The following is a 57,671-nucleotide window of genomic DNA, read 5'->3' as shown; positions in this document are numbered from 1 at the left end:
TTTAAAAGATATCCCTTCATAATTATTATACTCTACTCCTAAACCAACACCTGGTTTGATTCCATCCCAGCCTAAAAAGGCCCCGTTTAAGGCGAAACTTGTACCTACTGTTATATTCTTTCTTAAATCATTTTCATAGCGCATCGTATCACCATTGAAATCATCCGGTAATCCTCTCACCTGTCTCTGAATTTGTCCTACATTCAGGTTCCATCCCAATCCAACCCATGAAGCCTCCTCATCAGTTGTAATACCTGAATTGTAACTTAAGTTTACAGGATAACCTCCCACATCCATTACTGGAATATTGTAATTGAAATCTCCACTGGCCAAATCAACCATATCCGAAGTTCCGATTGGAGTAAATGAATTAAACTCAGGCTGTGTAGGTCCGCTGGTTAGTGCATACATTTGAACAGGCGAAGTCACCTGTAAAAACATCATAATCATTAAATAATAAGCTAAGATTTTGGAAAACTTGCTTTCTCTAATTTGCTTCATAGTGCTATTGGGGTATATGTCTTTGAATTTGATTGTTTGGTTTAATCCGGAAAAGGTAAAATTATTCTTCTGACTGTCTGATTTACATCATAATAACATGACAACAAACGAGTTACATTTATTTTAACTAAACTCCTTTGCATTGATTGTTATCACTAAAATAAAATTGTCTTTTTTTGAATAATTCTCTTATTAATTTTTTGCAAAACTAGGATAAATATCTGTTTAAAACAACGCTAAAATTACTGTATTTTTTGTAGGTTTTTTCTGAAAATCAATAACTTGCAACGTCTTAAATATCAAATTTTCAAAAGTGCCTTACAACTAAAATAGTTAGAAATTCTTTTCCCAAAAACATAAAAAAACACCATCAACAGTTAAAAAACTATCAATAGCATCTTCTTTAAGATTAAATCTATAATTGAACCTACAGCAACGTGCTTCCGCTTCGCATTCTCCCGACTTTGTGCAATGCTTAAACAAAAGCATAGTGATTTATTGTATTTGATAAACTATTTATACGTCAGAAAAAAAATTCGCGTTTGTGGTATTTTTTTCAATACAATTTTTTTACCACAGAAGTTGTGGTATTTTTTTTAAAACAAAAATTTTACCACACATTTTGTGGTAAAATTTTCTGTTCGATTTTTTTACCACAGATTTCCCCCAGTTGTGCAAAGTCTCCCGACTTTGAGTTATAATTAAAATAAAAGTTACAGCAGTTGTGTTGTAGCTTTTTTTATTAATATGTTTCTATGTTTGATTACATTTGGTAAAATTGGGAGCTCAAAGTCGGGAGACTTTGCCTTTACTTTGAATTTAATAAAAAACTTTAAATTTATTCAAAGGAAAGCAGAGGTGGAGTTAAAGCTGAAGTTTCAACTCCAAAAATTGTTAATACACAATTTAAAACTGCTATAAATATTTCAGTTAGAGAAAAATAATAATCGAATAAAGACTATGAGAAATTTTTTATTTTATTTTGTATTTTTTACTATTCTAGGATGTAAAAATGATAACACGAAGCCTAGTTTAAATAATAAAAATAGAGTTGTTGGTAAGAATGAATTACTAAAAGGGTGGAGAACTTATTCAAATGATAGTATCGCTGTTAATCTCCCATCTGATTGGAAACCGCAACACATGAAAAACGCTCCTTTATTTGTACCTATTGACTATAAATTGAACTTGTTTTATGCTATTTTAAGCTATGATGCATCTAAAATTAGTTGTAAAAAATATATAAAAGAAGGACTTAAAGAATTTTCTAAAAAAAATAAAAACAGTAAATATGTTTTAAAAAAGCTTAATTTAAAAAGCACACGAGATTGTTATATATTGGAACTCTATTCAAGTGAAAACAATATACATAATAAATTATATAGTTTAATATATGACAATGGAAGTAGAATATATGATTTTACGTATAAGACAATTGATCATAAAAAAATGAATGATAAAAATTATCAAACATTTTATAGCGTGTTATTTAGTTTTGAAATAAAATACGATAATGTTTTTGATGGAAGCAAAATCATAATTTTAAATGAAAAAAACATGAGTTATAAAGATTTATAGGTAATTCAGATTCCAGATTCGATTCTGCTTCGTGAGGTACACCACCCACCCATAATATCCAAGGATGAGCCGTAAAAAGCTCGTCCTTTTTGTTTGCTTCAAAAACGTTAGATTTGTTTTGATGTAGATTGCGGGGCACGGAAAACATTTCCGCGCTATCGGGACATTCAAAACATCGTCAATGTAGGTGATATTACCGCTTCAAGAGCCTTGGAATCTTATTTAATTCTTTTTGTCAGAATGTCCATGTCATTAGGTGATTCAATCGTAAAGGTGACACAAAATGGAGCAATAAACGGAACTACAATTTTTTTATCGGTTTAAGTGTCGAATGCATAATAATTCGTAAAAACCACGTATCTTATTGACTATTAAATAACTAACTTTACTTTATCAATTTTTTAAACAACATAAAAATGGCAGTGAAAGACGTAAACATCGTATTAGTGCATGGAGCCTGGGGAGACGGTTCGCATTGGCAACACATTATTCCTGCTTTACACAAAGAGGGGTATAAAGTTAGAAGTGTTCAAAATCCATTAACATCTTTAGAGGACGACATTCAGAAAACGAAAGATTTAATTGATGCCCAGGAAGGTAAAGTCCTCTTGGTTGGCCATTCTTATGGAGGTTCTGTAATTTCCGGCGCAGGAAATCATGACAAAGTTGTCGGATTGGTATACATCGCTGCCTTTGCACCGGATAAAGGAGAAAGCTTAGGAAGTATATTTGCAAGACGGGAACAACCTTCGGGTGGAGCAAGCATATACCCTGACAGCAAAGGTTTTTTATGGATTAAATATGATGAATACCATAAAAGTTTCTGTCAGGATTTAAATGAAGAAGATTCTTTAGTAATGTCTTTGGCACAAAAACCCATTCATGGTAAATGCTTTGGAGATGAAGCCGGAGAGCCTGCCTGGAAAAACAAACCAACTTGGTACCAAATTTCCAATCATGACAATATGATTCCACCCGCAACTCAGCAAGAAATGGCTGAAAGGATGAACGCTAAGAAAATAATTCATTTAGAATCAGGTCATGCCTCTTTAGCTTCTAGACCTCAGGAAGTACTTCGATTAATTATTGAAGCAGCAAAAACATTTGGATAAATAATATCCCAGAACAAAAGTTTTCTTTTACTTCATTCATGAGCTGATTAAACTTGGAATAAAATACTTACTTTTAGCCAACTTTTAAACTTAAGTATTATGAAAAAAATAATTTTAGTATTTATCTGCTTAATCGGTTCTTTTGCAAATGCTCAAACATCGAAAGAACTTATCGGAAATTGGCAACTGGTTAAATGGGTAAAGAATGGTGCCGAGAAAGATATTGTTTCCTATTACAAAACAGATCAGGTTTTCCAATTTTTTCAGGAAGATCACAAGTTCAATAGCGTTATTGGTGATGCGGTTCATAAAGGCAAATGGAAATTATCAGATGACAACACTGAACTTACTATTGACTCCAAAATAGTAGAAGCAAAATTTAAGATTGAATATTTTGATATGCAAAGACGTGTAATATCCAATCCGGAGTTAGGCACATTTGAATACAAAAGAGTTGTCGAATAGTATTCAAAATAAAAAAATACTATCGGCAGTTTAAAACTATCGATAGTATTTTTGCTAAAATAAACTCCCTTTTCAGAAAAAATAAAACCCCATACCAAACGATACAAGGTTTTACTAAACAATGAGTTACCGCCTTAAACGACCTCCACAATATTCAACACATTATACTCCTCCTTTTTTAAAGAATACTGCATACCGTTGATCTCCTGATAAAAAGAAATAGCCAAAAGAAACAAATTTACTTCGCTGGCAAAGTCTCCCGACTTTGTGCAATGCTTAAACAAAAGCATAGTGATTTATTATATTTGATAAAGCTATTTATACGCCGTGAAAAAAGGATACATCATAGGAGGACAAGACAAAATATACTTTATTACAGCCACAGTGGTAAATTAGATTGATGTTTTAAAATCCTTTTCATTTCTAAAGTTTACTGAGCAATAATTCTTTTATTTACTCGAAGTCGGGAAACTTTGCCTTAGCGGGATACCAGAAGATTGCATTTCAGAAAAAGAAAATTTTATGGTTGGCCTATAAGGCTAATTGACAACACATAAAAAATCCCTCATTTCCCAATCCTCCAACGTCCATTTTTAGGCAGCAATTTTTCATCCTTATACGTTTTTCCAATAATATGCGCACTCACAATGATGACCAGCACCGCCATCGGGAATTCATACCATTTCAGTTTATTGTGTATCTCTTCTGCCATAGCCCATTTCCGTTTTTATCACATACAAACCTATGGCAAAATGCGGAGCTCCACAATCCTCAATTTTAATGATTTTTCACCTCATTACATTTGGTGATATTGTAAGGTTTTTTACCCGTTTTTTATAAAAGCTCTTGTAAAACCCTTTTTTTTGAACGAGTTTTGGGTAAAATAAAAAAATCCTAGAGCGCCGTTAAAGCGCCGTTAAAGCGCCATCAAAGTGCCGCAAGGGTGCCACCCAAATACAACAACCTGCCCATGTAATACAAAAACCAATTGAAAAAGTACCAACCACCATTAAAAAAGCAACATGAACCGCATCTGTATTTATCCGAAAGACATCCAGCGTATTACCGGCAAAAGCGAGAGGCAATGCCGTAACATCATCGCTAAAATCAAGGAAGAGAGCAACAAGCAAAAGCACCAGGCCGTTACCCTCGAAGAGCTTTGTGACTATTTGGGCATACCGCAAAACGGCCTGCAATCCTTTTTGAAATAAAAAGACTATCGGTCAAAAAAAGATAGCTTTTAAAACAGCCAGGGATACTGTTTCAGAGTTAATGGCAAACTATTTAAAAACACTCAGTTATTTGATAATCAATCAGAACAAGTGATTTTAACTAAAAAAAGACACTATCATATAGTGCCTTCTTTACAATTAAATGCCGTAATGGAAACTACAATAACGTAGCTGTCAATGAAATTTCTGCTTTGAGCAGTTTAGATATAGGACAAATTTCTTTTGCTTTTTGGGCAGTTACCGTAAATTCTTCATTGGAAATCCCAGGTACTTTAGCCGTAAGAACCAAGTGACTTTGTGTGATAGTTCCGTCTTCAAAAGTTATTTTCGCTTCCGTATTCAAATCTTCAGGAACATAACCCAACTCGCTCAGCAGAAAACTAAGCTGCATCGTAAAACAGCCTGAATGTGCTGCTGCAACCAATTCTTCGGGGTTGGTACCTACTCCATCTTCAAACCTTGTTTTAAAAGATAATTGTGCGTTATTTAACGTAGTACTCTGAGTGGTAATGGTTCCTTTACCTTCCATTCCGGTACCTTTCCAGTTTGCATTCGCTTTTCTGATAAATTTCATGATACTATATAATTTAAATTATTAAAATCCGAAGCCTAATCCAAAGGCAATCCTGTTGCCATCGGAGCTATTAAAATAGGTTAATCTGGCCGTAACCTGATTTAAGCCATTCAGCCAAATTCCCCCTCCGAATGACTGATGCCATTTGTCTGATTTTTGTCCGTCAACCCAAACACGTCCATAATCATATCCTCCCAAAATACCGTAACTCATCGGGACAATACTTTGCCTGATTTTACCGATATTCCATCTTAAATCAGAACTCTGAAAGAAAGATTCTTTCCCTAAAAAGCGCTCTTTTCTAAAACCTCTCAAGTCATAATCTCCACCCAATGTTGCGCCCTGATAGAACTCATAATTAGTATTTAAAAGTATTTTCCCTTTTAAAAGTGTGCCAAAAACCAGCTTCCCATCAGACGATATTTTATGACTGATGCCATATGTTCCTTCCAGGTAAGAGAAATTTCTATTTGTTTGGGAAAGGTTGGCTTTCCAGCTGGCTAAGATTGAAAATGTCATCCCCATTGTCGGGTTCGAAGCATTATCATAATTTTCAAACCCGTATTTTACAGTAGCACCTGCAAACTGCTGGGATTCAAAAACTTCTTTATTTACAATATTGGGTTCATTGACAAAACGATTAATGGTTTCTTCTACCTCTATATTTTCAAAAACAGGCTGGATTTGAAGATCACTTCCATACTTTCCTATTTTTCGTAAAGAAGGAGCAAATTTGAACTGCTGGATTCTTACCCTGTTGTAATCCATTCCAAAAGCATCGTCATTGTTTTTGGTTTCATTACCATAACCGAAATAATTGATACTGAAATTCGGAGTGGTATATTTGGCATCAATTTCAAAATTCCATTCCCCGACAGCTTTATGGAAAACAGCGTTATAGAATAATTCGAAACCATCTGTTGCAAAATAATAGTTCCCTTTAAAGTTATGTCTTTGCGAATACAGATGATTGATAAAGCCGTATTTTAAGTAACTTAATGAGACTCCTAATTTTAGTCCGTCATCCGGGTTGGAACCTATCAGCGGCAATCCGAAAATCACATTGTATTTAGGCTTCTTATAATTGTATTCATTGGTTTCGTAATCATCGGAAAGAAATACAACAGCTTTGTTAGGCGTATTAAATGTGTTTTCTTTCGATTTATAATCGTATATCTTAATTCTTTTTTTGTTCTCTATAGTGTACACATCATGGTTCTGACCTCCAATCAGACGGATTAACATGCCATTGGATGCCTCTCCCCTGACTTCAAAGACATCATCATCATCAAGCCCGTAAACCCATATTTCATTTGTTGTTTGCTTGTCATAAATAATGGAAGACTGGAGCTCCTCTCCTTCTTTTTTAAGCCGGATAAAATCAATTTTAGTTTTTCCTTCCGGCATTCTGGTAATACTGAATTTGTCTTTTTTATCGGTACCGACAACCAGTATCCTTTTTTGAAGAAAATGGTAATATTCCAAGACAAATTTTTCCAGTCCTTTTTTACGGATTTTCAGGTTAGTTCTTAATGTCTCAGTAGTAGCATCATCTCTGATTTCTTTTGGAAGGGCTGAAAATGCAGTGTCAATATCTTCATCGGATAAAGCGGCAGTAATCTCTTGAGACATTTTTATCCAGACATTTTTATCTGCTTTTTTGATAAAGGCCAAGTCTAACGGATTGGGTTCCGCATTGAACCATTTAGCGTTTGGAAAATCTTTTTTAAACGATTTCATGTGGCGCAGCGCCGGAATATTCATTAAAAGCCGCAGTAAATTGCCATCTGTTTTCGTGAATGCCTGATCTCGGTCTCTTGGAATAGGCCGGTAGATTACTTTGTCTTTTTTCTTAAACTCGGCCCAGCGCCATTGGTCGAAATGCCTGTCCCAGTCACCAATCAGCATATCAAAAATCCTTGCTTTTATATACGCTTCTTCATCTATTTGGCACTTTTCATCTTTCCTGATATTCGCCAGTACATCATCCGTTCCAACTATCCCATTGGAATTTCCAAAACTGGTCACCTCTTTCTGACTGTCTACAGGACGTTCTTCAATCATATACAACCCATCCCCAAAAACGTCATTAAATTTCCCCAATCTGTTTTGTTTCGGTATATAAAACAGCTTTGGATTGGAATGATAAATGCCCGCTTTTTCAGCCAAATCTCCAACGACAAAAGGAGTATAAGGATGTGCTGTTGTATAAAAATCATAAACAAATTGCTCTGCTACGGTATTTTTAAATTCTTTTTCAACATTCTGGTCTTTAAAAGCAACGGCCTGCAAGAAACGGGAAGGGCTTTTTTTCAACGCTCTCATTACATATTCTTTACCTGCTCCGTCAACTAACCTTAAAGACAAAGATTGATGTCCGCCTCCCGCAATTGTAGGTTTCAAACCTCCATATAAAGTGTCTAGTGAAACATTTGGCGCTTCAACAAGTGTGCTGTAATATTTTCTGTAATGCTGTCCCCATAAGAATTTATAAAATGCATTTTTAGAGGTCATTTTTTCATCATAAATAGATGATTTTACCCATTTACTTTTATTTTCAGAAAAGAGTGTGTCTTTTATACTTTCATTTGAAGTAATCACATTTTGCCTGAATACTTCTTTTTCACTACTGTCTTCCGAATTGATAAAACGGACATTGGCACTTCCGTTTTCTTTTACCTTAAGCACCGCATAACCATGGCCACCATAGGAAAAGTTAATAGGATATATGGCTCTGACAGCTTCGCTTTTAGAAGCCGATCCGCTCACAATCTGCCTGATTCCCTCGTGTTCGATATATTGAAGATTGTGCTCATGCCCCGATACAACAATGATATTTTTTCTATTTTGAATAATAGGTTTAATCCGATTGGCAAAGGCCGTATACTCTTTGTTTTGAATATCAGCCGGACTGACTCCCGATGTTTTTCGTATTAAATTAATAAGTGAACCTAAAACCGGTAATGGAATTTTAGATTCCAACGGATAGAGATGCTTTTGCAATGAAAACTGGCCTCCATGCGGTCCATTGCTCAGTAAAGGATGATGAAGGGCAATGATGGTTGTCTTGTTTTGGTTCTTATTGATGAGTGATTCAAATTCTGCAAAGAAATCCTCCCGTGTTTTAATGTCACAGTCATCATTTATTCCAGGTTGCTTATCCCAATCTTCCAAAAACCACTGACTGTCTATAATAATCAGGCTAAGCTGGTCATTTATATTCACATTTTCAATCGCACAGCTTTTTCTCGGCAGAAATGCCTTCTTCTCTTTCAAGTATTCATTTACAAAATTTTCCTGTTCCTGAAGCCCTTTAATTCCGTGGTACCAATCATGATTTCCAGGGATAAAAATAGTTTTTCCTTTAAAGTGTTCTGCTACCTTTAATTGGTTTTTCAGTTTAGTTTCCGCAATACTCCTTTCAGGACTGTTTTTATCTGTGGGCATACCAAGAGGATAGATATTATCGCCTAAGAAAAGTAAAGTCGAGTTCTTACCTTCCTTTTCGAGTCTTTTTTCTAAAAGGCTAAGGGTGTTTTGCGTTTGAATTTCATCAGCATTACCGGCATCTCCGATCAAATAGAAGGTATGCTCGCTTTTTACAGAGTCCTTTTCTACAATTACTGCCTCTTTATTGGTCTTCTTTCCGAACTGTGCCATATGTGTTGCGCATGATTGTGCAATCAAAGCCAGCAGAATACAATTTAGTACGGTACTATTTCGTTTTATTAATTCATTTACCCAAAACAATTTCATAAATTAGTGGAGTTAAAAAAACACATATGGATATTTTACAAAAAGCAGAAGATTTTGTTTTTAATCTACTCAAAGATAATCTTTCTATTTCATATACTTATCATAATTTCAACCATACCCAGAAAGTTGTCACAGCTGCAAAAAACCTCATCCTAAATGAGAAAATAAAAGAGGAAGAGGCTGAAATTATTCTTGTTGCCGCTTGGTTTCATGACACAGGTTATACCAAAGGCTTTGTCAATCATGAGGAACAAAGTAGTATAATTGCAGGTGATTTCCTTAAAAAGAACAATAAAAGTGATGATTATATCGAAAGTGTTTCGGTGTTAATTAAGGCAACTGAAGTTAATGAGACACCTAAGACGATTTCGGAAAAAATTATAAAAGACGCCGATTATTCCCATTTTGCCAGTACCGATTATATTGCAATTGGCGAATTACTGAGAGAAGAATGGCGAATAACGCAGGATAAGACGTTTACCGATTTAGAATGGGCTTCGGAAAACCGAAGAATACTGGTGCAATGCCATCATTATTTTACAGATTTTGCCAAGGAAAACTGGCAGGCTGCAAAAGACAAAAATATTTTCCTGCTTCAAAAAGAAATTCAGAAACTGACGAAAGACAAACCTTCTACTAAATCCGACATCAAGAAGAAAAAACTGGAAAAACTGGAAAGACCGGAAAGAGGAGTTGATACGATGTTTAGAGTAACTTTGAGCAATCATACGAGATTAAGCGATATTGCTGACAGTAAAGCTAATATTTTATTGTCTGTTAATGCTATTATTATCTCGATAGCCTTATCTACCTTAATACCAAAGCTGGACAGTCCGGGAAATGCCCATTTAATCATTCCGACGTTTGTATTACTAATGTTCAGTGTGGTTTCTATCATTTTTGCCATCATGTCTACGCGTCCAAAAGTAACCAGCGGAACCTTTACCCGTAAGGATATCGAAGATAAAAAAGTGAATTTACTCTTTTTTGGAAACTTCCATAAAATGCCAATTGATGAATATCTTTGGGCAGTGAATGAACTAATGAAAGACAGAGATTACCTGTACAATTCGATGATTCGGGATTTGTACTATTTAGGATTGGTGCTCGACCGCAAATACAAGCTGTTGCGAATTACCTATATGATTTTTATGATTGGGATAATCTGTTCCGTCTTTGCTTTTGTATGGGCTTTTAAGAATTCAGGAATTTAATTTGCAATCGCTTTTTTTTCCTCATTTAAAATCACTTTAACCCTAATCGCTTTTAATCCGGAAACGCCTTGCAAATCTTCCACATCTAAGAATTCAACCGTAGGTTCCAATACTTTTTGAAATTGAAGGTATTCAATGTATTTTTTATATTCTTTTTCTTCATGGGAATGAGAATACACGATCGTTATTTTCCCTTTTTCGGTAATTCGTTTTTGTGTTCCTTTTTCAAGTGCTTTGTCAATCCTTTTTTTGACTACTTCATAACGTGCATTGTAAGAACCGTCAACATCAAATCGTTTTTCATCCATCCTGAAACGAATTGTTATTGGGGAACTGAATACTAAAATTAATGATGTTACTTCCAGCTGATAAGGTAATGAGGCTTTAAGCGCATAGTGTTCTCTTTCCATTTCGGCCAAAATCTGAAGCTGCCACAACCTCATATTGTATAAGTAATTCAAATCGAAATTAGACTGAGGCGCAATGGAATTTCCAATGTACAAATTGTGTTCGACCCCATCAGTATTAAATCGCTCAAAATAATGCGGAAAAATAGCCTGTGCTTCTTTTTGTTTGCTATCCAGTAACTGACTCATTTTTTTGTTGATACTGGTTAGCGTTTTATCGAATTTCTTTCTTTCCTGATAAAAAGCTCCGGTAATCTCATCTATTTCGCCAAAGTAATCGTCAATAAGTGTCTGGACAGCGTCATTAGCATTATGTTTGTTCAGTATCGGGTGAATTTCAGCTTCGATATATCGTTGTATTTGTTGTTCTGTATCGGCTTTCAGACTTGAAAACATTTCTTTAAAAAACCCTTCCAGCTCAAATTTACGCTGCTCCAGTATATCGAGATTGAATTGAAAATGCAACGCCTCGACAATCTTAATGAGTGAACTCAACTGGTTTTTAATATCGGTTTGAGCGGCTCTGTTTCTTGTATCTGATGATTCTTTAATATCTATCTGACCATAAAGCGGATACACATCTTTGAAAACAATTTCTTTAAAAATATAATCCGGATTTAAGTTTTCTTCCAATATGTATTTTCTGGCTTCTTTTTGAAACTTCCAATATACACTTGGGTGTATCGTCGTATACTCGTGTTGGATGATTACTTCTATCTTATTCTGGATGTCAGAGTAATACCGTTCAATCGTATCCATAATAAACGGCATGACAGTATCCAATTTATTGGCATTCAAACTATTTAATTCTCTTGGCATAGAAGAAACAAGTTCAATAATCCCCAAAATCTTATCGTCTTTGACTACCGGAGCCAAAATACAGCTTTCGATACCTTGGGATAAAAAATGACATCCGAACTTTTCATTTTCGGGAGCTTCTGCAAATTTCCGGACATTCGAAATCGCAATGCGTTTTTTATCTTCAATTAAGGTTTTAAAAACACTGCTGTTTAACGCATTCTGGCATTTCATCTCCGAATTCTCCGAAAGGATAAAACTGCTGACTTGTTTTTTATTAGGCATCGTATTGAATTTTATCTCTTCCTGAATAAAAGAAGTAAAACCAATCCTCAAATCCGGGATTTTAAAAATAGACCGGAAGATCCTTTGGAAAGATTCGCTGAAATCGTTTTCATCTCCAGTGACTTTTAAAAGGTCGCTTTTAAGATTAGACACTGCATTTTCAGTAGTGGCATCAAAAAGAAGTACAATCCCGAAACCTTTCAGAATCCAGCTCTCTTTAGGAAATTTTTCTTTCCACAATTCAATATCGTCAAAATTATCAATCAGCTGATCAATATCTTCCTGTGTCAGTTTTACTGCTTTTTCCGTAGGAATGATTTCCAGAAAATCAGCATTATACAATATCCTGTAATGTTTCATGATGCCTTCAGCGTTAGGAATATCGTAAAACAAAGGCTTGCTGAAATCGAAATGCTGATTGTAAAAAGCATTCAGAATCAAAGAACAGCTCATGATATAGAATTGATGCTCGTCGAAATCACGAATATTGATATCGAAAGCACTACCCGCTTCGTTTATTATCTTTTTAAAACGTTCGGTATAATTGAAAGTGATATTCAGAAACGGAATAGTTACCGCTTTAATTTCATTATGGGTTAATGCTGTCGGAAACAAATCAGCCATCAAGTGGTTTATGAGCACTTCATTGTCTTCAATTTGCTTCATGGTCGTCATTCCTTCTCTAAATTCCGGAAAAGGAGCTGTCTTTTCAATTAGCGCTTTGGCATAATTAGACCTGTAATCCACATCGGATGCGGCTATTTCCTCCAAAGCTTCTAATACTTTGTGGAATGAGACTTTGATAACAAAAGGATTGTCCTGAAACTGATTGAAATTCATAGTAAAACTACGGCATGCGTTGTATAAATACGATTTTATTCATTGCTTTGCATAAAACTAAAACCAAAGATTTTACGCGGTACTAAAGGTACTAAATAAGCCAATATATTGTACATGTTTTTTTTTAGAAAAAAAGCAATAAAAAAACCGTCTGTTACCAAAGATTTGACATCCAAAATTCAATTAAATATGCTACATATAAAATAAATTCTATATTTTCGTAAAAATAAAAATCAGGATTATAATGGAAACACAAAACGTACTGGTATCAAGCGCTACCGAATTTGAAAAAGCAACCTTTTACAGAAAAACTTACTTACATGTAGCATTGGCCATCCTTGCCTTTATACTTGTGGAAAGCATCCTGCTTAAAGTAGTACCGGCTGAAATAATTTTATCTATGATAAGTGGAAAATTTATGTGGCTTTTTATCATTGGCCTTTTCTGGCTGGGAACAACCATGTCTGAAAAACTGACCTTCCATCCTTCCCGTGAAAAACAATATTTAGGACTTGGTTTATATGTTATCCTGGAAGCTATTATTTTCCTTCCGATGATTGCTATTGCGGTATTGTATACGGGCGGAGACGTAATCATGCAGGCAGCCACCATCACTTTATTTATGTTTAGCGGATTGACAGCTGTAGTGTTTTTTACCAAAACTGACTTCTCTTTCCTAAGAACAGCTCTTGTTATTGGAGGTTTTATCTCTTTAGGTCTTATTGTGGCCGGCGCTCTTTTCGGATTTAATTTGGGCCTATGGTTTTCAGTAGGAATGGTTGTTTTAGCCTCAGGAAGTATTTTATACCAAACACATCAAATCAAAAACAACTACGGAACTGAACAATATGTGGGAGCTGCTTTACAGTTGTTTTCTTCTGTTATGCTTTTATTCTGGTACATATTGAGAATTTTAATGAGCAGAAAAAACTAGTAGTATACACTTTTTTATATCAAAAGCCCTGACAAAATCGGGGCTTTTTTTATGAATTAGTGCGTCATTTATTTAATGAAAAAACAACGCTATGACTATTTCCATGACAATCAATATGATGATGATCCATTCCAGTCTGGCGCTTTCCCTGACGTTAAGCACGTCTGTAAAAAGAGTCAGGTTGTCTTCTACAATCTGGAGGCGATAATCGATATCCTTAAAGCGGGGATTGATATCGAAATTCATTTTTAAACGCCGGTTCAGCATATTAAGTTCTTCATTATCCCAAACCAGATTCGGATCATCAAGAATATACAGATTATCAACAATACTGTTCTTGACATTCAATACCTTACCAATGTATTTGAGGAGATTGGTTTTAGAAATACTCAGCCTTCCATGTTGCTCCAATTCTAAAATATAATGCTTAGATGATGTTATCAGTTCATCGGTTAAAATCTCATAATATTCCAAAGCAACTGACTGTCCGGTATTAAGCATTACAATATGCACTATCTGAGCGTCTATTTGAGCAACCGTGACATAATCATCCTTAACAATTGCTTTTTGTACTTCCGCATCGGTTAGGATTTTGTATTCTTCAAACAGGTTCAGGTCTATCGGATGTGTCGCGTAGTTCTTTATAAAGTTGATAAATTCGCTCTTGGCTACTGCATCATAATTTCCAAAAACCACAACTCCATAGTCAAAAACATATAAAAAGCGATTGGTATCTGTCAGCGTATAAAACACTTCAGAGGTAGTTCCTGAAAAGGGTTCGGTTCCAAATTCTGCCCGGAATTTTCTAATGTTAAAAGACTCGGCTATCTGTACTGCCTCTATTCTGATTTCCATAATAATGAGGTTTACACAAATTTAAGGAATAATCTCGTTAATTGTTCTGTTTGTTAATAGCTTCTTTAACATGTACTGTTTCTGTTTATTAAAAAAAATTTCATACCTCATCATTTTAGTTTAGAGCAATAAAAAAAACAGGTATTTCTACTCATTTTTTTACTGCATATAAAACCTATGTTTGTAAGTATTTTACGAATAATTATAATATCTTTATAGAACAAACAACCAAAAACAAATCAATTATGAAAACACAAGTACTGAAAATCAGTGTTATTTGCTGTGCTCTGCTGAGCATAGTATGGGCATGCAAATCGGACGTGAAGCAGGAAGCGAGTTATTTGCCGCTTAATGTTTCTTCGACCTGCAAATTAACAGATAAGGAGTTCAACACTTGGTTCAAGTCAGGAATAGCTACCGAAAATGGAGCTGTACTACCTAAAAACAGTGTGGATTTCGTGCACAACAACAATTGTGATTTTTACAAATGGTCAGAGCAAATGTTCTTATGGATTACTTCTCCTGATACTGACGGCACGTATGGAGGTGGAAATACAGTAATGGAATCTCCTGTATTTTATACCATTACCCCTAAACAAAACGGAATTCGCCGCCTGATACCACATAAAAAAGGACAACTGTTACGAGCTATGGCTAATATTGATCTGGTACGTTCCATTAACAGTGAAGAAGCCCAGGCAACTGACGACGTGCTTATGGATAAAAACGGAAATATTGTTTATTATATTTCTATGGCTAATGATGTTTATGCCGAATACCTAACCGCTCAAAAGAACGGAAAAATGAGTGGAAAGACTTTCCCTACTACGGCAGGTGCGCGTGACAGTATTGTGGCATACGCCAAAGAAAGAGGTGCTGTAGTAAGAGCTCCAAATACCTTAGCTATGGAATTAAAGACTTCATGGGTTGTGGCCGAAAGCTTGAAAAATCCGGAAGACTATGTTACTGTCGAAGCAATCATTCCAACTTACACAAAAACTCCTAACGCATGGACAGTCAGTGGGGAACGCAAAGCAAAACTGGCATTAATAGGAATGCATATTGTAGGAAGCACCGACGGTCACCCTGAAATGGTGTGGGCTACTTTTGAACATGAAAACTGCGCTCCTAATGCAGCCTATCAATATATTGACGACAAAGGCAACACTGTTACAGTAGCACCGGACAAGAGAGATACTGGCTGGCTGTTGAACTCAAATGTAAAAGACACAGCTAATGTATCACACATGTATTTTGCTTCAGACAGTATTAAAAGCAGACCAACTTATACCGTGAGTCCAAGTAATACAAGACGTACCAAACCATGGGGAAGCGGTTACAACGTGCAGCCTAATGCGGAAGATGCAAGTCCTGCTGCGGCGAATAGTGAGGTATTGGCAATAAACAATGCAATACGTAAATATTTACCTGATGGTGATGTAAGAAAAAAATACTTGTTCATTGGAGCCACTTGGACAGATAGCGGTGCAGGCCCTTTAGGAACTAGTTACTCCCCTAGCCTGACAACTCCGGGTGTAGCTATTGGTACCAGTCAACTGGCCAACTGTAGTATGGAAACATATATTCAAAACGGAAGTAATTACAGCACAAACGGATCTTGCTTTTACTGTCATTCGGATGGCGGAGGCTTAGAGCCTACTGATTTGAGTCACGTTTATAGCGCTATAGTACCATTACCAAACAGAAAAGTGGTTTCTATCAAATAAAATCTGATAATTATGATTGGTTTTGTAATTGAAAACGAGGGATTGCTCCCTCGTTTTTTTATATTGTATTTGATGGCATTACTAAAATTCCTGAAAATGGTTTAGTCAAGAATTTTATTTGTTTCCGAAACCAGCCATTGCATTAATTCTTCGGCTTTCCAGTTTTTAAGATTCATGTTATTCTGTCCTGACCAATAGCTAATCATTTCTGTTTTCCCCTGTACCAGAGCAGCGGCTTTAAGAGGAGCCATTAATTTAGTTTGAAGTGGAAAAGGCAACACTTCTGTTTCAAACTTAACTTCTCTTGATATCCGGTTTTCAATCATCCGTCCCAGTCTTCCTGTTAGAGATTTAGAAAGTACGGTATATTCTCCGCTATTTGATAATAGTTTATTTTTATGTTCCTGAGTTGCTCCGGACTCGGCGCTGGTTAAGAAGGCGGTGCCCAATTGAACGGCGTCGGCACCCAAAGTGAGTGCTGAAGCAATACCTTTTCCATCAATAATACCACCAGCCGCTATAATTGGCGTTTTTACTTTGGTTTTCAGTTGTTGAATTAATGTAAATGTTCCCGTGAAAGAATCCTGAGCAGGTTTCAAAAAGGAAGGTCGGTGTCCGCCTGCTTCAAAACCGGCAGCAACAATCGCATCCACTCCCGCTGCTTCAAGCAACAAAGCCTCGTCAACCGTTGTAGCGGCTCCAACAGTTTTAATTCCTAATTTACGGGACTCCTTCAGAACTTCTGCTGAAGGAATTCCAAATATAAAACTGAACACTTTCGGTCGGATCTGAAAAAGAACCTCAACCTGCCGGTCAAATTTTGACGGGATTTCTACGGTTAGTTCCGGGACGGGAATACTTAATTCATCAAAATAAGGCTTAAAAAGTGCTGCTACCTGTGCTAGTTTTTCGGCTGGATAGTTTTTCAACCGTTCATCCACATCCGATACCCATAAATTGATATTGTAGGGTTTGTCCGTTTTTAATTTAATTTCTTTATCTGTTTCTAAGATTTGTTCCGAAGTAAGGGTGTATGCTCCAAAACTCCCTAAACCTCCAGCATTGGAAATGGCAGCCAACAATTCAATTGTTGAAAAACCACCACCCATTGGACCTTGAAAAATAGGATACTGGATCCCAAAAGCTTCCGTTATTTTTGTCTGATGCCACATTACTCTAAATAATTACATTGTTACTAATCTGTTCATAATAACCAGTAGCCTATCTTACATCTAAGTTAATGATTTCTAAGACTATAAAACAAAAACTGATCAAATAACAATACAAAATAAGGCAGTAATTTTCAGCCGATTACGTGATCTACATCACAATTGGTTGAACTGATGTAATTACAAAAATGGAGCTGTCAGTCTGTATTTATGGGAAAATAATACCAAACCAACTTTAGATTTAATTTCATATCGTTCAAAAAGCGCAGTACGGTAAGCTTCAATTGATTTTACAGACAAGTTCATGATATCAGCCATCTGTTCGTAGGTAAACTCTTTTTCATCGCATACGAGCTGTAGAAAATTCAATTCTCTTTCCGATAACTGTACCGGATGGACTTCATTTTCTGGAGCAGCAGCGTAATTTCGGATACGTTTTAATATCTCGGTGATGTTATTATATCCAATTTTGATGATATTGTCAATGGCAAATTTCAAATCCTGAGCGGTACAATTTTTATGCAAAAAACCTCTGGCACCATGATGGTATCCGTCATTGATGATTTGTTCGTCAAAATGCTGGGTCAAAAGCAGTACCTTAAATTCCTCTTGCTTTTCTTCCAATGCCTGTAATACCTGTATCCCATTCATATTAGGCATCGAATAGTCCAGAATATACATATCCGGCATAGGGTTTAAAGGTAAGGCTTCCAGAAAATCCTCTCCATTATCAAATTCATGTATGACCTTATAATGGCCTATTTTGTGTAACAGTTCTTTTAATCCCTGCCTCACAATAGCGTGATCGTCTATAATACATATTGTAATTTGTTCCATAAATAATTATAATTTTTCGGAAAGTGTAATGGTAGTTCCTTCATTTACTTTGGATACAATAACCAAATCATAGTGAATAATCCTAGCTCTATGTTCCATATTCTGCAGGCCGAGGGTACGCTTACCATCTGTAACAACAGGATAGTCAAAACCCTTGCCGTTATCAGACACACTCAGTACGAATGCAGGATAGGTTTTGATTTGGATATCAATCCGGGTAGCCTTGGCATGCTTAAAGCAATTATTAATAATCTCCTGAAAGATGCGGTAAATTACTATTTTTTCATTTGCACTCAATTCTTTTCTGGCGCTCTGACTAATACTTAGTTTTAGTTTCTTTTTTGGGTTTTTCTGCAATCGCTCCACTTCTGTTGCAATGGCTTTTACAATATCCTGCTGCAACAACAGCTGGTTATTTAACGAATGACTAATGCTTCGGATGGATTGGGATAAATGGCCAACCGACTGAGATAAGGGCCATAATACATCATTGAGGTTAGGATAATCCAGCTTGAGATTTTCCAACTGGAAATTAATATAAGTAAGCTGTTGCCCGGCATCATCATGGAGATCCTGCGAGATATTATTCAGTACCTGTTCCTGAGTTTCCACCATTGCGGTATTTATGGCTTTCTGGAAGTCAATATCCTTTTGGAAAAGCTGTTGGGTGTAATTTTTAACCTTGTTCATATAGAGCTTCACAATAAGTATACAGAACAATACCAGCAGGCTGATGAAAAGAAATCCTATAATGATACCAAAAGCAATGCTATTCATTTTTTATTTTTTTTTCACGATAGAGGTACAGGTTTATCAAAGCATAATATACAATATTTACAAAATAAATTATAAAAGTATACAGCTTTACATCTCCAAAAATAATAAAGGAAGTAATGGATTTGCTTTTAAATCCAAACATAAAGCTCAATCCGAAAAAGAAAAGCACGGGAGCGAGCAACAACAAATAGTTATTGGAAAGAAAAAAAGGGAAATCTTCTTTTTTCAGCTTGTAAAAACTATCATAGATAAAAATCAGTATATACAGGAATGCGCCAATTACAAAAGTATAATAATCAAAACCGTCCGTTCCTTCCATGAAAAACAGGTTGATTACTGCAAATGCGATAAAACAATAGAGCAATATACGGGCGGTTTTTTTAACAATTACAAATCTTTCCAAAATCAAAAGCCAAAGACTGTGATGGATAATAATACTCAATGATGTTACCAGGTTTGTCGATTGTTCCTTTGATTTCAATATTGAATTAAAAAGTTCAGTAAAAAAGCATACCAGAAGAAGCGACAGCACATACCGGTGGGTCTGGTTTTTCCAATTCAACCGCGATATGGCAAATAATAACGTCAGTAAAACAAGTACTTTTATGGGCTTAAGAAAATAAAAAAGAAATGATTCCATAATCGTATATTTTTGGGGCTACAATGCTGACCTGAAAGGAATAGTTCCAGGCTCATCTGAATAATCATAATAAGCTGCGGTAATGGAGTTTGAAACTTTAATAACTACTGTTTGGACAGTTCCTACCCTGGCATCCTTAAATTCAAAAAGGTCCGTGTCCTTTAACGTATTTTTTGCTGCTATGCTCCTGAATAAAGGCAATGAATAACATGTTGTTTTCGGGTCAAATTTGGGAATCATTTTTATCCCGGTAATGTTTCTGTTCGGATCAATATCAAAACTGATATAAGCATTATAAACAGATGTACCTATAAAATTCTTTATCTCCCCCCATTTCATTTTTAAACCCGTTGTCCCTACAGTCTCTTCTATCTCCTCTGGATTTGAAATCAAATGAGTTCCTTCAATTTCATGAAACAAAACCGATTCACATACATTCTCTCCGTTTTTCCTTAACCATTCCGCTTTTTCTTCCTGAGTAACTTTCGTATGATAATCTGTGAGATCAATACAATTTACAGGATTAGCCGTTGCAGCAGTTCCCGGTTGCGATGGGTTTGGATCATCATTACTTGGCTTACATCCCACCATCACCAATGACAGGAATAAAAAGAGTATTGTTTTTTTCATAATTATAAATTTTAAAGGTTACGATACAAAGGTTATTTATTTATGTACTGGCATCAATAGGCAAAACACTATTTCGGTTAAGATATTTCCCCACTGCCATTATAGGCTAAAATATCACTTTTTTCTTAATAATTCAGGCATTCGCAGCAATTTCAATCTCTTAGGCAAAAAACCAATGCGAAGTAGTGTTTCCACTATTGTCAGGGCTTGGATACAAAAGTAATTTTGAAATGAATAATTATTAAAACATAAAGTCATGTCAAGAGAAATCAAATCAGTAAAAGATGCTGAACTTATAGATTCAGTTGAAAGACCTAACAATTATAGAGAACGTTTGGTCAAATTAATTCCTTCAGAAATTATATCGGTTTATATCACTATCAATGGTCTGATTCTAAGTTTAGATGACAATATAAAGGATAGTATATCATGGATCTCAATGCTGATTCTTATTGTAATCACTCCTTTTTATCTGTTCAGAATTTCAGGAGTAACTAAAAGAAATCAAATCCTTTTTTCTACAATCAGTTTAATAATCTGGGTATTTGCAACAGCTCCTCCCGCAATATCCGACTATCCGGAAAATGTATTAAAAATTATCGCATCCACAGTATTAGCCCTTCAGACACTGTTCATTCCTTTCTTTTATAAAGGATAAAGTCCCGCAAGCCGAAAAGGGAATTAAAGAGTAGGCAAAAAAACAAAACATATCATGAGCTGCAAAATTGAAATTAACTACCCTCAACCCAAAGATGAGGCTGTGCAGAAATTAAAAGATGCCGTAATGGGAAACGGTGGAACATTTGAAGGTAATGTATCCAAAGGTCATTTTAAAGTACCAACTCCTATTGGTTCTTTTGAAATAGAATATACTATTGATGGTGACCTTATTACAATAATTGTCCTTAAAAAACCATTCGTCATTAGTTGCGAAAGAATTGAAAAAGAAATATACAAATATCTTGAAGACAATTCTATTTCAATAAATACCCAGGATAATTACCTGAATGCAATAAAACAATTCAAATATGAAAACTCTAATGAAAAAAAGTATAACAAGGAAGTTAAGTTATTACAGGAGGAAAATCACAAAGAAGTGCGAAAACTAATGTCTAAATACCTAACAACTCTTTCTCATTTTGATACAGCTGAAGGTGATATTTCTTTTAAAGTGAAAAGAGTCATCTTGAATGTCAAGGGAAATTATTCAACAGACCCAAACCAGTTGATGGAACTGCTTAATTTAAAAAAGAATTTATTATACAATGCCAATGATTATATCATGCTGGCCATCAAATTAAACGAATTTATCGTTAGCCCTGATTCCAAAATCACTATGGCTGAAATGAACAAATGCAAAACTGTTGGGGATTGCATTGCTTTAGTAAATAAAAAAATACAGATATCATGAAACTATTTTACACCTCACTATGTATAGGTTTATCGCTTTTCAACCTGAACAGCTATAGCCAAGAGAACGAAACACCCAGTCCATTTTGGGAAAACATCACCATCAGAAAGTCGTTTGAAAGCAGAACAGACAATGATGAAAAACCAGCTAATCTATCCTTTACCTTTCCAAAAGAAAAGGAAGATATTTTTAAGATAAATGCCGGTATTGGTTATAGTTTTTCAGAACTGGGAAGAAATCAAAATCATGAATTAACAGTTTTCTATGTCTATAATAAAAATAATCAGATTGATAAAAGACAGGAAAACTATAAGTTCGGATTGGCACATAATGCTTTTTATAGAATAGAAGATAATATGGCCTTTATCAACGAAACTTCTGTGGAATATTTAAATGATAATGCTCAAAAAAGCCGTTCCTTTTTAGCACAAAGTTACCTGCAGTTTTATTCCAACCGAGAAGACCTTCCTAGTTTTGCAAGCTATGCCTTAAAAAGCAGTCGGTTTGCTTATCAGCTTAATCCTAAAATCGGTTTAGAATATCAGACTGCTTTTGATGCCGAAAGTCCTCTTCAAAATGGTTATAATCTGAGAAGTTATTTTAACATCGGCGGAAGCATACTGCTAAAGAAAAAAACAAAAATAGAATTGATAACAGTGACCAATACTCTTGCTCCGGACGGTGTAACGGTAACAAAAACAGTTGAAGAGAAAAGTGAAAAAGAGTTAGACAAAATGTTTTGGAAAAAAGGACTGGAAATAGTAGTAAACTATGAAGGCCGCAACATACTGTCAGATAATTTTGATGGCAATCCCAACTATCTGCATTTTTTCAAAGGAGAATTGAAATTATACCCTATTGACAATGATAATTTATCCATCGGCCTGTCTTATAATAAAGGGGAAAGCCCAATAGATGGACTCGGAAAACAAGAGTTCTGGATGTTGTCTTTTAATTTTCTCAAATAGCCATTTCTTTTAAACGCATTGGTAATCATGGCATACTCTTAACTACTTCTGCCAATTATCATTTTTAAATAACCCTTAAACAAATACATTATGAAAAAACTATTATTTACAATCCTTTTTTTAGGATTTTGCCTCAACAACTGCTATTCTCAGGTAACAGGTGCGGCTGCTTTGGTTGCCTTAGACGAAATTGATGCCACCATGACCCGACAACTTCAAACCATCGACAATCTGGCGACAAATGCCATTGGAAATGCTGGAAATATGATGTTGTCATTATCAGCCAGTTTACGGAAAGACATTAACGAAACCATAGGAAATACCGACAAATTACTGAGGGAAAACCAACTGGCTTTGTTCAATCAGGTCCAAAACCTATCAAGTGATCTGGATAAGGCCATCAAGGAAGATATTGAAAATATAGATGTTGTTGCCACTAAAATCTCCGAAGCCGCTGATGGTTTATTCTATAAGAAAAAAGAACCCCGTATCTTCAAATATGAAACAGAAACTTTTATTAAAGGGTACAGCAAATCTTATACATTCAAAGTCAAAGGCAAAAATTTTGACCAGACAGAAAGCATGTATATCGTCTTAAACAGCAAGAAAATAAAACCGACACAAACCAATTACAGTGAACTCATATTTCGCATCGATTCGGCCGACATACCAGCGGCAAGAGAGAATAGTTATTACGCCGATGCCAAAATAGTATTCAACTGGAGAAAAGGCCTTTTCAGGGTAAAAAAAGTAAAACAAGAGCCATTTCTAATTCCTATTGCTCCTTTCAATATTGGTGAATTGACTGTTTTTTACGAACAGAAATTACCTGAGAAAAAGTTTTCAGATTACATTTCATACAGCTGCGAATGTAAAACCAGTACCAGTGATTGGTTGGGTAACCAGGACAGCAACACGGTCGTTTTCAACCTGAATCCTACTGGTGGCAGACTTTTCGATCCTGCATCAGTAGAGAAGGTTTCATGGTACCAAAGATATGGAGGAGGTCACAAATTTGATCATACAACGGAACAGCAGATTAAAGGAAAAATAACCTGTAAATCAGATGGTAAACCCAGAGGTGGCCGTGGTCTCTCCACTCTAACCTTCCGATATAAGGAAATGGAAACCATCTATCCTATCCACAAAAAGCAAACAGCGATACAGAAAATAACCGCTATCAATCCTTCAGTAGTCGTTTTGCCGGATCCTGTGGACAATAACAGGCCCAACATCAATTATGCATTGGTGAAAACCTTTGACAACAAGGAAATTGTACTAACGCCAAGTAAAACAGACAAGTTATTCGACTTGAGAATCAATCCTGTAACAGATGATATTATTATTTCCTGGAAAAGACAGCCATTGTAAAAGTTAAAAACGAGGGAATTGTCTCTCGTTTTTATTTGTAATACAAACTCGACCGGATTAAAAAAACAAAAAGTGCTTCTAACATTAGAAGCACTTTAGCGCTTTGAGTGCGCTGCTTTAAAGATAACAGCAGTCCCATAAATACCCTATCATTAAGATTACCCACCCAGCATATCATCATCGTAGAATTTTGTCTCTGCAGCATTTTTACGGAGCAGTTCATAAAATTCAGTTTTACTATAACGGTCATTTGCTTTTAAAAAATCATTGGTAAACAGCGGAACAAACCATTCATCTGAAGTACCTTCAATTCCTTCTAACCATACTGCATCCACTTTAAGAGAAGGCAGGCGCACAACACTGATTTTAAAATCTTCTTTCTTTTTTTGGGAATCCTTCTTCAGGTTCTCAAAAACGTTAAAATAGTGTTTGGTATATTCATCACCATAAATAATCCTGTTCAGATTGGTTTTTTTATCAATGTTAGCGAATTCAAAAATGAAATTATTTTTACTGACAGTATCCCTATCCATTAATCGTTCACCTACTTGTTCAAAAATAACTTCTCCGCTGCCTTTTAACGATTCCATATCAATATTAAAAATAGCATGTCCCATCATATCAGACTTAGTTTCTTCTGATTTGGATTCTTTAAATTCGCCAAAAGAAGGCGGAGACATCATCGCTATGGCCTTTTCAATAATTTTCTCGTCTAACTTTTTAAAATGTAACATTGTATGTCCTTTGGTAAAATAAGTAGTCGTCCAGCTTCCTTCGCTTAAATAATTGAATGTAAAATCCGAAAGACTCATATAGGATGTCCCATATATAGGATCGGCAACATAGATATAGCTGTTTGACGGTATGAGGTCATTGTAACCGAACAAAGACACAAAATGACCTCCTCCATTGCGCCATCCAATCCGCGTTCCAATTACCCGACCGTTATCTATTTCGGTCTTTATGGCTGACATATCAATATACTGACCTACAAATTGCCTCAAATTTCCTACCACCTTCAATGCACGATCCAAATAAAACGGCACGTTACAAGCTGGCACGTTGCCATGACAACAATCTGTACGATTCAGACATACACAGGCTACAGCACATTGTGTAGCAGCTGACGATTTGTTATAAAAAATCGATATACTTGCAGCATTAGCGGCCCAACACCAATTACTTTGGGTCTGATATTGCATGACAAATGGCAAAGCTATATTTCGCATAATACACTTATCAAATTTAATGATTTATATTCCAATAGATTAATGAAGTAAACCTACTTGTTTTCAATGGAAGATTTATACGTAGTATTACTCGTTTTTTGGCAGTTATGAGAAACAGGATTTTACTTTGGACTTATCTGTATCCAAAACTATACATAAACAATCTGATACTCGCCTTTTAGTATTTCAGGAAGCGTATCTCCGGAGTTCTTTTCTTTAAAAAGCCGAATAGCATTTAAAATAGTCCCTTTTAATTCGGTCATGGTAGTTGCCATAGCGTAAATCCCTTCTGCCTTATCAACGTAAGCTGAAAAACCATCTTTAGTTTCTTCTACAATTATTGTCATCACATTCATAATTATTTTTTTTTAGAATTTACGCAATTATCTCTTATACAGTTTTATAGTCCGAAATAACAGTCAAACATAGAGCTAAAAAAACAGCGCTGCAATCCCAAATTTTAATGATTTTTATCTAACTGAAATTAATGAATTTAATAACTATCTTTATGTAAATTTTCTCAAAACTACCCGAAGTTTTATTGCTAACTACCACAAAATCTTTCAATTAATGGATGCTCGTAGCCACTACAGCCGCCCTGAATTATTAAGTATAACTATTGACCGAACTGCAATAGCTCAAGTTCACGAACGTGTAACTTACAATGAACCAACTGCAGCAGTAGGATTAGGAGATTTTTTATCCGAGTAATAGTATAATGTATTTAGGTGGAAACCTTCGGTACCGAAGTGGAAACCTTTAATACCGAAGTGGAAACCTTCTGAACCCACTTGAGACTCTTCTGCGCCAAGCAGATTCATTTTTCATAAAATTAAGCCTGAATAAATTATACCATTTCCATTGGAATAGCAATGTCTTAAAAAAGAATAGTGTTTTTAAGATAAAGAAGATATAATGCAGATAAACTAAACGCAAACTACTCATTATCTGATTATTAAAAACAATTAAATACTTCAAGATTCAGAATGTCCGATTCACAGTCTACTTTGCCCGCTTCCCTATTTTGCTGCTTTCGTCCCACAGAACACCGTAATATCTTTGACCTATCAAATTAAGAATGCTATTCAATAATTAAAGAAAAAAGAAATGAAAACAATTAAAATGAACAAACGTAGCCTTACCGGTACTATCGCAACCGCTGCTTTTATGCTGTTAGCAAACACAGGTTTTGCGCAAAAAGAACTTTCAACAAATTCTAAAACATCGGAACAGATTCGTCCATTTCATGTTAGTATATCCAAAGCAGAAATAGCTGATTTACGCCAACGTGTTCAGGCTACAAAATGGCCTGATATGGAAACTGTAACCGATCAGTCACAAGGCGCGAAACTTGCCAACATGAAAGAATTGATTAAATACTGGGGAACCAGTTACGATTGGAAAAAAGCAGAAGCCAAACTTAATGCGTATCCGCAATTTATGACAACTATTGATGGTGTCGACATCCATTTCATTCACGTAAAATCAAAACATAAAAATGCAATGCCGCTTATTTTAAGCCATGGTTGGCCGGGTTCGGTATTTGAATTTATGAATGTTATCGATCCGTTGACCAATCCGACAGCACATGGCGGAAAAGCCGAAGATGCTTTTGATGTTATCATCCCTTCATTACCTGGATTTGGTTTTTCGGGTAAACCAACCGAAGCAGGATGGAACAATGACAGGATTGCAAAAGCATGGATTGTACTTATGAAACGTCTGGGATACAAAAATTATGTTGCCCAAGGTGGCGATTGGGGCGCTGGAATTGTTCACTCGATGGCATTAATGGCACCACAAGGATTATTAGGAATTCACAGTAATTTACCTGCTACATTACCAAATGAAGCTGGAAAGGCTTTAGGCGGAAATGCTGCTCCGGAAGAGTTTTCTGCAAAAGAACGTGCTGCTTTCGATCAGCTGAACAAAGCCATCAAAGGAGGCTGGTTTACTTACAAAACAACGATGGAAACTCGACCACAAGGTATCGGTTATGGCTTAGCAGATTCTCCTGCAGGACTGGCAGCGTGGCTTTTCTTACATCCTGGTTTTGAACATTGGTCTTATGGTAATGATCCGAAACAGTTACCTACAAAAGATGATGTGCTTGATGACATTTCGCTATACTGGCTCACAGGTTCTTCCGCTTCTTCAGCAAAAATTTATTGGGAAAACCGAAACATAAGTATCATCAGTGCAGGTAATATGAAATCGGATAAAATCACGATACCGGTAGCTGTTACAACATTTCCACAGGATGTGTATGCATCACCGGAAAGCTGGGCGAAACGTGCCTACAAAAACCTGATTTATTTCAATGAAGTGGACAAAGGCGGACATTTTGCAGCATGGGAACAACCAAAATTATTTACAGAAGAGATGCGCAAAGCATTCAAATCATTGCGTAATTAAATAAAGATTAAAGACGGCGTCATCAAGAATGGGGCTCCGTTTAAATAAAAAAAAATGCTGCAGGATAAATAAAGTTTGTCATTTTTCAGGCTTTTGAATGTCCGTTTCAACATCAAATTTGACCGCTTGACCTATTTAATGATTTTAAGCGAAAAGTTGCGGCAATATCTTTGACCATCATTTAAAAATATAAAATATGAAAACTATAATTAAAAAAAATTTACACAGCGCAATGAGTCTTTTTGGTTTTGCAGCACTTACTTTCACAGGTTCAGCAATGGCTCAGCAATCTGGAGTACATCGCACCGAGCTTCAACGACATGATCTTAGTATTCCGGGACGCGAGGCCGTTCAGGTGATTGTAGCCTTAGATCCGGGCACAAAGGTTGGTTTTCACTCTCATCCCGGCGAAGAAATCATCTATGTTACGGAAGGTATTCTTGAATATACAATAGAAGGTAAGCCGCCGATAACGCTTAAAGTTGGAGATGTGCTTTTTATCCCGGCAGGAACATATCATGCTGCGGTGAACAAAGGCAATGTTATAGGTGCTGAATTGGCCACTTACATTGTTGACAAAAGCAAACCAATACTGGTAATGAAAAAATAACACAATTAATAAATTTAAATACAATTAAAATGGAAACAAACAATGCAAAAGTGCTTTATACAGGTGTAACGCACACAACAGGTGGCAGAACTGGTGAATCTCGCAGTTCAGATGGAAAACTGGATATTAAACTTTCTTCTCCGGGATCAAACGGAGTCGGAACAAATCCGGAGCAATTATTAGCCGCAGGATGGTCTGCCTGCTTTATCGGAGCTATGGGAAAAGCAGCGGCAAACTTAAAAGTAGCTCTTCCTGCCGATCATTATGTGGGCACTGAAATTGATCTGGTGTCAAGTGACGAAGGTTATTCATTGCAGGCACGTTTAAATATCAGCTTGCCAGGTTTAGATCCTGCAATAGCCAGAAGTATCGTTGAAAGTGCTGAACAAACTTGTCCGTATTCAAAAGCAATTCGTGGCAATGTTAAAACCGAATACAACCTTATTTAAGATTTTCTTTCAGGTTGGATAAAATGCAGTTTAGGAAACACCCTAAGCTGCATTTTTTTATGTATTAGTTTTTCGCATTTTATTTAGTTGAAGTGTCTCTGAACTTTTGCTATTGCCTTTCAGATTAAAATAAAGCCGAAAACAGAAACAACCTACAAATCTGTAACAGAATAAAGAAAGAGCATACATATGAAAAACATAATCCATTGCAAATGAGCTCAAACCAATCAAACACCAACAATCTACAGGATTTCAAAGTAAATATAAAAATTAAGCTTTCTGCTTTATGGGCTTCCGTAATGTTCTGTTATATCTACGGCGACTATTTTTCCCTTTATGTACCTCAAAAAATACAAGGATTTATAAGTGGTAATACCTTACTTAACAGTCCGGTAAAATTGTTTTCGGCTTCTCTTCTGATGGCTATCCCGGCAGTAATGATTGTCTTATCTATAATGCTGAAGCCTGGAATAAACAAATTATTTAATATCCTTTTTGGAATCTTTTACACTGCAATCATGCTGTTGATAGCTGTAACCACAATAGCTCCTTGGTGGGCATTTTATGTTTTTCTGGCCCTTGTTGAAGTGGTCATTACAGCAACAATAGTATGGCAGGCATGGCATTGGCCAAAAAACGCTTAATCATCCAACAATTCAATATTCAAACAAAAAACAGAAATGATTGCACAAGGAAATAACATCTCAAACAAAAAAAATGCAAGAATAGCCGGGTTTTTATACTTAATAGTAGTTCTTACCGGAATATTCAGCCTTGCTTATGTACCTTCCAAACTTATTGTATGGGACAATGCGGAGGCAACTATTCACAATATTATGGAGTCAGAAACACTGTTCCGGCTTGGCATTGTCAGCAGTTTAACCTGTTATGTATTCTTTTTGCTTTTGCCTCTTGCTTTATATCGATTGTTGCAGCAGGTCGATAAAAACAGTGCGCTGCTGATGGTCATTTTGGCAATAACCAGTGTGCCCATTTCTTTTATCAATATTTTGAATAAGTTTGCTGTTCTTTCGCTACTTGATGGTTCTCACTACCTCAACGCTTTTACTAGTGAAGAACTTCAGGCTCAAATGATGTTTTATCTAAACCAATACGATTCGGGTATCCTGATTGTTCAGGTATTTTGGGGGCTTTGGCTACTTCCTTTTGGTTATTTGGTATTCAAATCCGGGTTTTTACCTAAATTTTTAGGAATTCTTCTGATGTTGGGATGTTTCAGTTATCTGATTAACTTTCTTGGATTTTCTTTGCTGCCAGAATATGGAAAACTGGGAATTTCTTCTTATGTAAGATTGCCAGCCAGCCTTGGCGAAATAGGAACTTGTCTATGGCTTTTGATTATGGGTGCAAAAGAAAGACACATCGTAACTAATTGATTTTAACACTTTAAGCAGGAAAATACTTTTAATTATGCAAAATAGTTAAACTTATTTATCTACTGTTTATAAGGCTTAAAGCGGTTTTATGAAATATTTAGTAAAAATAAATGCTGAAAAATATAAATATGACCGATTGTTCATTTATCTTTGCCCTGTAATTTAGAACAAGATCATGAACAAAGGAGATAAAACAAAACAGTTTATAATTGAAAAAGCAGCACCCATTTTTAATACGAAAGGAATTGCTGCCACATCAATGAGCGACTTGATGGAAGCTACCAAACTGTCCAAAGGAAGTTTGTATGTTCATTTTGAAAATAAGAATGTTTTAGTGAATTCTGCCGTTGATCATAATATGCAATTGTTGATTACTAAAGTAAATGCCTCATTAAGTAAGCATTCGATAGCCAAAGACAAACTTTTTGCTTTCATCGATATTTTTGAAGATCCGTTGAAGCCTCTCGTTTCCGGCGGATGCCCGATGTTGAATTTTGGTACTGAATCCGATGATACTGATGATGTTGTAAAAATGAAGGTGAGCAAAATGGTTGATTTCACCCAAAAAACAATTGCAGAAATTATTGAATCCGGGATCAAACAAGGAGCATTTAAACCAGAATGGGATTACAATGAGTTTGCCACTGCCCTATTTGCCATGATTGAAGGTGGCATCCTAATAAGCAGAGTAAATGGTAATAATTCCAAAATGGAAGTCATATCAAAATATTTGAAAAAAATTATAGAGGAACATTCTCTGTAATTTTTTTTACCAAATAAATGACCGATTGGTCATGTATTGAACATAGAGTAAGAATTAATTATAAATAAATAATAAACATGTCAAAAACAATTTTAATTACAGGAGCTTCTCGAGGATTTGGAAAAATCTGGGCCGAAGCATTTTTAAAACGCGGTGATAAAGTAGCTGTAACAGCACGAAATGGCAATGTGCTTGAAGATTTGGTTGCAAAATACGGAGATGCTGTACTTCCAATTCAACTGGATGTCAACAGCAGAGAAGAATGTTTTGCCGCAGTACAAACAGTAAAGAATCATTTTGGCCGAATAGATGTTCTGATTAATAATGCCGGTTATGGCTTATTTGGTGCCATAGAAGAAACTTCAGAAAAAGAAGCAAGAGACCAAATGGATACTAATTTCTTTGGGTTGCTTTGGATGACTCAGGCAATATTACCAATCATGAGAGAACAGAAAAAAGGACATATCATACAAGTATCCAGCATACTAGGAGTATTGACACTTCCTGTGTTGGGTATTTATAATGCTTCAAAATTTGCCGTGGAAGGTTTAAGTGAAACACTTGCCAGTGAAGTAGCTGATTTTGGTATTAAAATTTCTATGGTGGAACCAAATGGTTTTGCAACTGAATGGGGCAGTGTTTCGGCTATACAAACCCAACCTATGGAAACTTATGCTCCTCTAAAGCAAGCATTTCAGGAATACATGACTCCTGATAAATACGGAAAACCGGAAGCAACTGCATCGGCAATACTCAAGCTGGTAGATGCTGCTAATCCTCCTTTGCGATTATTTTTAGGTAAAGTAGCTTATCCGGCTGCGAAACAAGTTTATGAAGAACGTTTAGCGAGCTGGGAAGAGTGGAAAGAAGTTTCTGCAACAGCCCATGGATATTAATTCAATTACAGAAGGGCATCCTGATAACAGTGAACGGGTGCTCTTTTATATTATTAAAAAAAGATTAATCATACAATCATGAAACAGAAAATCGCATTTGCCCTCCTTATGGGTATCGTTACAACAGGAATTATTTCTTTTAGTCTTATCTCTATTAATTTAGGATTCTCGAATCGTTTTATAAACATATGGCTGAAATCATGGGCAATGGCGTATGTAATTGTCATTCCGGCAATACTTCTTATAGGACCGAAAGTACAACAATTAGTAGAAAAAGTGGTGCCAAACTCCCAATCATAAGCATAAAAAAATCCCTCAATTGGGGATTTTTTTATAAACGGGTTTTACTCGAGATCCCAAAACTGAATTCCTCCTTTCAAATCGACCGAAACCAGCTGTTTCTCGTCTTTTGAAACTTTTAGTTTATTTACCGTTGCTTTGTGGTCTGACAGCGTTTTTAAAAGTACTCCGGTTTTTTTGTCCCAAACTCTTATTGAACGGTCGATGCTGGCAGTAAAAATTTTATTTCCGGCAAATCTTGCTGTTGTCAAGTTCATGCTGTAATTGTCTTCATACACTTTGCTTTGATCTTCTATATCGTGTGTAATCCAGTTCGGATGTTTGACTTTAAATTCAGAGGTGTGAGTATTGCTATTGTATTTCGTGCATTCATTATAGTTTAAAGAAAGATAATTTCCTTCTTTATCCATATCAGCAAATTTCTTCAAATCGACTACAATTTCTTTCAGTAGGGTATTCTCATTCAAATTCCAATAAGTCACTTTCGCAGGGCTGACAATAGTAGCAATATTTTGTCCATTAATTTTAACGATGGTTCCTTTTGGAAGATTAACCGGCAATGATAATTCCTTGTAATTTTGGTTCACATCCCATACGTATTGGTTTCCTTTCTGATCTTGTGTAAACAGATAATGAAAATCATCGGAATAGAAAACAGCAATGGACCAAGTGGTTTTTAAGGATAGGCTTTTTATTATTTTGCCATTATTTTCATCAACCAAAAGAATACCGCTTTCTAAAGTTGCCGCAGCAATTTCCTTTTGTTTGGGATGGTAAGCCAACGAATAGATTTCATCAGTAATTTTTGCTACAGCAATTTCTTTTGGATTTCCTTTTATTCTTTTTGAAATCCTACCATTGAAAGTAGATACGAAAACAGTATCCTTAACACCTGCATAAATCACATCAGTATAAGATACCGGGTTTATATTGGTCATTTTAGGAATAAAAATAGTTGAACTCTTGCAGCCCAACAGGGCAAAAAGCAAAAGGAATGCCGGAAGTATCTTACTGTTTTTCATTTTCATATAAGGGTATATTTTTACCGTTTTTCTTTAATTTTAAAGCTGCATCTTCATCATCTGTAGATAGTGTCACTACATTTTTTCTATCATTGCTGTTTAGTATGACACTCGCTGCCCCTTGAGGTTCTGACAGCAATAACAATTGCATGCTGGTTTTGGAATCCAGCGTCAGGAAAGCATTCCCGAAAGTGTCATCTGTAACATAGCCTCCCCGCTCCTGCCCTTCGGCATCATAAAGCATAACACCTGAAACTCCAGCTTTCCCTCTTGAATTTGCCCTGGTTCCGTAACCGTTCCTGCCAAAATTAGGTTCCGGTAAATGCGAACCCATGATAACCCGTTCGATGCCTAAAGAGTCAACCACAACAATCCCTCTTACCTTTATGATTTTGTCCTGAAAATCAACGGTCGTGTCCGCTTTACTGGTAAAAGAAAAAAGATAGAAGCTAAAGGCCAGTAAATTGCCAATACTTAATGCGTAAAAAATTTTTGATTTCATTGTTATGTATTTATAGTTTATTTTGACGGTTTATTTTAGAAAAGTTACACCGGATTGAGCATAAAAAAATCCCTCAATCGAGGGATTTTTCTTATGTATATGTATCTCTGGAGATTAGAAAACAAAAATAGCTCGCTCACCCATCAATTCGTTTACTTCGTCAGCTACTTCTTCCAAAACAGCTTCATTCGTGTGGTTCATAATAACCTTGTCGATAAAAGCAACAATAGTTTCCATATCTGCTTCTACCAAACCACGAGTAGTGATGGCAGGAGTTCCTACACGGATACCTGAAGTTACAAATGGTGACTTATCATCAAATGGAACCATATTCTTATTTACAGTGATTTCAGCTTTAACCAATGCGTTTTCTGCTTCTTTACCTGAAATATTTTTATTTCTCAAATCAATCAGCATCATGTGGTTATCTGTTCCGCCAGAAATAATATTGTAGCCTCTTTTTACAAAAGCTTCTGCCATCGCTTTGGCATTTTTTTGTACCTGCATTGCATAACGGAAGAACTCATCAGTTAATGCTTCACCGAAAGCTACCGCTTTAGCCGCAATAATGTGTTCTAACGGTCCTCCTTGATTTCCAGGGAAAACAGACATATCCAAAACATGAGACATCATTCTGATTTCGCCTTTTGGCGTTTTTAATCCCCAAGGATTTTCAAAATCTTTGCCCATCATGATCATTCCGCCACGAGGACCACGCAATGTTTTATGTGTTGTTGTTGTAACTATATGACAATGCGGAATTGGATCGTTCATCAAGCCTTTGGCAATTAAACCTGCAGGATGAGAAATATCAGCCATTAAAATAGCTCCTACTGAATCTGCGATTTCACGAAAACGTTTGAAATCCATATCACGGGAATAAGCCGAAGCACCTGCGATAATCAATTTTGGCTGCTCTTTTGTAGCCGCTTCTTGGATTTTATCGTAGTTTAACATTCCTGTTTCCGGTTCTACACCATAAAATGCAGGATCGTATAATTTACCAGAAAAATTAACTGGTGAACCATGAGTTAGGTGACCACCATGAGACAAATCGAAACCTAAAATCTTGTCGCCGGGCTTCAGACAGGCAGCAAAAACAGCTGTATTGGCCTGTGAACCAGAGTGTGGCTGTACGTTTACATATTCGGCACCGAAAAGCGCTTTGGCTCTATCGATGGCAATCTGCTCAATTACATCTACTACTTCACATCCTCCGTAATATCTTTTTCCGGGATATCCTTCGGCATATTTATTAGTTAATACCGAACCGGCTGCTTCCATTACCTGGTCACTGACAAAGTTCTCTGATGCAATAAGTTCCAATCCGTGAATTTGTCTGTCTTGTTCCTCAAGAATAAGGTCAAAAATTTGTTCGTCGCGTTGCATTTTATAGAATTTCATTAATTTGAGTTCAAAAATACAAAAAAACGTTGGCTAAAACCTCATATTATGATATATTTGGGTCAAGATTTTTCAACATATAAAACATACCACCTTATGCCCATTACAGCCAACGATCCCAGTAGAAAATCATGGTTAGATATAGCTGCTGACAGCGATTTCCCCATTCAAAATATTCCTTTCGGCGTCTTTTTAACCAAAGAAAACATTGTAACTGTAGGAACTCGAGTTGGTGATTTTGCAATAGATTTAGGTGCTTTACAACAATTAAATTATTTTGAAGGGATAGATTTGACAGATGATGTTTTCATGCAAGACACCTTAAATGACTTTATTTCTGACGGAAAAAAAACATGGAGATTGGTCAGAAACCGTATTGCCGATATTTTTGATGCTAATAATCCTAGCTTAAGAGATAATAAAAAACACCGTGATGTAGTCATTTTTAAAATGAAAGATGTAGAAATGCAGCTTCCGGTTTTTATAGGTGATTACACTGATTTTTATTCCAGTAAAGAGCACGCTACCAATGTTGGTAAGATGTTCCGTGATCCGGAAAATGCATTATTACCGAACTGGCTTCATATCCCTGTAGGATACCACGGAAGAAGTTCTACTATAGTTCCTTCGGGAATTCCTGTACACAGACCGATGGGACAAACCGTTCCTAATGGCGAAACATTGCCTGTTTTCGGACCGTCAAGATTAGTGGATTTTGAATTGGAAACTGCCTTTATTACTACAGATGCTAATATTATGGGTGAAAATATCCCTGTAAAAGAAGCGGAAGAATATATTTTCGGAATGGTTTTATTGAACGACTGGAGCGCAAGGGATATTCAAAAATGGGAATATGTTCCCCTTGGTCCTTTCTTAGCCAAAAACTTTGCTTCTTCAATTTCTCCATGGATTGTAACACTGGATGCATTAGAGCCATTCAGAACAGCAAGTCCTAAGCAAGAGCCAACACCGTTACCTTATTTACAACAAAAAGGAAATCACTCTTTCGACATTCATCTTGAAGTAGGAATCGCACCGGAAAAAGGAGAAGAAACCATCGTTTGCCGATCGAATATGAAATATTTATATTGGACCATGAGCCAGCAATTGGCACATCATACCATTAACGGATGCCGAATCAATTCGGGAGATATGATGGGATCCGGAACCATTTCAGGACCAACTGAAGATAGTTTCGGCTCGATGCTTGAGTTAACTTGGGGCGGAAAGAATCCGATTCAGATGAAAGATGGTTCGGAACGCAAATTCATCAATGACGGAGATACGGTAACAATGAGAGGTTTCTGCAAAAATGATTCAGTAAGAATAGGTTTCGGAGATGTATCAAGTAAACTTTTACCTCCAATACCTACCAAATAATCAGTACTTTACATTTTATTTAACATACAAATAAGAGCAATTCATGTACATTGCTCTTATTTTTTTGCTAAAACCCAACCTAATGAAAAAAACAATTGTACTCTTTGGATTTATCATCACAACCCAATTTCTTTTTGCCCAAAAACCATGTGAAACAGACCCTGTGTATAACCAATTTGATTTCTGGGTTGGTGAATGGGATGCTTATGCCCTAAATGGAAAACTGGCAGGCCACAGTAAAATAACTAAAATACTCGATAATTGTGTTGTACTTGAAGAATGGATATCAGCCGGTGCACAACAAGGGCTTGTTTTTAGTGGAAAAAGCTTTAACTCATACAATTCAGCAACAAAACAATGGCAGCAAAACTGGATTGACAATACCGGCGGAAGCACTGAATACCTAACCGGTCATTACGAAAATGATGCGATGTATTTTGTAAGCCGTCCATTTAATAACAAAGGTGTTACCAGTATCAGAAGGCTGACTTTTTTCAAACTTAAGGAAGGAAAAGTACGTCAGTTTGGAGAAATTTCAACTGATAACGGAAAAACATGGACTGTAGAATATGATTTAGAATACCGCCTCAAAAAACAATAAACCGCTGTTATTTAATGACTTAACTTTATAAAAAACCAAAATCAACTGTAACATATTACTTTATTCGGATTGGAATCAAAACATTTTATTTGAAATGGCATTCTTTTTGTAGTATAAAAAGTAGTACAAAAAAGATATGATGGAGAGCAGGAATAGCTCTCAAAAAAAAATTATATTTGTCAAAATTCTAATCCCATGAAGAAAATTACACTCCTGTTTTCGTTTTTTATTATCGTTTCGGCCTGTGGTGTCAAGCAAACTCAAACGATGCTTAGTGATGGTGACTATGACGGTGCCATACACAGAGCAGCGGATGCACTGAAAACCAACAAAAATGCAAAAGGAAAACAAGATTATGTATATCTTTTGGAAGAAGCTTTTGCCAAAGCCAAAGAACGTGATTTGAGGAATATTGATATGTTCGCCAAAGATGCCAATCCGGCTAATTTGGAAAAAATATTCAACACCTACCTGCAGCTAAATAGCCGACAAGAAAAAATCCGTCCGTTATTGCCTTTACAGCTAATTAAACAGGGAAGAAATGCTATATTCCCTTTTGATAATTATTCCGATCAAATCATCAGCAGTAAAAACGCCTTATCTAAATATCTTTACGATAATTCCAAATTATTATTGAAAACCAATGATAAAATGAGCTACCGCAGGGCTTATGATGATTTCGCTTACCTTGAAAGCATTAATCCCGGTTATAAAGACGTTAAACAATTGATGGATGAAGCCCAGTTTAAAGGGACTGATTTCGTTAGTGTGTATACCAAAAATGAGACCAATATGGTTATTCCTGTCCGTCTGCAGAATGACTTGCTGGATTTCAGTACTTTCGGATTAAACGACAAATGGACTGTGTATCACAGCAACCGCCAGAAAGGAATCAATTATGACTACGGAATGATTGTTAACTTCCGTCAGATAGCAATTTCTCCAGAACAAGTTAAAGAAAAAGAATTTATTAAGGAAAAACAAGTTAAAGATGGTTATAAACTTCTTTTGGATCCTAGAGGAAATGTCGTAAAAGACAGCTTAGGTAATCCGATTAAGGTAGATAATTTCAAAACAATCCGCATCAATATTTACGAATTCAGACAATTCAAAGAATGTAAAGTTACAGCCAAAGTGGATTATATCGATTTCAGAACCAATCAACTAATAGAGACTTTTCCATTGTCGAGTGAGTTTATTTTTGAAAACATCTATTCTAATTACAATGGAGATCGAAATGCGTGCGACGATAACTATCTGCCTTATTTCAGCAGAAAAGCGGTTCAATTTCCAAGCAATGAACAAATGGTGTATGATACAGGAGAAGATTTGAAAGCAAAACTCAAAAACATTATTACGAGAAATAAGTTCAGGAGGTAAAACTTCGAATTCTATTGATTTCACTTAAAAACACTTTCATCTGAAGGTGTTTTTTTGCTTCTGTAATTGTAATTTTCTTTCTGTCATTATGTATTACACTTCTGTGAAAGTTTGTTTTGCTTCTGTAACTATAATTTTCCTTCTGTCATTCTATATTCCACTTCTGTGAAAGTTCATTTTGCTTCTGTAATTGTAATTTTCTTTCTGTAATTGTCTATTCCACTTCTGTGAAAATTCAATTCGCTTCTGTAACTATAATTTTCCTTCTGTAATTGTCTATTACACTTCTGCAAAAGTTGAATTAGCTTCTGTAATAGCATTTTTCCTTCTGTAATTTTGTACTTGCCGACAGAAGATTACGATACTTTTTTTAAAATTTTATTTTTTGCATTGAAAAATATTTTACATTTGCCCCAATGAAAACAGTAAAGTTACATAGTAATCTTTCTTCACGGAAAACCCTGATCCCCACTTCACGGACAGAGCGGTCACGTTTCTAGTACCCGAGTTTTTCTCATTGTTATTCATTTCTCATTTTTCCCATTTTGGAAACATTCGTTTTTTTATTAGGACAATTAAGTCTTAATCACATACAATTTATTTTTTCTTCACCGATTGTAAATTTTACAGTCCGGCCGTAAGGTCTGTTATTTTTTCCGGAACAAGTGCGCCTTGTTTCTAACCTCAACCGTATTTTATTTTCATTAATCTTTTACTCATTATTAAAATGAATGTAATCATTGTTATTGCTCAAAAGGAGCATTATCATTATGCACAGGAAATTTGTGATACCATTGAAGCATCGGCCCTTCAAAGGGGTACAGGTATTGCCAAAAGAACACCGGAATATATCCATAAGAAAATCGACAATCAGGAAGCAGTCATTGCTCTGGAAGGCGAAAAATTTGCCGGATTCTGCTATATCGAAAGCTGGCAGCATGGAAAATTCGTAGCGCATTCAGGCCTGATTGTTCATCCCGATTACAGACACTTAGGACTGGCAAAAAAAATTAAAACGTATGTTTTTAATTATTCTCAGAAGAAATATCCTGAAGCCAAAATCTTTGGTATCACTACCGGATTAGCGGTTATGAAGATTAATTCCGATTTAGGATATCGTCCGGTTCCATTTTCAGAACTGACTGCTGACCCAAGTTTTTGGGCGGGTTGTAAAACATGTACCAATTTTGAAATCCTTCAAAGCAAAGATTTTAAAATGTGCTTGTGTACCGGAATGCTGTGCGATCCAAAAGAAAAAAAATCACAGAAAACAGCTTACACGTTTAATAAAAAAGTTCTGGCCAGATTAAAAAACATCAAGCAGGCACTTTTCTTAAAAAAATAAATTACCATGACATCTAATAATACTATCCCTGAAAAAAACAAAAAAGTAGTTTTAGCTTATAGTGGCGGTTTGGACACCTCTTATTGCCTCAAATATTTAGTCCATAATGGGTTTGAAGTGCACACTGTTTTAGTCAATACCGGCGGTTTTACAGACGCTGAACTCGAAGCTATCGAAAATAAAGCCTATGAATTAGGAAGTACTCATCATACTCACCTCAATATCATTGAAAAATACTACCAGAGAGCCATCAAATATCTGATTTTTGGAAATGTATTAAAGAACAACACTTATCCGCTTTCAGTAAGTGCCGAAAGAGTTTTTCAGGCATTGGAGGTTATCCAATATGCTAAAACAAATGGCGCTTCAGCAATAGCACATGGAAGCACAGGAGCAGGAAACGATCAAATCCGTTTTGACCTGATTTTCCAGACTATTGCACCCGAAATCGAAATCATTACTCCTATCAGAGATTTAAAATTATCCAGACAGGAAGAAGTCGAATTTCTGCAGCAAAATGGTGTTTCTTACTCGTGGGAAAAAGCACAATATTCGATCAATAAAGGGCTTTGGGGAACGAGCGTGGGCGGAAAAGAAACACTGACCTCTCATCTTCCTTTGCCAGACGAAGCGTATCCGTCTTCATTACAGAAAGAAACACCAGAAAAACTGGTTTTATCATTTGAAAAAGGAGAACTGATCAGTATAAACGATCAAAAAGATACTCCTGAAAACAACATCGTTAAATTGGAAAAATTGGCCAATGTCTTTGCAATTGGAAGAGATATTCATGTAGGTGATACAATTATCGGAATCAAAGGCAGAGTCGGATTTGAAGCTGCAGCACCTATGATTATTATCAAAGCGCATCATTTGCTGGAGAAGCATGTACTTACAAAATGGCAGCAATATTGGAAAGAACAACTGGGCAACTGGTACGGAATGCTATTCCACGAAGGTCAGTTTCTGGATCCGGTAATGAGAAATATTGAACTTTTTCTGGAAGACACTCAAAAAACAGTGACCGGAAAAGTGACAGTTACATTAAAACCATATCATTTTTCATTGGATGGCATCGAATCACCCCATGATTTAATGAATTCGGAATTCGGACAATACGGCGAAATGAACAATGCCTGGACAGCTAATGATGCCAAGGGGTTCATCAAAATTTTAGGTAACGCACAAACTATTTATTCACAAGTAAATACACTAAGTTATGATTAATATTGGAATCATCGGAGGTTCAGGTTATACCGCCGGAGAGTTATTGAGATTATTGCAGAACCACCCCAGTGCCACGGTTGATTTTGTGTACAGTACGACCAATGCCGGAAAACCGGTTTCAAGTGTGCATCAAGATCTTCTCGGAGAAACCAGCCTATTGTTTACCGATACCGTAAATCCTAAAGTAAATGTGGTTTTTTTATGTTTGGGACATGGAAAATCAAAGACTTTTTTGTCCGAAAACCCATTTGCCAGCCATACCAGAATTATAGATTTAGGCAATGATTTTCGTTTGACTTCAACAGCTCATTATAACGGAATCCCTTTTATTTACGGTTTACCGGAGCTAAACAAAACAAAAATTAAAAAAGCGCATTACATCGCCAATCCGGGATGTTTTGCTACGGCAATCCAATTGGCTTTGCTTCCATTGGCTAAAAATAAGGCATTGCAAAATAGTATCCATATTAACGCTACAACCGGAAGTACAGGCGCTGGCGTACAGCCTTCAGGTAGCTCACACCACAGCTGGAGAAACAATAATATGTCGCATTATAAGGCGTTCGAACACCAGCATTTGGATGAAATAAAACAAAGTTTGTCTCAAACGCAAACCGATTTCGATCAGGAGCTATTATTCATTCCAAACCGAGGTGATTTTACAAGAGGTATTTTTGCCACTTTGTACACCAAGACCGAAAAGCCACTGGAAACTATCGTAAAACAGTTTGAAGACTTTTATAAAGAGAGTCCTTTTGTCGTAATAACCACCGAAGACATCCACCTGAAACAAGTTGTGCAAACCAACAAATGCATCATCAGTCTCACAAAAAAAGGGGATTATCTGTTGGTTACTTCCATTTTGGACAACCTCATCAAAGGAGCATCGGGACAAGCAATCCAAAATATGAATCTGATGTTTGGGCTGGAAGAAAAAACTGGCCTGCATTTAAAATCAGGCGCTTTTTAATCAGAATTATAAAATAATTAATACATCAAAAATGAATTTATTCAACGTTTATCCCATATACAATATCACCCCAACAAAAGCTTTAGGCGCTGCTGTTTGGGGCGAAAACAATCAGGAATACCTCGACTTCTACGGCGGTCATGGTGTCATCTCCATTGGCCATACACATCCTGCTTATGTAAAAGCCATTACCGAACAACTAGGTAAAATTGGTTTTTATTCCAACTCTATTCAAAATCCTGTTCAAGAAAAAGTAGGAACAAAATTAAGTCAGCTTTCCGGTTATCCCGATTATTCGCTGTTCCTGTGTAATTCCGGGGCTGAAGCCAATGAGAATGCTTTAAAACTGGCTTCCTTCCATAACGGAAAATCAAAAGTGATTGCTTTCGCCAAAGCGTTCCATGGAAGGACTTCTGCCGCAGTGGCTGTAACCGATAATCCATCAATTGTGGCACCAATCAATGCTAATCATGAAGTGGTTTTCCTTCCTTTAAATGATATAAATTTAGTAGAAATTGAAATTACCAAAGGCGATGTTTCTGCAGTGATTATCGAAGGAATCCAAGGTGTTGGCGGTTTGGATGAAGGAACCACCGAATTCTTCCAGGCTTTGAAAAAATTGTGCCATGATCATAATGTAATCTTAATTTTAGATGAAATTCAAAGCGGTTACGGCCGTTCCGGAAAATTCTTCGCACATCAACATCATACCATCCAACCTGATATCATTTCTATGGCTAAAGGAATGGGTAACGGATTTCCTATTGGCGGCATCCTGATTAGTCCTAAGTTTAAAGCTTCCTACGGATTGTTGGGAACTACCTTTGGTGGAAATCATTTGGCATGTGCAGCGGCTCTTTCGGTACTGGAAACTATAGAAAAAGAAGATCTGATAGAAAATGTAAAAATTCAGAACGATTATTTTATCCATCAGATGAAACAAATTCCTGAAATCAAAAATACCAAAGGCAGAGGATTAATGCTCGGATTGGAATTTGATTTTGAAGTAAATCCTTTGCGTGAAAAACTGATTTATGACGAGTTTATATTCACAGGAAGCGCTTCTCAGAAGAATCTGTTGCGCATTCTTCCACCTCTCAATATCACAAAAGAAGCCATCGATTTCTTTGTAAAAGGATTAAAAAACGCATTGGCAACATTAAATTAAATTACTATGAAACATTATACATCAGTAGACCATATAGAAGATTTGGATGAATTGCTGCTACTGGCAAAAAATATCAAATCGGACCCTTACACTAATCAGTCGCTTGGGAAAAACAAAACGCTTGGATTGCTATTTTTTAATCCGAGTTTGAGAACCAGATTGAGCACACAAAAAGCAGCGGCTAATTTGGGTATGAACTGTATTACCATGAATCTCAACAACGAAGGCTGGAGTCTGGAATTTGAAGACGGAGTTGTAATGAATGGCGATAAATCGGAACATATTAAAGAAGCAGCGCAAGTCATTTCTCAATATTGCGATATTATTGCCATCAGAAGCTTCCCTGGCTTAACCAATAAAGAAAAAGATGAGAAAGACTATGTTATCAATTCTTTTGTAAAATATACTTCTGTCCCTGTCATCAGTTTGGAAGGAGCTACAGAACATCCGCTACAGGCTCTCGCCGACATATTGACCATACAGGAATATAAAACAAAGAGAAAACCGAAAGTAGTATTAACCTGGGCGCCACATCCTAAAGCATTGCCCCATGCTGTGCCCAATTCTTTCGTAAAGATGATGCAACTGGCTGATGTCGATTTTGTCATCACGCATCCGCAAGGGTACGAACTCAATCCGGAAGTAACAAAAGGCAGTACCATCAGCCACAATCAGGAAGAAGCTTTCAAAGGTGCCGATTTTATCTATGCCAAAAACTGGAGCAATTACAACGATTATGGAAAAATTACCTCACAGGATGCATCATGGATGGTAACTACTGAAAAAATGGAATTGACAAACCATGCCAAATTTATGCATTGCCTTCCGGTGAGAAGAAATCAAATTGTAACCGATGCTGTTTTAGATGGTGAATCTTCTATTGTAATCCCACAGGCAAACAACAGAACTTATGCTGCCCAGGCGGTACTAACACAACTATTAAAAAATGGAAACAAATAAAAAGATAACACTCGTTAAAATTGGTGGAAACGTTATTGATGATACCGAAGCTTTAATCAATGTATTAATTGCTTTTTCAAAAATAGAAGGTCCTAAAATTTTAGTACACGGTGGTGGCAAAGAAGCCAGCCGTATTGCTGAAAAGCTAGGATTAGTCCCTCAAATGATTGACGGAAGAAGAATCACGGATGCTCCCATGCTGGACGTTGCTATTATGACCTATGCCGGTTTGCTAAACAAAAAGATTGTGGCGCAGTTAAATGCATCAGGAGTAACGGCTATTGGGTTTTCAGGTGCCGATGGAAATACAATTCTTTCTCAAAAAAGAAAAAATGCAGAAATCAATTTTGGTTTTGTAGGGGATGTTGTTTCGATCAATAGTGAACTGATTTACAAACTCATAGAGCAAGAAATTGTTCCTGTTTTCTGTGCCATTACACACGATGGAAAAGGACAGTTGCTAAACACAAATGCAGATACGATTACTTCTGAATTAGGCATTGCATTGTCCAAACACTATGACGTAAAAGTTATTTATTGCTTCGAAAAGCAAGGCGTTTTGATCAATACCGAAGATGAAAATTCCGTTATTTCTCAAATCAATCAGTCAAAATACAGAGATCTCCTTGCTATTGGGGCAATTCATTCCGGGATGATTCCAAAGCTGGATAATTGCTTTTATGCGCTCTCAAAAGGTGTGCAGCAAATTATCATCGGGCATCATTCCATTATTGGGCAATCGGATTCTATTTACACTTCTATTCAATTATGAAAACAACCACAACATTAACAACCGAAGCCATAACTTTATTAAAAAAACTCATTGAAACACCTTCTTTTTCAAGTGAAGAAAACCAAACAGCGCTTTTAATTGCCAACTGGTTTGACAAAAATAACATTCCCTTTAAAAGAAAAAACAATAATATCTGGGCTTACAACTATCATTTTGATACTTCAAAACCTACCTTATTGCTCAATTCGCATCATGATACTGTTAACCCTAATCAAGGTTACACATTGGATCCTTTTTCAGCCATCGAAGAAGAAGGAAAACTCTTTGGATTAGGTAGCAACGATGCAGGAGGTTGTCTGGTTTCTTTACTGGCTACCTTTACTTATTTCTATCAGCAGGAAAATCTGTCACATAATCTGGTAATAGTAGCTTCAGCAGAAGAAGAAAGCAGTGGGCCAAATGGTCTGAACAGTATATTGATGCATTTGCCTAAACTGGATTGTGCCATTGTGGGTGAACCAACAGAGATGCAATTGGCTATAGCCGAAAAAGGATTGTTGGTTTTAGATGTTGTTGTTTCAGGAACCGCCAGCCATGCAGCGCATACCAATCCAAATAATCCGATTTACAATGCTATGGAAGTTATTCATTGGTTTAAAACTTACGAATTCGAAAAAATCTCTGAAGTTTTGGGCCCGGTAAAAATGACTGTTACCCAAATCAATGCCGGTAAACAGCATAATGTAGTTCCTTCCGAATGCCATCTGGTTGTTGATATCCGTGTAAACGATTGTTATACCAATGAAGGAATCTTGGAGATTGTCAGCCAACATATAAACGCTACTATTCATCCGCGCTCGTTGCATCTTCGCTCCTCTTCTATCGATAAAAACCACCTTCTTGTGCAAAGCGGAAGAACGTTGGGAAGAACAACTTATGGTTCACCAACACTTTCCGACCAGTCTGTTTTAAGCTGCCAGTCATTGAAACTGGGACCAGGAAACTCATTGCGTTCGCATACTGCAGATGAATTTATTTACAGACATGAAATTGAGCAAGGAATTGAATTGTATGTCAAAATACTCACGGGCTTTTTACAGCAAGATGAAACAACAACTTCTCTTTAAAATATAAATACGAAAGAATATCGCTTCATGGCGATGCAAAATTCCATTAAAAATACAGTATATGAAACTATGGGAAAAAGGAATACCAACGGATCAGAAAATTGAACAGTTTACCGTTGGAAATGACAGGGAATTAGACACCGTTCTGGCAAGATACGATGTTTTGGGTTCCATTGGTCATGCCAAAATGCTGGCTAAAACCGGTCTGATAACAACACAGGAAACTGAGGATTTGGTTGAAGCATTGGAAACTATTCTGACAACTATTGAAACAGGTACATTTACAATTGAAAATACTTTTGAAGATGTACATTCCAAAATTGAATACCTGCTTATTGAGAAACTCGGAGATACTGGAAAGAAAATCCATACGGCACGTTCCAGAAACGATCAGGTGCTGGTTGATATGCACCTGTATCTGAAAGATGAAATTACAGTTATTAAGACCTTAACTGCAACTCTTTTTGAACTGTTGATGGAACTGGCGGAGAAAAACCAGCACGTCTTATTGCCTGGTTATACGCATTTGCAAGTCGCTATGCCGTCTTCCTTTGGACTGTGGTTTTCGGCATATGCAGAAAGCCTGATTGATGACATTACAATGTTAAATGCGGCATTCAAAATAGTCAATCAAAATCCACTGGGTTCAGCAGCCGGCTACGGAAGTTCTTTTCCTATTGACAGGACATTCACTACCGAAGCCTTGGGTTTTTCCACCTTAAAGTACAATGTAGTTGCAGCCCAAATGAGCCGTGGAAAATCAGAAAAAACAATGGCTTTTGCTATGAGCAGCCTTGCAGGAACTTTGTCAAAACTGGCAATGGACACTTGTTTGTACTTGAGCCAGAATTTCGATTTTATAGCGTTACCCAGTCATTTAACTACTGGTTCGAGCATTATGCCACACAAGAAAAATCCGGATATTTTTGAACTCATCAGAGGTAAATCAAATAAAATTCAAAGCCTTCCGTATGAATTAACGCTTCTCACAAACAACTTACCAAGCGGTTACCATAGGGATTATCAATTATTAAAAGAAAGCTTATTTCCTGCTATCAAAAGTTTAAAATCTTGTTTGGAAATGATGCATTATGCAATAAAAGATATGGTAATAAAAGAAACTATTTTTGACGATCCAAAATACAAATACTCTTTTACAGTAGATTCTATCAACGAAATGGTTGTGAGTGGTATTCCGTTTAGAGATGCTTATAAAATGGTTTCTGAACAACTTGAAAATGGAAAATTTAAAGTTCCGGAAGCAACAAAGCATACCCACGAAGGAAGTATCAACAATTTGTGTCTCGAAGAAATAAGACAAAAAATGACAGCATCTTATTGATAAAAAAGGCTGAATAACATCAGCCTTTTTCTATTTTACAAGAATTGTACTAAACAAAATTCAAGATATCTTCGGCTTGAATGTCGCTGTGGGATGCATTATAAACAGCCTTTCCATCCTTAATTACAATCAATTGAGGTGATTGATGCACTACTCCGAAACGTTCCGTAATTTCATTCGAAATGGATCGGTATTCCAATAAATCCAGAAAATATAATTTCATTTTATCAGCAGCAATATTGTATTCATTTTCAAACTGTTTCAAAGCCATTCTGCTGATGGCACAACGGGTACTGTGTTTAAAAATCAATATTGACTGTTCATTAGACTTGTCCGCCATATCATCCAATTGATCTAAATCGGTAACAGGTATCCATGCTACTTTTGAAATATTCTGATTTTCTTCAGTATTGTTAAATATTTTCTTTAAAAAACTCATTCTTTTTCTTTTTCAATTAATTGATATTGATTCTTCAAAATAGCACTATCCTCTTGTAAATGATGCTTTCCATGAACAAAATTAACTTTTCAAACCGGCTTTGGTTATTAAATTTAAAAACTAAAAGGGTCTGGAAAAAGATTTTTTACCAGAAAGTTCCTATTTTGTCTTATTTTCTGACATTTTGTCTTTATTTAATACTGAAAATCACGAAAAAACAGTCATTTTGACCGAAAATCATCATTGGAATACAAATTGTTCATTAACCTGCAAAGCTAAACAAATACGATTAACAATACTTAAAAGTAATTAACAATATGAACCTAAATAATTTAACAATCAAATCGCAGGAGTCCTTGCAAAAAGCCCAGCAAATTACGCAAGGCTTCGGCCAACAACTGGTAGAAAACGAACATATCTTCAAAGGAATATTGGAAGTAGATGATAATGTAGCACCCTTCATCCTAAAAAAACTGAACATCAACGTCGATCTGTTCAAACAAATACTGGACAAGACCATTCAAAACTTTCCAAAAGTTTCAGGTGGAGAAATGTTATTTTCCCGTGAGGCATCGACCATGCTGAATGATGCAAACAACATCGCAAAGAAAATGAATGATGAATATGTTTCTATAGAACATTTAATTCTGGCCATATTCAAATCCAAAAGCAAAGTAGCTCAGATTTTAAAAGATCAAGGTGTAACCGAGAAAAGCCTGCAGGCTGCTATCAATGAAATTCGTAAAGGAGAAAGAGTAACTTCTGCTTCAGCCGAAGAAACCTATAATGCACTAAATAAATACGCCAAAAACCTCAACGAATTAGCTAAAGAAGGCAAACTCGATCCTGTAATTGGCCGTGATGAGGAAATTCGTCGTGTGTTGCAGATTCTTACCCGAAGAACAAAAAACAACCCAATGCTTGTAGGTGAGCCCGGCGTAGGTAAAACAGCTATTGCCGAAGGTTTGGCACACCGTATTGTCGATGGAGACGTACCTGAAAATCTAAAAGACAAAGTCGTATACTCGCTTGATATGGGAGCGCTGATTGCCGGAGCAAAATACAAAGGAGAATTCGAAGAGCGCCTGAAATCAGTTGTGAAAGAAGTTACTTCTGCAGAAGGTGACATCGTACTTTTTATTGATGAAATCCATACTCTTGTTGGCGCAGGAGGTGGTGAAGGCGCTATGGATGCTGCAAATATCCTAAAACCAGCCTTGGCTCGTGGAGAACTGAGAGCTATAGGAGCCACGACTTTGGATGAATATCAAAAATATTTCGAAAAAGACAAAGCCTTAGAGCGTCGTTTCCAAAAAGTAAATGTAGACGAACCTGATACAGAAAGTGCTATTTCCATCCTTCGAGGTATTAAGGAGAAATACGAAACGCATCACAAAGTACGCATCAAAGACGACGCTATTATTGCTGCAGTAGAATTATCGCAACGCTATATCACAAATCGTTTCCTGCCGGATAAAGCTATTGACTTGATGGACGAAGCGGCTTCTAAATTGCGTATGGAAATCAATTCCAAACCGGAAGAATTAGATGTTTTGGACAGAAAAATTATGCAGCTGGAAATTGAAATCGAAGCAATTAAAAGAGAAAACGACGAGATCAAACTAAAATCTCTTGGTTTGGATTTAGCCAATCTCAAAGAAGAACGCAACGAAATCTACGCCCGCTGGAAATCGGAAAAAGACTTGGTCGACAACATACAATCGGTAAAACATCAGATTGAAGATTATAAGCTTGAAGCCGAACGCGCCGAACGAGATGGCGATTACGGAAAAGTAGCCGAAATCCGTTATGGAAAAATCAAAGAAGCGCAATCTACATTGGACACACTGCAGAAACAGTTGCAGGAGAACCAATCGGATAAATCTTTAATCAAAGAAGAAGTAACGCGTGAAGATATTGCCGAAGTCGTAGCCAAATGGACCGGAGTTCCAGTCATGAAAATGCTTCAGGGCGAAAGGGAAAAACTCTTGCGTCTGGAAGACGAGCTTCATAACAGAGTTGTAGGTCAGGAAGAAGCTATTGAAGCCATCAGCGATGCCGTACGACGTAGCCGGGCAGGATTACAGGATGCCAAAAAACCTATTGGTACCTTCCTTTTCCTTGGAACTACTGGTGTGGGTAAAACCGAATTGGCAAAAGCCTTGGCAGAATATTTATTTGATGATGAAAATGCCCTGACTCGTATTGACATGAGTGAATATCAGGAGCGTCACAGTGTAAGCCGCTTAGTAGGTGCTCCTCCGGGATATGTTGGTTATGATGAAGGAGGACAACTCACTGAAGCCGTGAGACGTAAACCGTATTCTGTTATCTTGTTAGATGAAATTGAAAAAGCACATCCTGATACTTTCAACATTCTGTTACAAGTTTTGGATGAAGGAAGATTAACCGACAATAAAGGAAGGTTAGCTGATTTTAAAAACACTATTATCATTATGACTTCCAATATGGGAAGCACTATTATACAAGAGAAATTCGAGAACTTAAAAGGAAGTGTCGAAGCCGCTACCGAAGCTGCTAAAGTCGAAGTGTTAGGTTTACTAAAACAAACCGTTCGTCCGGAATTCATCAACCGTATCGATGAAATTGTGATGTTTACACCGTTGAGCAACAGTAATATCAGGGAAATTGTAGGCTTACAGCTTAAAAATGTTATTAAAATGCTGGCATTGCAAAACATTACGATGGATGCCACTAAAGAAGCTGTTGATTATCTTGCGGAAAAAGGATACGATCCTCAATTCGGGGCAAGACCTGTAAAACGAGTTATTCAAAGAGAAGTTCTCAACCAGCTTTCCAAAGAAATTCTCTCAGGAAAAGTAACAACGGACAGTATTATTTTACTGGACAGTTTTGATGGTCAATTGGTTTTCAGGAATCAGACGCCTATCGATTCTGAGGTAAATCTCAAATAAAATCTAGTCTTTTCATATTTTTGTTTTTGGTTGGTACCTGGCAGGTTTTTCGGAATCTGCCAGGTATTTTTTTGTATACGGATATTGAATTACACTACTCCATTTTATACTTTTTCACTAACTTCAGAAAGATCTTGTATAATACGAATTCAAAAATCAATTGAAGAAATAAAACGAGCTTTTAATGCAAAATTGTGCTTTTTAATTTACTACTTTAGCCAACAACCTAAATCTGTTGCATTCTCTAAAAAACACCTTTGAAAGAGCTATTCTTCAACATTAAAAAATGCCTGTAAAAATTATATGAATTTATTTGAAAAACAATACCTCGAAGTAAAGGAATTACTTCAGTTTGACGATTATCCCCAGGTTATTAAGCGAATCATCGATTTTACTTTAGATACGGAAGATATCGCCTTCTACAAAAAAACTAATGATTTCCTGAATTGGCATGATACAAATACAGAAGCTCTTGCGGTTAAAGATCGTCTTACCTTACTTTTGGATGATTTACATACTGTATTGAGCCAAAAAGAAACCAAAATACACCAGACTGTTATAGCAATTGAAAACCTTAAGAAAGTATACAGTTCGCATTTTGCTTTGGGGCCAATCTCTTTAGACATCAAATCGGGAGAAATAATTGGTCTTGTTGGTGAAAACGGAAACGGGAAAACCACTTTATTACGCAGTATTTGTGGCGAATTGCATCCAACTTCAGGTCAGATAAAATACCATTTCCAATACGATGATTTGTACGATTTAAGAACGAAGCTGGTTTATATTCCACAGCGCACAGAAACATGGCGTGGCTCTATGTACAAAAATTTAGAATTTTCGGCGAGTTGCTACGGCTATTCTCCTGAAGAAAACAATTTAGTTGTCGATCTGATCATCACGCGTTTAGGATTACGAAAATTCAGAAATTACAATTGGAACGGATTATCCTCCGGTTACAAAATGCGTTTTGAGCTGGCCCGAATGTTACTAAGAAAGCCCCAGGTTTTATTGATTGATGAGCCATTAGCCAATCTGGACATCCTCGCACAACAAACCATTTTGGATGATTTCAGAAACATCGCCAACTCAGCTTTCAGACCCATTGCCATCGTATTGAGTTCACAACAATTGTATGAAGTTGAAAAAACTTCCAATCAGGTCGTTTTCTTAAAACAAGGCTCACAACGCAATCTAAAATCAGAAGAATCTCAGGAACATCACTTTATAGTCGAATTTGAAACCTCAGAAACCATCAGTGTTTTAAACCAGAAATTAGGAAAGCTCAATTTGATTTCCCTGGAACAAAACGGGGGAACATTAATTGCCACATTCCCTTTGGAAATTACCATTTCCGATTTTATGAAAACATTGATTGAAGAGCAAATTCAAATCAATTACCTGAGAAACATTACCCATTCTACCCGAAGATTTTTCGTCAAATAAAACAAGATTATGTTCAAAAATATACAAAAGCAATTATTATTAAAATACCCTTTACTCTGGAATACCCGGTTTATCCCAATGGTATGCATAGGGTTATTGATTAACCTACTCTATTTTTTTGTTGGTTATGCAGACGGAACAATCAATTTTAAAGAACGTTATGATTCGGATCTCGACTTTACGTTTTTCAGTTTCTGTTTCCTTATTTCTGTAATTATACTCATCCTTTGGCTGGTCAATTATTTTAAAAACAACTCTTTCAAATCTTTTTATCCAAAAAGTAAAAATGCGCTGTTTTTCGAATGGATCCAAATACTGGTTATTGTTATTTTACTTAGTGCCTTTTATTTTCCATTTGAATACGGAAGACAATTGCACAAAAGAAATTATATCGATGAAGAAACCGCCAGAAAAAGATGCGAAACCATCTCTAAAGCTGATTTTTTTATTGATGCAGGATTTGATGATCCGGAAATTGATTCGACAAATTCCGTATTTAGAGACACAGTAATCGATGGAACTCCGGTATATACTTCAACTGTATACAAAGATTATGTTAGGATTTTTGGCAAAAAATATTCACCAACTGCCTTAATCAACAGAAACACAGAAGGATTCAGTTTTACAAGCCATGAAGAAGATTCCTTGAGAGTAATAGCAGTCAGAAAACTATTAGCCGAAAACAAATCGCAGGAGGTAAAAAAAATCATGCAGGACTATCTTGCAATTATAAAAGAGCATCAGCTGGAAACTAATTTAACGCTTGACAAATGGTTTGAAATCACGTACAATTACCCAGAATTCAGCAAATATGAATTAATCAGCCGAAACAGTCCAACAGATGAGAATCCAGACATTTACACTACGGATTATAGTGATTATGAAACTGCTGTTGTAGACACCTCTGCAATTGCTATGGAAGCCACTGCCAGAAAATATTCTAAGTATTTTATTGAACGAAACACGCTTTTCCATAACTATAGTGAAGTGGCAAGAGCATTTACAAAATCTGTTTTCCAGCAGGAAGCCTTATTGGTCTTATTTTACATGGCCTTCGGATTGTCATTATTAATCCTTTCTTTTAGAGTAACTTCAGGTAAAAGCTGGCTGATTGCCGTTGTAGGATTGGGCATTATGAATATTATTTTTGGGATAATATCTGCTGCTTCATCGGAATCTTTGGTGTACAGCATACTGATGATTTTAAGTATTATCGTATTTTTCATTTATTTCATCAATATCAATATTCGTAAATCAGGCAAGAAATATTCGATGATAGTATTGAATCTGATTTTATGGCTGTTTGGCTCCTTAATTCCTCTTTGTTATTTAACCTATCAGGAATTGTACCTGAAATCCATCCGTCATTTAGGAGATTATTATTCTGACCCCTATTATCAGACTTTAACCTTCTATGCTATTGATATGCTTACGATTAACCTTATTATTGTTTTCATTTCTATGTTCTTCTTCACCAGGAACATCAGACATTGGAAAGGAATTTCGGAAGAATAACTTTATAACATACACCTGGCTGATTTAAAATCGACCAGGTGTTTTTATTTTTGATATAAAGGTTCATTCTGCTGATGTAAATGCCTATTTCACTTCTGTGAAAGCGTATTTCGTTCTGTGATTCCTTATTTTGCTTCTGTAATTATCTATTTCACTTCTGTGAAAGTATATTTCTATTCTGTAATTCCATATTTCACTTCTGTGAAAGCGTATTTCATTCTGTGATTTCTTATTTTGCTTCTGTAATTATCTATTTCACTTCTGTGAAAGTATATTTCGATTCTGTAATTACTTATTTTACTTCTGTACGATGCAGGCTTGATTTTTTTGTTACTTTTTTTATCAAGAAAAAAAGTAAAACCCTCAATCCAATTATTTTCCTATTTTTGGAATCCAAACCAAAAACCAAAAATGGAGACCTTTACCACCAGTCAAAAACTGAAACACCTTTTATCCTTTCCTGTTATCGTTGCCGCTTTAGGTTACTTTGTAGATATTTACGATTTATTGCTTTTCGGGATAGTGCGGGTTCCCAGTTTGAAAGACTTAGGTCTTAATGCAGATACGACCGGAACCATGATTCTTAATTCACAGATGATCGGTTTACTGATTGGCGGGATTCTCTGGGGCATTTTAGGTGATAAAAAAGGAAGGTTATCCGTATTGTTCGGTTCTATTTTAGTGTATTCATTAGCCAATATTGCCTGCGGCTTTTTACCGCAATTCCCTTTTGAAAACAAAGCCGTAGTATACGCCCTGCTTCGTTTCGTTGCAGGAATTGGCCTTGCCGGAGAATTGGGAGCCGGAATTACCTTAGTTTCCGAATCGTTGCCTAAACAATTGCGCGCCATCGGAACTTCCATTGTGGCTGGTTTCGGATTATTAGGTGCTGTCGTAGCACAGCTCACAGTAGAATTAGCCGGAGACTGGACCATTGCTTATTTTATTGGTGGCGGATTAGGTCTGTTACTATTACTGCTCCGCGTAAGTGTAGCTGAATCTGGGATCTTTAAGAGTATTGAGCATTCCAGAGCCATTCAAAAAGGAAATTTTCTTTCTTTTTTCACCCATAAAGAGCGTCTCATCAAATACCTGAAATGCATCGCCATCGGACTGCCTACCTGGTACTGCATCGGGATTCTGGCTGTTATGGCTAATCAGTTTGCACCAGTAATGGGGATTACTTCCATTACTCCCGGAAAAGCAATCATGTGGGCTTACGTTGGGATTTCTATTGGAGATTTTGCCAGCGGTTTTATTTCACATTGGCTCCGTTCACGAAAAAAAGCCATTTTATATATGATGCTGTTTACTTTGATTGGTATTATCCTGATGCTTTTCAGTGGGACAAAATCCGAAAACATGTATTATTTCTATTGTGGCTGGTTAGGTCTGGGAACTGGTTATTGGGCTATGTTTGTAACCGTTGGAGCAGAACAGTTCGGAACAAATATTCGAAGCACAGCTACTACTACAATTCCCAATATGGTCAGAGGTTTGGTTCCGGCAATGTTATACTTTTTTGACAGTTTAAAAATAAACAATGGTGTAATTATAGCTGCCTCGATAGTGGGATTTGTTGCTTTCTTATTGGGTATTTACTCCACGCTGACCATTGCTGAAACACACGATAAAGATTTGGAATTTATAGAATAAAAAAGAAAAAGCTTCCGGTTTAATGGAAGCTTTTTTTATCTAGCTTTTTAAAATCTCTCCATTAGGATTGACTATCAGCTTTTTAGTCTCTTTATCCTTTTTAATTTTGAGAGAATATTCTTTTTTGGTAACATCACCGTCTTCCTGTGTGTACAAAAATTTATCATTTACTATTTCCCATCCCGGAAATGCTTTATAAACAGAGTAAATAACAGCACTTGGCAATTTTACATTTTTATAAACTTCAACGACACTGATTAGCTTGCCGTTTTCATTATATGTTGCAGCCAAAGAACCTTTTTCAAGTTGCATTGTAACTAAATACAATTCATAACCTTCGTAATCCTTACCTAGATCATATGCTATAAAATTATCCTGAAGCTTTCTAACGGTAGAATCAGGATTCCTGTCTGGCAAGTAAACGGAAAAATCTTTACCTGCACTTTTAATAACTACTGCTGGCAACTCTTCAATATCGACATTGCCATTTGAACTACTGTTCGTTTTAGATTGAGAATAAGAAAATGTATTTACACCTAAAAAAAACAAAATAATAATTAATCTCATAATATTTGTTTTTAAATTAATATTGGAACATTTACTTCTTGAGGCTAAAAATCTATTGAAGGCATACTTTTACTTCCCCTTTTTGTTATTTAGATTTTTAAAAATAACTAGTCGTCAAAATTTTAGGTAGAATTACTGGGAGTTTTTTAAAGGATTTTTTAAGTCCTCATGTAAAATTAGTTTATATAGTTTATGCCGTCTGTTAATTCTTTCTATATCAAAAGTTAATTAAAAACGATATAATTAGTAAGAATCCGATAGCCGGAATTACAAAAAAAAACTTAATAAAATAAAAAATCCAACCTGAAACAGATTGGATTTATAGTAAGAAAGAAAACAATTATCCTTTATTAAAGTCAAAGTTTTGATTTCCCATCGAAAGCTTGAAGCCCGTTTTCTGATCGTTAAATTGAATATTTACTCCTTCGGCTTCCAAAGTAAATTTCCCATTTCCTTTATCTGCAAATGGTGCTCTTCCCTGTCCTTCTGCATGTACAATCAAATCATCATCTTCTTGTGTGATGTGAATTATAAAAGGAACCTGTTTGCTCGAATAATCTCCTAAATAAGCGTCATAAAGAATTACTTTCTCCACGCCGTTCTTTGCATTGGTCCATACATTATTCTCTGAATTCATATCAGGCAGTGCATGGTTAGGATCTAAAGTAATGCTTTCCAGCTCTTCAATCGAATTGTATTTGAATGTCCATGTTACATTACGTTCCCAAATTTCAACAGGAAGTACTGTTCTGGATACTGCACCACTTTTCGTCTTCACTTCAACTGTAACCGGCATAGGCATTTTTTGTAAATTTTCAATAGTGATTACAGCACCTTGTTTAGGGTCGTTTTTCACATATTTGACTTTGGTTATTGCCTGATCCAATTTCCAGTTATTGATAAACCAGCTTCTCCAAAACCAGTTCAAATCTTCCCCAGAAACATTTTCAATAGTTCTGAAGAAATCATCGGGAGCCGGGTGTTTAAAAGCCCATCTGGCAACATAAGTTCTGAAGGCTTTATCGAATCTTTCTTTTCCTAGCACTTGTTCACGCAACATAGTCAAACCGCAACCCGGTTTTTCATAACCTAAAATACCTAAATTGACTTCTTTTAAACCGTCAGGAGCAGTATAAACAGGTTCAATATCAGGATTGGTCAGCATTCCTGACATTTTGTGCATATCCTTCGCAGGATGTTTGTATTCTCCTTTATTGAAATCTTCTGCACTTAACGAATTGATAAAAGTATTAAATCCTTCGTCCATCCAGGCAAACAATCTTTCGTTTGACCCCACAATCATTGGGAACCAAATATGTCCAAATTCATGATCTGTTACACCCCATAAATTGTCTCCTTTGTCAGACCAATTACAAAATACAATACCCGGATATTCCATTCCGCCAACATTCCCGGCCACATTTGTTGCAGCAGGATAAGGATACTCGAACCAACGTTTAGAATAATTTTCAATAGATGCTTTTGTATATTCTGTAGAACGTCCCCAAGCATCATTACCGTTACTTTCCATCGGATAAGCCGAAATAGCCAATGATTTTTTACCGCTCGGCAAATTGATTCTGGCTGCGTCGATAATAAATGCAGCTGAAGATCCCCAAGAAGCGTCACGAGAGTTTTTAATTTTGAATTTCCATGTCAATGTTGATTTTCCTGTAGGACGTGAAGTAGCATTTGTCACTTCTTCCGCTGAACGGATGATAACTGTTTTATCACTTTGCTTCGCTTGTTCCCAACGCTTTTGCTGCTCAACAGTATATACTTCTGTCGGATTTAGGAGTTCTCCTGAACAAGTT

54 protein-coding genes (1 of these 54 running past the window's edge) are annotated in these 57,671 nt (G+C 36.2%); 34 read left to right on the top strand and 20 right to left on the bottom strand.

Features of this window, described 5'->3' with window-relative positions; all coding sequences use genetic code 11:
• A protein-coding gene (locus ACRDEC_RS12030; RefSeq protein WP_431498597.1) for a hypothetical protein crosses the window boundary here: on the bottom strand, positions 1 to 501 show its 5' portion. It extends 5,595 nt beyond the left edge of the window; the window shows 501 of its 6,096 coding nt (coding positions 1-501); the start codon lies at positions 499 to 501; its stop codon lies off the left edge, out of view.
• A gap of 960 nt (positions 502 to 1,461) precedes the next feature.
• Between ACRDEC_RS12030 and ACRDEC_RS12025 the strand changes: the two genes are divergently transcribed.
• The 3 genes from ACRDEC_RS12025 to ACRDEC_RS12015 all read left to right on the top strand — a co-directional run bounded on the left by ACRDEC_RS12025 (position 1,462) and on the right by ACRDEC_RS12015 (position 3,656).
• Entirely contained in the window at positions 1,462 to 2,079 is a 618-nt protein-coding gene (locus ACRDEC_RS12025; protein WP_431498596.1) for a hypothetical protein, read from the top strand.
• 416 nt (positions 2,080 to 2,495) lie between these two features.
• The gene (locus ACRDEC_RS12020) at positions 2,496 to 3,191 is read left to right on the top strand and encodes an alpha/beta hydrolase (protein ID WP_431498595.1); all 696 of its coding nucleotides are present in this window, start codon (positions 2,496 to 2,498) and stop codon (positions 3,189 to 3,191) included.
• A 99-nt stretch (positions 3,192 to 3,290) separates the two neighbouring features.
• Entirely contained in the window at positions 3,291 to 3,656 is a 366-nt protein-coding gene (locus ACRDEC_RS12015; RefSeq protein ID WP_431498594.1) for a DUF5004 domain-containing protein, read from the top strand.
• Between the two features lie 565 nt (positions 3,657 to 4,221).
• Here the strand turns inward: ACRDEC_RS12015 and ACRDEC_RS12010 are convergent.
• Complete coding sequence (locus ACRDEC_RS12010) at positions 4,222 to 4,368, bottom strand: hypothetical protein (RefSeq protein ID WP_431498593.1); 147 nt, start codon at positions 4,366 to 4,368, stop codon at positions 4,222 to 4,224.
• Between the two features lie 310 nt (positions 4,369 to 4,678).
• Between ACRDEC_RS12010 and ACRDEC_RS12005 the strand changes: the two genes are divergently transcribed.
• Complete coding sequence (locus tag ACRDEC_RS12005) at positions 4,679 to 4,867, top strand: hypothetical protein (protein WP_431498592.1); 189 nt, start codon at positions 4,679 to 4,681, stop codon at positions 4,865 to 4,867.
• A gap of 178 nt (positions 4,868 to 5,045) precedes the next feature.
• On the opposite strand, the gene ACRDEC_RS12000 is transcribed toward ACRDEC_RS12005, so the two are convergent.
• Both ACRDEC_RS12000 and ACRDEC_RS11995 read right to left on the bottom strand, forming a co-directional pair.
• Positions 5,046 to 5,462, bottom strand: a complete 417-nt coding sequence (locus ACRDEC_RS12000; protein ID WP_431498591.1) for an OsmC family protein — start codon at positions 5,460 to 5,462, stop codon at positions 5,046 to 5,048.
• Positions 5,463 to 5,483: 21 nt separating this feature from the next.
• On the bottom strand, positions 5,484 to 9,218 hold the full coding sequence (locus ACRDEC_RS11995) for a metallophosphoesterase (RefSeq protein WP_431498590.1): 3,735 nt from the start codon (positions 9,216 to 9,218) through the stop codon (positions 5,484 to 5,486).
• 26 nt (positions 9,219 to 9,244) lie between these two features.
• Between ACRDEC_RS11995 and ACRDEC_RS11990 the strand changes: the two genes are divergently transcribed.
• Positions 9,245 to 10,432 carry a Pycsar system effector family protein gene (locus ACRDEC_RS11990; RefSeq protein WP_431498589.1) on the top strand — a complete coding sequence of 396 codons (1,188 nt, stop codon included), beginning with the start codon at positions 9,245 to 9,247 and terminating at the stop codon, positions 10,430 to 10,432.
• Here the strand turns inward: ACRDEC_RS11990 and ACRDEC_RS11985 are convergent.
• A complete protein-coding gene (locus tag ACRDEC_RS11985; RefSeq protein ID WP_431498588.1) occupies positions 10,429 to 12,762 on the bottom strand; it encodes a GAF domain-containing protein in 2,334 nt (777 codons plus the stop codon). The two genes, ACRDEC_RS11990 and ACRDEC_RS11985, sit on opposite strands and share 4 nt — an antisense overlap.
• Positions 12,763 to 13,006: 244 nt before the next feature.
• Here ACRDEC_RS11985 and ACRDEC_RS11980 point away from each other — a divergent pair, with 244 nt between their 5' ends.
• Positions 13,007 to 13,696, top strand: coding sequence for a Bax inhibitor-1/YccA family protein (locus ACRDEC_RS11980; RefSeq protein WP_431498587.1), 690 nt, complete (start codon positions 13,007 to 13,009; stop codon positions 13,694 to 13,696).
• Between the two features lie 72 nt (positions 13,697 to 13,768).
• Here the strand turns inward: ACRDEC_RS11980 and ACRDEC_RS11975 are convergent, their stop codons facing one another.
• On the bottom strand, positions 13,769 to 14,551 hold the full coding sequence (locus ACRDEC_RS11975) for an RMD1 family protein (protein WP_431498586.1): 783 nt from the start codon (positions 14,549 to 14,551) through the stop codon (positions 13,769 to 13,771).
• A 245-nt stretch (positions 14,552 to 14,796) separates the two neighbouring features.
• Here ACRDEC_RS11975 and ACRDEC_RS11970 point away from each other — a divergent pair, with 245 nt between their 5' ends.
• Complete coding sequence (locus tag ACRDEC_RS11970) at positions 14,797 to 16,278, top strand: hypothetical protein (protein ID WP_431498585.1); 1,482 nt, start codon at positions 14,797 to 14,799, stop codon at positions 16,276 to 16,278.
• Positions 16,279 to 16,379: 101 nt separating this feature from the next.
• On the opposite strand, the gene ACRDEC_RS11965 is transcribed toward ACRDEC_RS11970, so the two are convergent.
• The 5 genes from ACRDEC_RS11965 to ACRDEC_RS11945 form a co-directional block, all read right to left on the bottom strand.
• Positions 16,380 to 17,450 carry an NAD(P)H-dependent flavin oxidoreductase gene (locus ACRDEC_RS11965; protein WP_431498584.1) on the bottom strand — a complete coding sequence of 357 codons (1,071 nt, stop codon included), beginning with the start codon at positions 17,448 to 17,450 and terminating at the stop codon, positions 16,380 to 16,382.
• A gap of 177 nt (positions 17,451 to 17,627) precedes the next feature.
• Positions 17,628 to 18,284 carry a response regulator gene (locus ACRDEC_RS11960; protein ID WP_431498583.1) on the bottom strand — a complete coding sequence of 219 codons (657 nt, stop codon included), beginning with the start codon at positions 18,282 to 18,284 and terminating at the stop codon, positions 17,628 to 17,630.
• 6 nt (positions 18,285 to 18,290) lie between these two features.
• Positions 18,291 to 19,061: a sensor histidine kinase gene (locus ACRDEC_RS11955; RefSeq protein ID WP_431498582.1), complete on the bottom strand. Its 771-nt coding sequence runs from the start codon at positions 19,059 to 19,061 to the stop codon at positions 18,291 to 18,293.
• Positions 19,054 to 19,701: a hypothetical protein gene (locus tag ACRDEC_RS11950; protein WP_431498581.1), complete on the bottom strand. Its 648-nt coding sequence runs from the start codon at positions 19,699 to 19,701 to the stop codon at positions 19,054 to 19,056. The genes ACRDEC_RS11955 and ACRDEC_RS11950 overlap by 8 nt, the downstream gene beginning before the upstream one ends.
• 18 nt (positions 19,702 to 19,719) lie before the next feature.
• Positions 19,720 to 20,331 (bottom strand): hypothetical protein, encoded by a 612-nt coding sequence (locus ACRDEC_RS11945; RefSeq protein ID WP_431498580.1) that lies wholly within the window; start codon positions 20,329 to 20,331, stop codon positions 19,720 to 19,722.
• 256 nt (positions 20,332 to 20,587) lie between these two features.
• Between ACRDEC_RS11945 and ACRDEC_RS11940 the strand changes: the two genes are divergently transcribed.
• The 4 genes from ACRDEC_RS11940 (at position 20,588) to ACRDEC_RS11925 (ending at position 24,081) form a co-directional block, all read left to right on the top strand.
• Positions 20,588 to 20,989 (top strand): hypothetical protein, encoded by a 402-nt coding sequence (locus ACRDEC_RS11940; protein ID WP_431498579.1) that lies wholly within the window; start codon positions 20,588 to 20,590, stop codon positions 20,987 to 20,989.
• 54 nt (positions 20,990 to 21,043) lie between these two features.
• Complete coding sequence (locus ACRDEC_RS11935) at positions 21,044 to 21,742, top strand: hypothetical protein (protein ID WP_431498578.1); 699 nt, start codon at positions 21,044 to 21,046, stop codon at positions 21,740 to 21,742.
• Entirely contained in the window at positions 21,739 to 22,710 is a 972-nt protein-coding gene (locus tag ACRDEC_RS11930; protein ID WP_431498577.1) for a hypothetical protein, read from the top strand. The genes ACRDEC_RS11935 and ACRDEC_RS11930 overlap by 4 nt, the downstream gene beginning before the upstream one ends.
• 90 nt (positions 22,711 to 22,800) lie before the next feature.
• Positions 22,801 to 24,081, top strand: coding sequence for a hypothetical protein (locus ACRDEC_RS11925; protein WP_431498576.1), 1,281 nt, complete (start codon positions 22,801 to 22,803; stop codon positions 24,079 to 24,081).
• A gap of 158 nt (positions 24,082 to 24,239) precedes the next feature.
• Here ACRDEC_RS11925 and ACRDEC_RS11920 read toward each other — a convergent pair whose 3' ends face one another.
• From ACRDEC_RS11920 to ACRDEC_RS11910, 3 genes are all read right to left on the bottom strand, one after another.
• On the bottom strand, positions 24,240 to 25,310 hold the full coding sequence (locus ACRDEC_RS11920; protein WP_431498575.1) for a papain-like cysteine protease family protein: 1,071 nt from the start codon (positions 25,308 to 25,310) through the stop codon (positions 24,240 to 24,242).
• Positions 25,311 to 25,459: 149 nt separating this feature from the next.
• Positions 25,460 to 25,666, bottom strand: coding sequence for a hypothetical protein (locus tag ACRDEC_RS11915; protein WP_431498574.1), 207 nt, complete (start codon positions 25,664 to 25,666; stop codon positions 25,460 to 25,462).
• A 303-nt stretch (positions 25,667 to 25,969) separates the two neighbouring features.
• The gene (locus ACRDEC_RS11910; RefSeq protein WP_431498573.1) at positions 25,970 to 26,131 is read right to left on the bottom strand and encodes a hypothetical protein; all 162 of its coding nucleotides are present in this window, start codon (positions 26,129 to 26,131) and stop codon (positions 25,970 to 25,972) included.
• 286 nt (positions 26,132 to 26,417) lie between these two features.
• Between ACRDEC_RS11910 and ACRDEC_RS11905 the strand changes: the two genes are divergently transcribed.
• The 8 genes from ACRDEC_RS11905 (at position 26,418) to ACRDEC_RS11870 (ending at position 32,140) form a co-directional block, all read left to right on the top strand.
• Positions 26,418 to 27,725 (top strand): epoxide hydrolase family protein, encoded by a 1,308-nt coding sequence (locus ACRDEC_RS11905; protein ID WP_431498572.1) that lies wholly within the window; start codon positions 26,418 to 26,420, stop codon positions 27,723 to 27,725.
• Between the two features lie 196 nt (positions 27,726 to 27,921).
• On the top strand, positions 27,922 to 28,335 hold the full coding sequence (locus ACRDEC_RS11900) for a cupin domain-containing protein (RefSeq protein WP_431498571.1): 414 nt from the start codon (positions 27,922 to 27,924) through the stop codon (positions 28,333 to 28,335).
• Positions 28,336 to 28,364: 29 nt separating this feature from the next.
• The gene (locus tag ACRDEC_RS11895; RefSeq protein ID WP_431498570.1) at positions 28,365 to 28,784 is read left to right on the top strand and encodes an organic hydroperoxide resistance protein; all 420 of its coding nucleotides are present in this window, start codon (positions 28,365 to 28,367) and stop codon (positions 28,782 to 28,784) included.
• 212 nt (positions 28,785 to 28,996) lie between these two features.
• Positions 28,997 to 29,428 (top strand): DUF6326 family protein, encoded by a 432-nt coding sequence (locus ACRDEC_RS11890; protein ID WP_431498569.1) that lies wholly within the window; start codon positions 28,997 to 28,999, stop codon positions 29,426 to 29,428.
• 36 nt (positions 29,429 to 29,464) lie between these two features.
• Positions 29,465 to 30,181 carry a DUF4386 domain-containing protein gene (locus tag ACRDEC_RS11885; protein ID WP_431498568.1) on the top strand — a complete coding sequence of 239 codons (717 nt, stop codon included), beginning with the start codon at positions 29,465 to 29,467 and terminating at the stop codon, positions 30,179 to 30,181.
• Positions 30,182 to 30,356: 175 nt separating this feature from the next.
• Positions 30,357 to 30,944 carry a TetR/AcrR family transcriptional regulator gene (locus ACRDEC_RS11880; protein WP_431498567.1) on the top strand — a complete coding sequence of 196 codons (588 nt, stop codon included), beginning with the start codon at positions 30,357 to 30,359 and terminating at the stop codon, positions 30,942 to 30,944.
• 77 nt (positions 30,945 to 31,021) lie between these two features.
• The gene (locus tag ACRDEC_RS11875; RefSeq protein ID WP_431498566.1) at positions 31,022 to 31,840 is read left to right on the top strand and encodes an SDR family NAD(P)-dependent oxidoreductase; all 819 of its coding nucleotides are present in this window, start codon (positions 31,022 to 31,024) and stop codon (positions 31,838 to 31,840) included.
• A 78-nt stretch (positions 31,841 to 31,918) separates the two neighbouring features.
• On the top strand, positions 31,919 to 32,140 hold the full coding sequence (locus ACRDEC_RS11870; protein ID WP_431498565.1) for a DUF2798 domain-containing protein: 222 nt from the start codon (positions 31,919 to 31,921) through the stop codon (positions 32,138 to 32,140).
• A gap of 44 nt (positions 32,141 to 32,184) precedes the next feature.
• On the opposite strand, the gene ACRDEC_RS11865 is transcribed toward ACRDEC_RS11870, so the two are convergent.
• From ACRDEC_RS11865 to glyA, 3 genes are all read right to left on the bottom strand, one after another.
• A complete protein-coding gene (locus ACRDEC_RS11865; protein ID WP_431498564.1) occupies positions 32,185 to 33,168 on the bottom strand; it encodes a WD40 repeat domain-containing protein in 984 nt (327 codons plus the stop codon).
• A complete protein-coding gene (locus ACRDEC_RS11860) occupies positions 33,149 to 33,664 on the bottom strand; it encodes a hypothetical protein (protein ID WP_431498563.1) in 516 nt (171 codons plus the stop codon). Before ACRDEC_RS11860 ends, ACRDEC_RS11865 begins: the two co-directional genes overlap by 20 nt.
• A 114-nt stretch (positions 33,665 to 33,778) precedes the next feature.
• On the bottom strand, positions 33,779 to 35,053 hold the full coding sequence (gene glyA, locus ACRDEC_RS11855; RefSeq protein WP_431498600.1) for a serine hydroxymethyltransferase: 1,275 nt from the start codon (positions 35,051 to 35,053) through the stop codon (positions 33,779 to 33,781).
• A gap of 111 nt (positions 35,054 to 35,164) precedes the next feature.
• Here glyA and fahA point away from each other — a divergent pair, with 111 nt between their 5' ends.
• The 11 genes from fahA to argH all read left to right on the top strand — a co-directional run bounded on the left by fahA (position 35,165) and on the right by argH (position 47,301).
• Positions 35,165 to 36,448, top strand: coding sequence for a fumarylacetoacetase (gene fahA / locus ACRDEC_RS11850; protein WP_431498562.1), 1,284 nt, complete (start codon positions 35,165 to 35,167; stop codon positions 36,446 to 36,448).
• 82 nt (positions 36,449 to 36,530) lie between these two features.
• The gene (locus ACRDEC_RS11845) at positions 36,531 to 37,049 is read left to right on the top strand and encodes a hypothetical protein (RefSeq protein ID WP_431498561.1); all 519 of its coding nucleotides are present in this window, start codon (positions 36,531 to 36,533) and stop codon (positions 37,047 to 37,049) included.
• 195 nt (positions 37,050 to 37,244) lie between these two features.
• Entirely contained in the window at positions 37,245 to 38,429 is a 1,185-nt protein-coding gene (locus tag ACRDEC_RS11840) for a hypothetical protein (protein WP_431498560.1), read from the top strand.
• Positions 38,430 to 39,156: 727 nt separating this feature from the next.
• On the top strand, positions 39,157 to 39,774 hold the full coding sequence (locus ACRDEC_RS11835) for a GNAT family N-acetyltransferase (protein ID WP_431498559.1): 618 nt from the start codon (positions 39,157 to 39,159) through the stop codon (positions 39,772 to 39,774).
• Positions 39,775 to 39,780: 6 nt separating this feature from the next.
• Positions 39,781 to 41,001: an argininosuccinate synthase gene (locus ACRDEC_RS11830; RefSeq protein ID WP_431498558.1), complete on the top strand. Its 1,221-nt coding sequence runs from the start codon at positions 39,781 to 39,783 to the stop codon at positions 40,999 to 41,001.
• Positions 40,994 to 41,971, top strand: a complete 978-nt coding sequence (gene argC / locus ACRDEC_RS11825; RefSeq protein WP_431498557.1) for an N-acetyl-gamma-glutamyl-phosphate reductase — start codon at positions 40,994 to 40,996, stop codon at positions 41,969 to 41,971. Before ACRDEC_RS11830 ends, argC begins: the two co-directional genes overlap by 8 nt.
• A 31-nt stretch (positions 41,972 to 42,002) precedes the next feature.
• Entirely contained in the window at positions 42,003 to 43,139 is a 1,137-nt protein-coding gene (locus ACRDEC_RS11820; RefSeq protein ID WP_431498556.1) for an aspartate aminotransferase family protein, read from the top strand.
• A 6-nt stretch (positions 43,140 to 43,145) separates the two neighbouring features.
• Positions 43,146 to 44,099: an N-acetylornithine carbamoyltransferase gene (locus ACRDEC_RS11815; protein ID WP_431498555.1), complete on the top strand. Its 954-nt coding sequence runs from the start codon at positions 43,146 to 43,148 to the stop codon at positions 44,097 to 44,099.
• Positions 44,086 to 44,871: an acetylglutamate kinase gene (gene argB / locus ACRDEC_RS11810; protein ID WP_431498554.1), complete on the top strand. Its 786-nt coding sequence runs from the start codon at positions 44,086 to 44,088 to the stop codon at positions 44,869 to 44,871. Before ACRDEC_RS11815 ends, argB begins: the two co-directional genes overlap by 14 nt.
• On the top strand, positions 44,868 to 45,959 hold the full coding sequence (locus ACRDEC_RS11805) for a M20 family metallo-hydrolase (RefSeq protein WP_431498553.1): 1,092 nt from the start codon (positions 44,868 to 44,870) through the stop codon (positions 45,957 to 45,959). Before argB ends, ACRDEC_RS11805 begins: the two co-directional genes overlap by 4 nt.
• A 61-nt stretch (positions 45,960 to 46,020) precedes the next feature.
• On the top strand, positions 46,021 to 47,301 hold the full coding sequence (argH, locus tag ACRDEC_RS11800) for an argininosuccinate lyase (protein WP_431498552.1): 1,281 nt from the start codon (positions 46,021 to 46,023) through the stop codon (positions 47,299 to 47,301).
• Between the two features lie 49 nt (positions 47,302 to 47,350).
• Here the strand turns inward: argH and ytxJ are convergent, their stop codons facing one another.
• Positions 47,351 to 47,740: a bacillithiol system redox-active protein YtxJ gene (ytxJ, locus tag ACRDEC_RS11795; RefSeq protein WP_431498551.1), complete on the bottom strand. Its 390-nt coding sequence runs from the start codon at positions 47,738 to 47,740 to the stop codon at positions 47,351 to 47,353.
• Positions 47,741 to 48,057: 317 nt separating this feature from the next.
• Here ytxJ and clpB point away from each other — a divergent pair, with 317 nt between their 5' ends.
• The 4 genes from clpB (at position 48,058) to ACRDEC_RS11775 (ending at position 55,290) form a co-directional block, all read left to right on the top strand.
• Complete coding sequence (gene clpB / locus ACRDEC_RS11790) at positions 48,058 to 50,676, top strand: ATP-dependent chaperone ClpB (RefSeq protein WP_431498550.1); 2,619 nt, start codon at positions 48,058 to 48,060, stop codon at positions 50,674 to 50,676.
• Positions 50,677 to 50,979: 303 nt separating this feature from the next.
• Positions 50,980 to 52,119 carry an ABC transporter ATP-binding protein gene (locus tag ACRDEC_RS11785; RefSeq protein ID WP_431498549.1) on the top strand — a complete coding sequence of 380 codons (1,140 nt, stop codon included), beginning with the start codon at positions 50,980 to 50,982 and terminating at the stop codon, positions 52,117 to 52,119.
• Positions 52,120 to 52,128: 9 nt separating this feature from the next.
• Complete coding sequence (locus tag ACRDEC_RS11780) at positions 52,129 to 53,634, top strand: hypothetical protein (RefSeq protein ID WP_431498548.1); 1,506 nt, start codon at positions 52,129 to 52,131, stop codon at positions 53,632 to 53,634.
• Positions 53,635 to 54,045: 411 nt separating this feature from the next.
• Positions 54,046 to 55,290 (top strand): MFS transporter, encoded by a 1,245-nt coding sequence (locus ACRDEC_RS11775; RefSeq protein WP_431498547.1) that lies wholly within the window; start codon positions 54,046 to 54,048, stop codon positions 55,288 to 55,290.
• 39 nt (positions 55,291 to 55,329) lie between these two features.
• Here the strand turns inward: ACRDEC_RS11775 and ACRDEC_RS11770 are convergent, their stop codons facing one another.
• Complete coding sequence (locus ACRDEC_RS11770) at positions 55,330 to 55,857, bottom strand: hypothetical protein (protein ID WP_431498546.1); 528 nt, start codon at positions 55,855 to 55,857, stop codon at positions 55,330 to 55,332.
• A 340-nt stretch (positions 55,858 to 56,197) separates the two neighbouring features.
• A partial coding sequence (locus ACRDEC_RS11765) for a M1 family aminopeptidase (RefSeq protein ID WP_431498545.1) occupies positions 56,198 to 57,671 on the bottom strand: 1,474 nt, incomplete at its 5' end.

The sequence above is a fragment of the Flavobacterium sp. genome (assembly GCF_050696275.1).
Taxonomy (GTDB): domain Bacteria; phylum Bacteroidota; class Bacteroidia; order Flavobacteriales; family Flavobacteriaceae; genus Flavobacterium.
This window is presented reverse-complemented; position numbering and strand designations above follow the sequence as displayed.

Coding starts and splice junctions, on each gene's coding strand:
- ACRDEC_RS12025 (WP_431498596.1), top strand. CDS start 1,462: ATGAGAAATTTTTTATTTTATTTTGTATTTTTTACTATTCTAGGATGT.
- ACRDEC_RS12020 (WP_431498595.1), top strand. CDS start 2,496: ATGGCAGTGAAAGACGTAAACATCGTATTAGTGCATGGAGCCTGGGGA.
- ACRDEC_RS12015 (WP_431498594.1), top strand. CDS start 3,291: ATGAAAAAAATAATTTTAGTATTTATCTGCTTAATCGGTTCTTTTGCA.
- ACRDEC_RS12010 (WP_431498593.1), bottom strand. CDS start 4,368: ATGGCAGAAGAGATACACAATAAACTGAAATGGTATGAATTCCCGATG.
- ACRDEC_RS12005 (WP_431498592.1), top strand. CDS start 4,679: ATGAACCGCATCTGTATTTATCCGAAAGACATCCAGCGTATTACCGGC.
- ACRDEC_RS12000 (WP_431498591.1), bottom strand. CDS start 5,462: ATGAAATTTATCAGAAAAGCGAATGCAAACTGGAAAGGTACCGGAATG.
- ACRDEC_RS11995 (WP_431498590.1), bottom strand. CDS start 9,218: ATGAAATTGTTTTGGGTAAATGAATTAATAAAACGAAATAGTACCGTA.
- ACRDEC_RS11990 (WP_431498589.1), top strand. CDS start 9,245: ATGGATATTTTACAAAAAGCAGAAGATTTTGTTTTTAATCTACTCAAA.
- ACRDEC_RS11985 (WP_431498588.1), bottom strand. CDS start 12,762: ATGAATTTCAATCAGTTTCAGGACAATCCTTTTGTTATCAAAGTCTCA.
- ACRDEC_RS11980 (WP_431498587.1), top strand. CDS start 13,007: ATGGAAACACAAAACGTACTGGTATCAAGCGCTACCGAATTTGAAAAA.
- ACRDEC_RS11975 (WP_431498586.1), bottom strand. CDS start 14,551: ATGGAAATCAGAATAGAGGCAGTACAGATAGCCGAGTCTTTTAACATT.
- ACRDEC_RS11970 (WP_431498585.1), top strand. CDS start 14,797: ATGAAAACACAAGTACTGAAAATCAGTGTTATTTGCTGTGCTCTGCTG.
- ACRDEC_RS11965 (WP_431498584.1), bottom strand. CDS start 17,450: ATGTGGCATCAGACAAAAATAACGGAAGCTTTTGGGATCCAGTATCCT.
- ACRDEC_RS11960 (WP_431498583.1), bottom strand. CDS start 18,284: ATGGAACAAATTACAATATGTATTATAGACGATCACGCTATTGTGAGG.
- ACRDEC_RS11955 (WP_431498582.1), bottom strand. CDS start 19,061: ATGAATAGCATTGCTTTTGGTATCATTATAGGATTTCTTTTCATCAGC.
- ACRDEC_RS11950 (WP_431498581.1), bottom strand. CDS start 19,701: ATGGAATCATTTCTTTTTTATTTTCTTAAGCCCATAAAAGTACTTGTT.
- ACRDEC_RS11945 (WP_431498580.1), bottom strand. CDS start 20,331: ATGAAAAAAACAATACTCTTTTTATTCCTGTCATTGGTGATGGTGGGA.
- ACRDEC_RS11940 (WP_431498579.1), top strand. CDS start 20,588: ATGTCAAGAGAAATCAAATCAGTAAAAGATGCTGAACTTATAGATTCA.
- ACRDEC_RS11935 (WP_431498578.1), top strand. CDS start 21,044: ATGAGCTGCAAAATTGAAATTAACTACCCTCAACCCAAAGATGAGGCT.
- ACRDEC_RS11930 (WP_431498577.1), top strand. CDS start 21,739: ATGAAACTATTTTACACCTCACTATGTATAGGTTTATCGCTTTTCAAC.
- ACRDEC_RS11925 (WP_431498576.1), top strand. CDS start 22,801: ATGAAAAAACTATTATTTACAATCCTTTTTTTAGGATTTTGCCTCAAC.
- ACRDEC_RS11920 (WP_431498575.1), bottom strand. CDS start 25,310: ATGCGAAATATAGCTTTGCCATTTGTCATGCAATATCAGACCCAAAGT.
- ACRDEC_RS11915 (WP_431498574.1), bottom strand. CDS start 25,666: ATGAATGTGATGACAATAATTGTAGAAGAAACTAAAGATGGTTTTTCA.
- ACRDEC_RS11910 (WP_431498573.1), bottom strand. CDS start 26,131: ATGAATCTGCTTGGCGCAGAAGAGTCTCAAGTGGGTTCAGAAGGTTTC.
- ACRDEC_RS11905 (WP_431498572.1), top strand. CDS start 26,418: ATGAAAACAATTAAAATGAACAAACGTAGCCTTACCGGTACTATCGCA.
- ACRDEC_RS11900 (WP_431498571.1), top strand. CDS start 27,922: ATGAAAACTATAATTAAAAAAAATTTACACAGCGCAATGAGTCTTTTT.
- ACRDEC_RS11895 (WP_431498570.1), top strand. CDS start 28,365: ATGGAAACAAACAATGCAAAAGTGCTTTATACAGGTGTAACGCACACA.
- ACRDEC_RS11890 (WP_431498569.1), top strand. CDS start 28,997: ATGAGCTCAAACCAATCAAACACCAACAATCTACAGGATTTCAAAGTA.
- ACRDEC_RS11885 (WP_431498568.1), top strand. CDS start 29,465: ATGATTGCACAAGGAAATAACATCTCAAACAAAAAAAATGCAAGAATA.
- ACRDEC_RS11880 (WP_431498567.1), top strand. CDS start 30,357: ATGAACAAAGGAGATAAAACAAAACAGTTTATAATTGAAAAAGCAGCA.
- ACRDEC_RS11875 (WP_431498566.1), top strand. CDS start 31,022: ATGTCAAAAACAATTTTAATTACAGGAGCTTCTCGAGGATTTGGAAAA.
- ACRDEC_RS11870 (WP_431498565.1), top strand. CDS start 31,919: ATGAAACAGAAAATCGCATTTGCCCTCCTTATGGGTATCGTTACAACA.
- ACRDEC_RS11865 (WP_431498564.1), bottom strand. CDS start 33,168: ATGAAAATGAAAAACAGTAAGATACTTCCGGCATTCCTTTTGCTTTTT.
- ACRDEC_RS11860 (WP_431498563.1), bottom strand. CDS start 33,664: ATGAAATCAAAAATTTTTTACGCATTAAGTATTGGCAATTTACTGGCC.
- glyA (WP_431498600.1), bottom strand. CDS start 35,053: ATGCAACGCGACGAACAAATTTTTGACCTTATTCTTGAGGAACAAGAC.
- fahA (WP_431498562.1), top strand. CDS start 35,165: ATGCCCATTACAGCCAACGATCCCAGTAGAAAATCATGGTTAGATATA.
- ACRDEC_RS11845 (WP_431498561.1), top strand. CDS start 36,531: ATGAAAAAAACAATTGTACTCTTTGGATTTATCATCACAACCCAATTT.
- ACRDEC_RS11840 (WP_431498560.1), top strand. CDS start 37,245: ATGAAGAAAATTACACTCCTGTTTTCGTTTTTTATTATCGTTTCGGCC.
- ACRDEC_RS11835 (WP_431498559.1), top strand. CDS start 39,157: ATGAATGTAATCATTGTTATTGCTCAAAAGGAGCATTATCATTATGCA.
- ACRDEC_RS11830 (WP_431498558.1), top strand. CDS start 39,781: ATGACATCTAATAATACTATCCCTGAAAAAAACAAAAAAGTAGTTTTA.
- argC (WP_431498557.1), top strand. CDS start 40,994: ATGATTAATATTGGAATCATCGGAGGTTCAGGTTATACCGCCGGAGAG.
- ACRDEC_RS11820 (WP_431498556.1), top strand. CDS start 42,003: ATGAATTTATTCAACGTTTATCCCATATACAATATCACCCCAACAAAA.
- ACRDEC_RS11815 (WP_431498555.1), top strand. CDS start 43,146: ATGAAACATTATACATCAGTAGACCATATAGAAGATTTGGATGAATTG.
- argB (WP_431498554.1), top strand. CDS start 44,086: ATGGAAACAAATAAAAAGATAACACTCGTTAAAATTGGTGGAAACGTT.
- ACRDEC_RS11805 (WP_431498553.1), top strand. CDS start 44,868: ATGAAAACAACCACAACATTAACAACCGAAGCCATAACTTTATTAAAA.
- argH (WP_431498552.1), top strand. CDS start 46,021: ATGAAACTATGGGAAAAAGGAATACCAACGGATCAGAAAATTGAACAG.
- ytxJ (WP_431498551.1), bottom strand. CDS start 47,740: ATGAGTTTTTTAAAGAAAATATTTAACAATACTGAAGAAAATCAGAAT.
- clpB (WP_431498550.1), top strand. CDS start 48,058: ATGAACCTAAATAATTTAACAATCAAATCGCAGGAGTCCTTGCAAAAA.
- ACRDEC_RS11785 (WP_431498549.1), top strand. CDS start 50,980: ATGAATTTATTTGAAAAACAATACCTCGAAGTAAAGGAATTACTTCAG.
- ACRDEC_RS11780 (WP_431498548.1), top strand. CDS start 52,129: ATGTTCAAAAATATACAAAAGCAATTATTATTAAAATACCCTTTACTC.
- ACRDEC_RS11775 (WP_431498547.1), top strand. CDS start 54,046: ATGGAGACCTTTACCACCAGTCAAAAACTGAAACACCTTTTATCCTTT.
- ACRDEC_RS11770 (WP_431498546.1), bottom strand. CDS start 55,857: ATGAGATTAATTATTATTTTGTTTTTTTTAGGTGTAAATACATTTTCT.